The organism is Nonomuraea sp. NPDC049684, assembly GCF_044465345.1.
Taxonomy (GTDB): Bacteria; Actinomycetota; Actinomycetes; order Streptosporangiales; family Streptosporangiaceae; genus Nonomuraea.
In genome coordinates, this window is sequence record NZ_JBITLO010000021.1 from 112,075 (window position 1) to 166,767 (window position 54,693).

Genomic DNA, 54,693 nt, shown 5'->3' on the forward strand with positions numbered 1-54,693 from the left:
CCTGCCGACGCGCAGCCTGCTCGGCACCGACCTGCTGGCCGACCTGGTCTCGGACGGGGTGGCGGTGGAGTCGGCCGATCCGTGGACGGGCCGGCCGGTCGTGCTGCTGCGGGCGATGACGCCGGACGTGGCGATCATCCACGCGAACCGCGCCGACCTGGCCGGGAACGTGGTGATCGAGGGGGTGACCTCCCACGAGGTGGACATGGTCAGGGCCGCCCGCGCCACGATCGTCTCGGCCGAGGAGGTGCTGCCCGCCGGGGCGTTCGCCGACCGGCCCGAGCGGGTCACCATCCCGGAGGCGTACGTGACGGCGGTCGTCCACCAGCCTTTCGGCGCCTTCCCGACCTCCGTCTACCGCGCGTACGACTTCGCCGAGCCGGAGATCAAGGAGTACCAGGCGCTGGGCCGGGCCGGGGACGCCGAGCTGCGCGAGTGGATCGGGGCCAACCTGGGCGCGTCCTTCGACGACTACCTCAGGGCCCGCGACCCGGCGGGCACGCTCAGGGCCGGGCTGACCGAGCAGATGGGGAGGCTGGTGTGAGCGCGTCCGCGGAGTGGGCCGCCCTGCCGCGGGAGTTGCTGGTCGTCGAGGGCGCCCGGCAGATCCGCGACGGCGACCTGGTGATCGTCGGCACCGGCCTGCCGCTGCTGGCCGCCACGCTCGCCCAGCGCACCCACGCGCCGGAGGCCAAGCTCGTCATCGAGTCGGGGGTGATGTTCCCGAAGGTCGTGCCGACGCCGGTGTCCGTGGTCGATCCGCGGCTGATGCGCGGCGCCGCGCGGCACGGGTCGCTGTTCGAGGCGCTGGGCGGGCTGGTGCAGCGCGGCCTGGTCCGTACGGGGTTCCTCGGCGGAGCCCAGGTGGACGAGTACGCCAACATCAACTCCACCTGGGTCCCGAGGCCGGACGGCTCGCGGGTGCGGCTGCCCGGCAGCGGCGGCGCCAATGACATCGCCAGCCACTGCCGGCAGGTGGTGATCCTGACCGACCACGAGAAGCGGCGCTTTCCCGCCCGCTGTGACTACGTCACCAGCCCGGGGTTCCTGGGCGGGCCGGGGGAGCGGGCCAAGGCCGGGCTCGGGCCGTTGCGCGTCAAGGTCGTCACCGACCTGTGCGTGATGGAGGCCGAGGACTCGGCGCTGACCGTGACGGCGCTCATGCCGGGGGCGAGCGTCACGGACGTACTCCACAACACCGGCTTTACCCCGAAATTTCGGGATTCATTGGAAATTGTGGTGCCGCCGGACTCCGAGGACCTCCGCCTGCTGCGCGAGGAGATCGACCCGGCGTGCGTGTACTTCCCTGAAAGGAAAGCCCGTTGACCGACAAGAAGCCGTTCGCCTGGGAGACGGCGATCGCCTGGAAGAACAAGGACCGGATCGTCGTGCGCGGGTACGACGTGAACGAGCTGACCGGCAACATCTCCTTCGCCGACCACTTCCACCTGGTGCTGCGCGGCGAGCTGCCGACCCCCGAGGTGGGCCGGATGACCGAGGCGATCCTGGTGAACATGGCCGAGCACGCCATGTCGCCCTCCTCGGCCACCGTGCGCTTCGCCACCTCCGGCGGCGCCGAGCTGAACGCGGCCGTCGCGGCGGGCGTCGCCGGCATCGGCCGGCTGCACGGCACCGCCGACCGGCCCGCCGAGATGTTCCTCGCGGTCGGCGAGCGGGCCGAGCGCGACGGGCTGAGCGACGCGGAGGCCGCCGCCAAGGTCGTCGCCGAGATGCGCGAACGCCGCGAGCGCATGCCCGGGTTCCACCACGCCCAGCACATCCGCGACCCGCGTACCGCCCGCCTGCTGGAGCTCTCGGACGAGCTGGGCGTCACCGGCCGGTACGTCGGCATCGCCCGCGCGATGGAGGAGGCCACCGAGGGCGTCTTCGGCCGCCGCATCTGGCTCAACGGCCCCGGCTCGATGGGCTGTGTCGGCCTCGACATGGGGTACGAGCCGCTGCAGCTCAAGGCCATGTTCATCGTGTGCAGGTCGTTGTCGCTGTGCGCGCACTCGATCGAGGAGATGACCAGGGAGAAGGGCTGGCGGGCCTCGGCCAACTCCGACATGGTCCAGCCGCTGGACCTGTCGATGCAGGGGCCGGACCACTACGACGGCCCGGCCGACCGCACCCTGGCCTGAGGCTAACCGGCCCGGCCGCCGCCGCGCCTCCGCGCCGCCCCTTGACACCCGCGTCCTCACTGGAGGACCGTGGGTGCCTCAAGGTGTTCCGTATACGGAACGAGGCATGGAGGTGCGGTCATGCGGCCCAATTCCCGGTTCGCGCAGGTGCAGCCGTTCGACATCGACAAGGTGGCCGCGGCCGCCGGCGCGGACGCCGACGTCCTGCGCCTGGAGAACCTCGACACCGACGTCCCGCCCCCGCCGTCCGCCGTGGCCGCGACCAGGCGGTCACTGGAGGAGGGGACGGGCAACAGCTGGCTGCCGTTCACCGGGCTGCCGGTGTTGTGCCAGGCCGTCGCCGCCGAGCTGCGGGCGCGTACCGGGCTCGACTACGACCCCCTGCGGCAGGTGTGCATCACCTCCGGCGGGACGTCGGCGGTGATGCCCGTGCTGCTGGCCACGACCGAGCCGGGCGAGCCGGTGCTGCTCACCGACCCCACCTACGCCGGCCTGCTGCAGCGGGTGCGGCTGTCGGGCGCGCGCCCGCGCCTGGTGCCGCTGCTGGTGCAGGACGGGCGCTGGCGGCTCGACCGCGAGGCGCTCGCCCGGGTGCCCGCCGCGGCGGCGCTGCTGCTGATGAGCCCGTCGATGCCGTCGGGCGTGGTCTTCGACCGGGAGGACTGGGAGGCCGTCGCGCGGGTGTGCGAGCGTACCGGCGCGTACCTGATCTACGACGCCGCCATGGAGCGCATCGTCTTCGACGGCCACCCGCGGATCAACCCCTGCCAGGTGGACGGCCTGGCCGAGCGCACGATCATCATCGGGTCGATGTCCAAGGAGTACCGGATGATCGGCTGGCGGATCGGCTGGGTCGCCGGCCCGGCCGACATCATGTCCCGGATCATGGTCGCGACCATCTACAACACCACCGTGGCCAGCGGATACCACCAGTACGGCGCCGCCGCCGCGCTCACCGACCCGGCGGGCGCGGGGGTGGCGGAGGCGGCGGCCGAGTACCAGGCCCGCCACGACACCGTGCTCGCCCAGCTCGACGGGCTGCCGGTGGTCCGGGCGGGCGGCGGCTGGTCCGTCCTGGTGGACGCCGCGGCCATGGGGCTGACCGCCGAGGACCTGTCGGCCCGCCTGCTGGACCGCGGGCGCGTGGCGGCCACCCCCATGACGGCCTGGGGCGAGAGCGTGGCCCCCCGGTACGTCCGGCTCGTCTACAGCGCCGAGCCGGTCGGCCGCCTGTCGGAGCTGCGCGCCCGCTTCGAGGCGGCGCTGTCCTGACCCGGGGTCAGCGGAGGAGCCGGTCGCGCAGGAAGGACTCGAACGTGCGCAGGCCGGGGTGGCGGGCCCGGAGGGCGGCGACGTCGGCCTGGTAGCCGCTCTCCAGGAACCACTCGTACATGCGCTCCCCGCCGGGCGCGGTCTGCTCGAACCGGGTGGGCGTGCCGGTGACCCGCTGGTAGACCTCGGCGATCTCGGCGCCGGTGAGCTCCTCGCTCGCGATCTCCAGCGCCCGGCCCGCGTACTCCACCGGACGCTCGAACGCCTCCGCCGCGAAGTGGGCGATGTCGTCGGGCGCGACGAGCTGCATGCGCCGGAACGGCAGCGCGATGACCCGCTCGTCCCCGGCGGGCTCGGCGTAGTACAGCAGGTTCGTCATGAAGAACGTCGGGCGCAGCACCGTCGCCCGCAGGCCCAGCCCGGCGACGTGCCGCTCGATCGCCCACTTGCTCGCGAAGTGCTCGATGCCGGTGTCGCGTTCGGCGCCGCCGACCGAGCTGTAGACCAGGTGCGCCAGGCCCAGCCCGGCGGCCAGGTCGGCGACCGCGACGCCCTGGCGCACCTCGCGGGCCAGCTCCTCCGCCGTCACGGCCAGGGCCTGCACGCTGAACACGCCGTGCACGCCGGTCATGGCCGTCCGGAGCGAGGCGGGGTCGTCCAGGTCGCCCGTGGCCAGGGTGGCGCCGAGCGCGGCCAGGGCCCGGGCGGCGTCCGAGGCCGGGTCCCTGACCAGGGCGCGGACCGTCCAGCCGCGGGCCAGCAGGGTCCGGGCCACCGCGCCGCCCTGGTTCCCGGTGGCGCCGGTGACCAGGATCGTCCTGGCCCGCGCGGGCAGCAGCAGCGTCTTCCCGGTGACCGCGCGGGCCTCGACGGCGGCGTGCGCCTCGGCCGCCGCCTCCAGGGGCAGCACGTTGCCGACCGTGGGCCGCAGGCGGCCGGCGGCGGCCAGCTCCAGGGCCTCGCGGGCCAGCTCGCGCGGGTCGGCCGCGGGCCAGGCGACGGCGGTCACGCGGGGGGAGGGGGCGGTCATGGGGCCGCCGGCCATGCCGTACGCGCTGAGCCGGCCGCCGTCCTTCAGCAGGTCCTGCGCCCGGGCGCCGATCTCGCCGCCCACGCCGTCGAAGACGACGTCCAGGCCGCCGGTCGCGGCGCGCACCTCGTCGGCCCAGCCCGGGGCGGTGTAGTCGACCGTCAGCTCGGCGCCGAGGCCGGCGGCCAGCTCGCGCTTGGCGGCGCTGCCGGCCGCGCCGACCACGCGCGCCCCCGCGGCGCGGGCGAGCTGCACCAGCAGGCTGCCCACCCCGCCGCCGGCCGCCTCCACCAGCACCCACTCGCCGGGCCGCGGCGCGGCGGCGCGGATCAGCCCCACGGCGGTGCGCCCGTCGGCCAGCAACGCCACGGCCTCGCGCGGCGACAGCCCGGCGGGCACCGGGATCAGGTCCTCGGCGGCGGCCACCGCCAGCTCGGCGTAGCCGCCGTACCCGCCGAGCGTGGTGACCACCAGGGAGCCCGTCAGCGCCGCGTCCACGCCCTCGCCCACCGCCAGGACGGTGCCCGCCACCCCGTTGCCCAGGACCGCGGGGAGCTCGGCCGCGCGCGGCCCCCGTCCGGCGCGCACCTGCGTCTCCACGAACGTGACGCCCGCGACCGCCACCTCGACCAGCACCTGACCCGGCCCCGGGACGGGGTCGGGCACCTCCTCCACGACGAGCGATCCCGGCCCGCCGATCTCCCGCAGAACCACCGCACGCATGACAGACCTCCTTTATCGGAGCGCTTCACTCCGGAAAGAACCGTATATCGGAGCGCAACGCTCCGCAATATCCTGTACGGCATGGCAGGACGCGGCAGGCAGGCCGAGGCGGCGCGGAACGATCTGCGACTGCTCCAGGCGGCCCACGAGGTGTTCACGACCCAGGGGTTCGACGCGCCGGTCTCGGCCATCGCCAGGCAGGCGGGCGTCGGCATGGGCAGCCTCTACCGGCGCTACCGCACCAAGGAGGAGCTGCTCCAGCGGCTGTGCCTGATCTCCATGGAACGCGTGGTCGGCCATCTTGAATCGGCCCTGGCCGAGCCCGACCCGTGGACCGGGCTGGAGTCGTACGTGCGCGCCTGCGTCGCCGGCCGCTCCGGCGCGCTGGCCCCGGTGGCGGGCACGATCGAGGTCACCGACGAGATGTGGCGCACCTCCCGCCGGGCCACCGAGCTGGCCGGCGCCCTCGTCGCCAGGGCCCGCGAGGCCGGCGCGCTGCGGCCCGACGTGACCACGCTCGACGTCTCGCTGCTCATCGAGCAGTTCAGCAGGCCCGCGCCCGGCCCGCCGAGCGAGGAGCACCAGCGGGTCAAGGAACGCCTGCTGGCCATCGCGCTCGACGGCCTGCGCGCCCCCGGCGCGACCCCGCTGCCCGGCGAGCCGCCGAGCGCGGAGTGGTACGAAGGGCGCTGGCGGACCGCCCCGTAGGTCTACGGTGGGACGGTGGCCTTCAACGACCTGCTGAAAGACCTCCAAGACAGCGCCGGAGCACAGGCCGCGGGCATCAGGCGCGGCTACGGCGGCCCGCCCGCCCGGACGCTGAGCGTGCGCTCAGGCCCGGCCCGGTTGCGCTGCGCCTCGCTGCTCAAGCCGCTCTACGCCTGGGTGGCCGCCGACCACATCGACGACGCCGACCGCTGGCGCCGCCACGCCGAGCCCGCCGTCGTCGTCTCCTCCAACGCCGACACGCTCAGCCTCTGGCTGTCCATCGGCCCCCGCGTGCTGCTGGACGACCTCTACCGGCGCACCGGCGTACGGTGGGCCCAGCCGGGCGGCGACCCGTCGCGCTTCGGCTCGGTGGAGGTCTCGGCCGAGGAGGTCGCCGCCGCCTACACCGTGTTCGCGCAGGCCGCGGCGGCGGGCGACCCGGTGGCGGCCACCGTCCTGGCCTGGATGCGGCAGGTGGCGGGCGAGCAGACGTTCGGCGCCCGTGAGGCGCTCGGCTCGCCCGAGGCCGGGATCAAGTGCGGCTGGTACGGCGCCCCCGACGAGACCTGCCTGCGCACCCACGCCGTCGCCGTCCTGCCGCGCGGCGGCACCCGGGCCACCGTGGTCGTGGCGATGACCGCGCTGCCCTACACCGGCGAGCGCGACCGCGAGTCCTACCACGCCCGCATCGCCCAGGGCCTGCCGGTCGAGTCCGTGCACGAGGGCCTGGCCGGGCCGCTGCTGCGGGGGCTGATGTCCACCACGCTGGCCGAGCTGGGGCACCGGCCCCGCTAGAGTCGGGGATCATGCGGATCACAGTGCTGGGCGGGTGCGGGGCGTGGCCGGCGGCGGGCCAGGCGTGCAGCGGTTACCTGGTCGAGCACGACGGTTTCCGCCTGTTCGTCGATCCCGGCTACGCCACGCTGCCGCGGCTGCTCGAAACCACGCCGGCCGAGCGGGTCGACGCCGTCCTGGTCAGCCACGGCCACCCTGACCACTGCTCCGACCTCAACCCGCTGCTGCGCGCCCGCGCCCTGGGCGACGCCCCGCCGGCCGCGCTGCCCGTGCACGCGCCGCCCGGCGCGCTCGACGCCGTGCTCGCGCTCGACCGGCGCGGCATGCTGGCCGGCAGCTTCGAGCTGCACGACCTGGAGCCGGGCAAACCGCGCGAGATCGGTCCCTTCCGGCTCGACGCCTTCTCGCTGCCGCACCACGTGCCCAACGCCGGGCTGCGCCTGAGCGCGGGCGGCCGGGTGATCGCCTACACCGGCGACACCGGCCCGTCCGCCGACCTCGTCACGCTGGCCGCCGACGCCGACCTGCTGGTGGCCGAGGCGACCTATCCCGAGCAGGTGCCCGGCGAGGACGCCCCCTACCTGTCCAGCGCCCTCGACGCGGGCCGCACCGCCGCGGCGGCCGGGGCCGCCCGGCTGCTGCTCACCCACCTGTGGCCCGGCACCCGGCCCGAGCCGGCGCTGGCGGCGGCGGCCAGGTCCTACGCGGGCGACCTCGCGGTGGCCACGGCGGGCCGCACGATCGAGGTGTAGCAGCGGGTTCAGCGTCGCGCGGCGGCGGTTCGGCGGCGGTTCAGCGTCGCGCGGCGGCGCGCAGGGCGGCCACGACGGCGGCCAGCTCCGGCGGTTCGACGCCGGGCGGCAGCTCCTCGGCCCAGATGTGACCGCGGTAGACGCCCAGCTCTTCCTCGGTGAGGGCGGCGGGGGTCACCCGCGGGCGCGCCTCGTCGAAGGTGGCCAGGAAGAACGGCTCGGTCTTCACGTAGCGCACGCCCAGCCAGGAGAAGTCGCGCTCGACGTCCACCCGGTGCTCGCCGACGGCCGAGCCGGGCAGCCCGGTCTCCTCGGCCAGCTCGCGCCGGGCGGCCTCCAGCGGCGTCTCGCCCGGGTCGAGGCCGCCGCCCGGCGGTTCCCACACGTCGGCGCCGCTGACCGGGTCGTACCAGTGCATGAGCAGGACGCGCCCGTCGCGGTCGAGGCAGACGACGCGGGCGGCGGGACGCTGGCTACTGCCCATTTGGGCCCCCTTTTCCCTCTATGGCGTCCATCGGAAAGACGCTATTCACGCACCCGCCCGACGCTGGAGATCCTTCAGCCGGATCACCCCAGCACTCAGCGAGGAGTACGTCCATGCAACGATGGCGCATCCTGCCCGCTCTCGTGGCCGCGGCCGTGTCGGTCCCCGCGCCGGCGGCCCTGGCGCATCAGGCGGCCGATCCCGCGCCCGCGCCCGAGGGCAAGGTCCTCAACGGCGCGACCGCCCTGGCCGCGCCCGTGCCCGTGCCCGACGTCCCGAACGGCGTCAGCAGCGACAAGGTCCTGGTCATCGGCCTCGACGGCCTGCGCCACGACCGCATCGCCCCCGCCGACGCCCCCAACCTCGACGCCCTGATCAGCGGCGGCACGTTCGGCACGAGCCTGCTCTACACCAGCCCGATGGCCGCCACCTCCAGCGGCCCCGGCTGGTCCACGATCGCCACCGGCGTCTGGCCCGACCTGCACGGCGTCAAGGACAACACCTTCGCCGGCAAGCACTACGACCGCTACCCCGACTTCCTGACCAGGCTGGAGAACACCGCCGCCGGCTACTCCACCTACGCCGCCCTGGACTGGAAGCCGCTCGCCGACCAGGGCACGTTCGGCCCCCGGATCGACGCCCGGGTCGTCCTGGACGGCGACGCCGACGGCTACCCGGCCGAGGACGAGCGCCTCACCCAGGTCAGCGAGACCGTCCTGCGCACGAAGAACCCGGACGCCGCCTTCGTCTACCTGGGCGCGATCGACATCGCCGGGCACGACAGCGGCGCCGGCTCGGCCGCCTACCTGGCCGCCGTCCACGACGCCGACGCCCGGATCGGCCGGCTGCTGGCCGCGGTCAGGGCCAGGCCGACGTACGCGGGGGAGCGCTGGACGGTGATCGTGGCCACCGACCACGGGCATACCGACGCGGGCGGGCACGGCGGGTCCTCGATCGAGGAGCGCCGCACGTTCGTCCTGGCCAGCGGGCCGGGCATCGCCGCCGGGGCGCGGCCGGCCGACACGCGCCTGGTGGACGTGACGGCCGCGGTCTTCACCGGACTGGGGCTGGCCGTGCCGGGCGGGATCGACGGCCGGCGGGTCGATGTCAGGACCGGCGACCCGTTCGAGGGCGTCGCGCTGTCCGGCAGGACCGACGAGACCGGCATCCCGGCCGGCGTGCTCGGCTACTCGCACACGCCGCCCGCGGGCTGGTCGGTGGACGCGTCCAGGATGCCGTCGGGCGGCGTTCAGGAGTGGCGCGGCTGGGCGTTCACCACCGACGAGTTCTGGTCGCGGGCGGCCCGTGACCAGCAGCGGGAGCTGAACGTCCGGTCCAGGGGCACCTTCGCGGTGGCCGACTCCGACGAATGGGACGACAAGTCGCACGGCGCCGGGACGTTCGACTCGACGCTCGTCTCGCCCGCCTACACCGTGACCGGCCGGACGTCCGTCACCCTCGCCTACGCCACCCACTACCGCGTGGACGGCGCGCAGAAGGCGCAGGTGCTCGTGTCGTTCGACGGCGGCGCGGACACGCTGGTGAAGAACTACACGGCCGACGCGGTCGCCAGGAACGAGTCGCTGCAGGTGACCGTGCCGGCCGGGGCCAGGTCGATGAGGGTCAAGTTCCACTACTTCGACGCGACCAACAACTGGTACTGGGCGGTGGACGACCTGCGCGTCTCCTGACCGCGCAGGCGGGGGCCCCGCCTGCGGGCGGGGTTCCCGGTCAGGGGTTGCGGGCGGCGATGGAGGCGTTGAGCGCGGTGGCGAAGGCCGTCCAGCCGACGTAGGGCAGCAGGGCCAGCCCGGCGCGGCGGTCGGCGCGCAGGAAGCGGCGCAGCAGCACGACGTTGGCCGCGTCGAGCGCGACGATGTCGGCCAGCGCCAGGCGCGGTGAGCGGGCGCGGAAGAACAGCGGGGTCCAGGCGGCGTTGAGCGCCAGGTTGGCGCCCAGGGCGCGGGCCAGGCCGGCCCGGTCGTCGCCGCTGGTCAGGGCGCGCGCGCCGGCGTAGGCGATGAGGGCGTAGACCGGCGTCCAGACCAGGCCGAACGCCTGCGCGGGCGGCTGCCAGCGGGGCTTGCGCAGCCGGCGGTACCAGGCCGAGCCGGAGGAGGTGGCCAGGCCGCCGAGCGTGGCCGTGGCGGTGACCGCGGCCGTGGTGGCGAGGAGGTTACGGGCGAACGGGCGCATCTGCATGGCCCCGCCCCTACCCGGCAGGGCCGTCGCATGCCCTAAACGCCCTCCGGCTCCTCGACGACGAGAGCGAGCAGGCCGGGGAAGCGTTCGTCGAACTCCGCGCGGCGCAGCCGGTTGAGCCGGCGCGCGCCTTCGTCGCGCTGCTCCAGCAGGCCGACCTGGCGCAGCACCCCGAAGTGGTGGCTGAGCGTGGACTTGGCCACCCGCAGGTGGGCGAACGTGCCGCAGGCGCGCGCCCAGTCGGGCTCCCCGGCCAGCTCGCGGACGATGCGGCGGCGGACCGGGTCGCCGAGCGCGTCGAGGGCGGCCTGCAGCGACACCTCCACGGGCGAGGTGTGGGTCAGGCCGCGCGCCCTGTTCGATGGTGGTCGAACATTGGTGTAGTGTTCCATCTCGATCGAACATTCTAGTCGAGGGAGCGGCCATGGAGACCGGGCACTTCGGAGTGTGGCATCCGCTGTTCGGCAAGGCCCCCGCCGAGCAGGCGCGGCGCGCGGCGGCCCGGATCGAGGAGCTGGGCTACGGCTCCGTGTGGATCAACGAGGGCCGGCAGAGCAAGGAGCCGCTCACCACCGCGGCCGTCCTGCTGGCCGCCACCACCCGGGTCGCGGTCGCGACCGGCATCGCCAGCATCTGGGGCCGCGACGCCACGGGCATGACGGCGGGCGCCAAGACGCTGGCCGACGCCTTCCCGGGCCGCTTCGTGCTGGGCATCGGGGTCAGCCACGGCCCGCTGGTCGGCAGCCGCGGCCACGCCTACGACAAGCCGCTGAGCGCCATGCGCGCCTACCTCGACGGCATGGACGCCGCCGAGGAGGGCCTGCCCGAGGCGCGGGCGCCCCGGCTGCTGGCGGCGCTGCGGCCCCGGATGCTGGAGCTGTCCAGAGACCGGGCCGACGGCGCCCACACCTACTTCGTGCCGCCCGAGCACACCGAGCAGGCCCGCCGCGTCCTCGGGGCGAGCCGGCTGCTGGTGCCCGAGCAGGCCGTGGTGCTGGAGACCGACCCGGCAAGGGCCCGCGAGATCGCCCGCGCCCACCTGGCCTACTACCTGACGCTGCCCAACTATCTGGGCAACCTGCGCGCCCTGGGCTTCACCGACGACGACCTCGCGGGCGGCGGCAGCGACCGGCTGGCCGACGCCATCGTGGCCTGGGGCGACGAAGGGCAGGTCGCCGCGCGGCTGCGGGCCCACCTCGACGCCGGGGCCGACCACGTGGCCGTCCAGCCGCTGTCGGCCGGCGCGCCCGACCTCGACGACGCCCTGAGCCAGCTCCAGCGCCTGGCCCCGGCGCTCGGCCTGTGATCGGCGCGGGCGGGCCCGGCGGGTCGGTTTGACTTAGAGCGCACTCCACTTCGTAACGTCGGTCCCATGACAACGCCTCAGCACAGGATCGGTTCGGGTTTCGGCGCGAGAAGCACCGCGGACGAGGTGCTCAAGGGCATCGACCTCACCGGCAGGGTCGCGCTCGTCACCGGCGGCTACTCCGGCCTCGGCCTGCAGACCACGCGGGCGCTCAGCGGGGCCGGAGCCCAGGTCGTCGTCCCGGCCCGGCGTCGCGGCGCGGCCGAGGAGGCCCTGGCCGGCCTCGACAACGTCGAGGTGGGCGAGCTCGACCTGGGCGACCTCGACAGCGTGCGGCGCTTCGCCGAGGAGTTCCTGGCCTCCGGCCGCGACCTGCACCTCGTGATCGACAACGCCGGCATCATGGCCTGCCCCGAGACGCGGGTCGGCCCCGGCTGGGAGGCCCAGTTCGCCACCAACCACCTCGGCCACTACGCGCTGGTCAACCGCCTGTGGCCGGCCGTCGAGCGCGGCGGCGGCCGGGTCGTGGCCGTCTCCTCCGCCGGCCACCGGCGCTCCGGCATGCGCTGGGACGACGTGATGTTCGAACGCGGCTACGACAAGTGGCAGGCCTACGGCCAGGCCAAGACGGCCAACGTGCTGTTCGCCGTGCACCTCGACGCCCTGGCCAAGGACGCCGGGGTGCGGGCGTTCGCGGTGCACCCCGGCGGCATCCTGACCCCGCTCCAGCGCCACCTGAGCAAGCAGGAGATGGTCGAGGCGGGCTGGATCGACGAGCAGGGCAACCTGCTCAACCCCGGCTTCAAGACCCCTGAGCAGGGCGCGGCCACCCAGGTGTGGGCGGCCACCTCGCCGCAGCTCGACGGCATGGGCGGCGTCTACTGCGAGGACTGCGACATCGCCGAGCGGGCCGACGGCTCCGGCGGCGGGGTCCACCCTTATGCCATCGACCCGGAGCAGGCCGCCCGCCTGTGGCGGTTGTCGGCCGAGCTGACCGGCGTCGACGCCTTCGCCGGACGGACGGCCTGAGGCCGGGCAGCGCCCCCAGGGCCGGCCTGACCGGTCAGCGTTTCATGGCGCCGTCGGCGATGGCGTCCGCCGCCTCGCCGATGGCCATGCCCACGATCTCCAGGCGGCGCACCAGCTCGCGCTGTTTGAGCGCGTCCGAGGTGACCTCGGCGGAGAAGATCCTGGAGATCTCGTACTGGTACATGCGCCGGATCGCGCCGCCGGCCTTCTTGGCCTCCAGGGCGTCCTGGACCACCGCCGAGGGCCGGGCGGCCAGGCCGCGCACGGCGCTCTCCAGGGCGTCGATGCCCACGATGACCTGGTCGAGCAGCGGCGTGAAGCGGATCTGGTCGGGCACCCGGTACAGGTGCGACTCGCGCACGAAGTCCCGCAGCGAGTCCAGCACGTCGTCGATCGAGCGCGACAGGCGGAACAGGTCCTCGGGGTCGATGGGCGTGACCAGCGCGGTCTTGAGCTCCTCGACCAGGCGGGCGCGCTCCTCGTCGCCGAGGTGCTCGATCGCGCGCATCCGCTCGTGCGCGCCGGTCCTGCCGACCTCGCCGCCGATCATGGCCATCGCCAGCCACGCGCCCTGCTTGGTGGCCTTGAGCTGGCCGAGCAGGGCGCCGGTGAGCGCGCCGTCCATGCGGCCGGTCATGAGGTCCCGGATCCGGCGCCATCGCTTCACCACGTCCCCCTCAGCCCCTTCAGGACGAACGCCGCCGTCGCGGCCAGCAGCGCGCTCAGCGGGAGCGTCAGCAGCCAGGCCACGACGATCTTGACGGCGGCGTACCAGCGGACCCGGCCGCCGCCCTGCGCGACCCCGGCGCCGACCAGCCCGCCGGCCACGGCCTGGGTCATGCTCACGGGCATACCCAGCGCGGCGCAGGCGAGCACGGCGGTGCCCGCGGCCAGTTCGGCGGCGACGCCGTGCGCGGGCCGGGAGACGATGATCTCGCGGCTCAGCGTACGGCCCGCCCTGGGCAGCCCGTAGAGCGCGCCGAGCCCGAACAGCACCGCCACCAGCGCGGTGCAGGCCAGGGGCGCGCCCTGGAAGCCGAGCGCGATCATGAAGACGGCCAGCATCTTCTGCCCGTCGTTGGCCGCGTAGGCGAGCGTCTGGAGCAGGAACCCGGCCCAGTGCCAGCGGGCCAGGCCGGGCGCGTCGGTCACCCGGACGAGCAGCCGGATGAGCAGCCACGACAGCAGCGCTCCCACGAACGGCGCGGCCAGCCCGAAGGCCAGCACGAGCGCCACCGAGCCGCCCGACACCGGCAGCCCCCACCCCAGCCCGGCCCCGGTGAGCCCGCCCACCACGGCCAGCGTGAGGCTGGTCGGCCGGCCCTTCGCGCTGAGCGTGAACACCACCGCCAGCGCGCAGAGCACGGCCACCGTCGTCGCGGCCTGGCCGCCGGGGGCGTGGAAGCCCGCCAGCCGGTTCACGAACGTCAGCGCCACCTGGTGGGTGACCAGCGGGACCACCGTGACGAGCAGCACCAGCGAGAGGATGCCGACGGCCGGCCTGATCACCGGCAGCTTGAGCCCGGTCGCCAGCAGCGCCCCGCCGTCGTTGATCCCGGACACGACGGCGAACAGCCCCGCGACCCCGATCAGTACGACGGTCTCCAACGGCACGTGTCCCATCCCATTCGGCGCTGCTCGGCACGGACAAGCCCGATTCCCTTATGGCCCTCATAGGTGAATGGCGGCTGTCCCATGCGGCGCCACCCCGGATAGCGTCCGTAATGCCCGATAACTACCCAAGATCGAGTGGATTGATGGACGAAGAACTCATTCTGTTGAATCCCGGGCCCGCATGTACATCGAAGCGCGTCAAGGACGCCCTGCTTCGCGGCGACCTCTGCCACCGCGAGCCCGAGTTCACGGAGTTGCTGTTCAGGATCCGCGAGGCCCTGCCCCGGTGCCTGAACCTCGGCGGCACGCACGAGGCGCTGCTGGTCACCGGGTCGGGAACCGCGGCCATGGAGATGGCGGTCATCAGCTCCGTCCGCGCTGGACGCGGCGTGCTCGTCGTGAACAACGGCGTCTACGGCGACCGGATGATCAAGATCGCGAAGGCGCACGGCATCCCGTTCCACGAGGTCAGGAGCGACTGGACGGTCCCGGCCGACCCCGAGGCCGTCCGGGCGGCGCTGGCCGGGCGCGACGACGTGGACGCCGTGGTCTGCGTGCACCACGAGACCACGACCGGCCTGATCAACCCGATCAAGGAGATCGGCGAGGTCGTGGCCGAGCACGGCGCGCTGTTCGTGATCGACGCGATCAGCGGCACCGCGATCGAGGACCAGGACCTGGCGCAGGTCAGGGCGGACGTCGTCTGCGGCACCGCCAACAAGGGCCTGCACGGGCTGCCCGGCATGTCGTTCATCCTGTGCAGCGAGGCCGCCGTCGAGCGGATCCAGGAGGCGCCGGCGCGCAGCCTCTACCTCAACGCCGCCAGCTACCTGGCCGGTCAGCGCAAGGGCGACGTGCCGTTCACCCCGGCCGTTCAGGTCTGCTACTCCCTCGACGAGGCGATCAAGGAGTACCAGGAGGCGGGCGGCTTCGCGGCGCGGACCCGGCTGTACCGCGAGCGGGCGGCCCTCGTCCGCGGCCAGTTCGAGCGTCTGGGCCTGGAAATCCTCGTTGATGAACAATTCAGGTCAAACACCGTAACAATGCTTCATCTCCCCGAAAACGTAACTTATGCCGCGCTTCATGATGAGCTCAAAAAGCGCGGTTACGTTATCTACGCCGGTCAGGGGCAACTTTCCGCGGACTTCTTCAGGATCTGCACGATGGGCGAGATCCCCTGGCACCGGCTGGAACAGCTCGAGGACGCGCTCCGAGAGTCGATCGAGGCAGCTAGGGGTTAACGACGACATGCAGCTCAACCTGCACCGGCTCTGGATCTTCATGACGGTCGTGGAGTGCGGCGGCTTCTCGGCCGCGGCGCAGAAGCTCTACCTCAGCCAGCCGTCCGTGTCACACCAGGTCAGGCAGCTTGAGCAGGCGCTCCGCGCCACGCTGATCGACCGCAGCGGCGCCCGCATCAGGCTCACCCCCGAGGGCGAGGTGATGCTGGAGTACGCCAGGCGGGTGTTCCTGCTGGCCGACGAGGCCGTGGCCGCCATCCGGCAGGTCTCCGGGCTGCAGACCGGCAAGCTGGTCGCGGGAGGCACCACCACCGTCGGCACGTACCTCCTGCCGCCGTTGCTGGCCGCCTTCCGCGACCGTCATCCGGGCATCGAGCTCGGCATCCAGGTCGGCAACGGCCAGCGGGTCGAGCGCGGCCTGGTGGACGGCGAGATCGGCGTCGCGGTGCTGGCCGGCGAGCCCGGCGCGGCGCAGCTCGTCAGCGAGCCGATCCTGGAGGACCGGCTCGTCGTCATCACCCAGCCGGGCCACCGGCTGTCCAGCAAGGGCCGCGCCGAGCCCGCCGACCTCACGGGCGAGTTCTTCCTCATCCGCGAGCCCGGCTCCTCCACCCGCGAGCTCCAGGAACAGGCGCTGGAGACGTGGGGGCTCGAAGAGGCCGGCCGCAGCGAGATCTGGGGCCCGGAGACGATCAAACAGGCGGTCGCCGCGGGGCTCGGCGTCTCGCTGGTGTCCGAGCACTGCGTCGAGCAGGAGCTCGCCGACGGGCGGCTGGCGGCCCTGGAGGTGCTGCCCGCGCCCAAGCCCCGCCCCATCGTGCTGGCCCACCGCCGCGACCGGCTGCTGGGGCCCGCCGAGCAGGCGTTCATCGCCATGCTGCGCAACGTCCGCAGCTGGCCGGGGATCAATCGCTTGAGGAGCATCTCTTGACATCCCTGCCCTCCCGGGCACAGGTCGTGATCATCGGCGGCGGCATCGCGGGCTGCAGCGTGGCCTACCACCTGTCCGAGCTGGGCTGGACCGACGTCGTGCTGCTCGAACAGGGGCAGCTCTCCTGCGGCACCACCTGGCACGCCGCCGGGCTCGTCGGCCAGCTCCGCAGCACCGAGAGCATGACCAGGCTGATCAAGTACAGCACCGACCTGTACGCCCGCCTGGAGGCCGAGACCGGCTTCGGCACCGGCTGGCGGCAGTGCGGCAGCGTCAGCGTGGCCCGCACCCCCGAGCGCATGACCCAGTTGCGGCGCAGCGCCGCCGCCGCCCGGAACTACGGCATCCAGGCCGAGGTCGTCAGCGCGCGCGAGGCGGGCGAGCTGTGGCCGGTCATGCGCACCGACGACCTGGTGGGCGGCGTCTGGCTGCCCGGCGACGGCAAGGCCAATCCCTCGGACCTGACGCAGGCGCTGGCCAGGGGCGCGCAGCGGCACGGCGTCCAGGTGATCGAGCGGGTCCGCGTCACCGGCGTCAGCGTGCGCGACGGCGTCGTGCGCGGCGTGCAGACCTCCGAGGGCCACATCGAGACCGAGGTGCTGGTCAACTGCGCCGGGCAGTGGGCCAAGGAGGTCGGCAGGATGGCCGGCGCGACCGTCCCGCTGCACTCGGCCGAGCACTACTACGTGGTGACCGAACGCATCCTCGGCGTACGCCCCGACCTGCCCGTGCTGCGCGACCCCGACGGCTACGCCTACCTCAAGGAGGAGGTCGGCGGCCTGGTCGTGGGCGGTTTCGAGCCGGACGCCAAGCCCTGGGGCATGGACGGCATCCCCCACCCCTTCGAGTTCCAGCTCCTGGAGGAGGACTGGGACCAGTTCGCGATCATCATGGAGAACGCGATCCGGCGCGTCCCGGCGCTGGAGAGCGCCGGGGTCAGGATGTTCTACAACGGGCCGGAGAGCTTCACGCCCGACAACATGTTCCTGCTGGGCGAGACGCCCGAGGTGCGCGGCCTGTTCGTCGGCGCCGGGTTCAACTCGGCCGGCATCGCCTCGGCGGGCGGCGCGGGCCGGGCGCTGGCCGAGTGGATCGTGCACGGCGAGCCGACCGGCGACCTGTGGCCCGCCGACATCCGGCGCTTCGCCCGCTGGGCCGGCAACGACACCTGGCTGCGCGAGCGGGTCACCGAGACGCTGGGGCTGCACTACGCGATGCCCTGGCCGGACCGCGAGCTCCGGACCGCCCGGCCGCTGCGCCGCTCGCCGGTGCACCACCTGCTGGCGCAGGCCGGCGCGTGCTTCGGGTCGAAGATGGGCTGGGAGCGGGTCAACTACTTCGGGCCCGCCACGCCGTCCACGTTCGGGCGGCCGGAGTGGCAGCCGTACGTGGACGCCGAGGTGGCGGCCTGCCGGAACGCCGCGGCGCTGTTCGACCAGACGGCCTTCTCCAAGTTCGTCCTCAAGGGCCCCGAGGCCATGGAGGCGTTGCAGTGGCTGTGCACCGCCGACGTGGACGTCGAGCCCGGCCGGGTCGTCTACACCGGCCTGCTCAACGACCGGGGCGGCTACGAGTCGGACCTGACGGTGACGCGCGTGGCCCGCGACGAGTACCTGATCGTGACCGGCTCGGCCCAGACCACCAGGGACTTCGACCACATCTCCAAGGGCCTCGGCGACCGGCGGGCGGCCCTGGTGGACGTCACCGGCGCGTACGCGGTCTTCGGCGTGATGGGCCCCTCGTCCAGGACGATCCTGCAGTCGGTGTCCAAGTCCGACTTCTCCGCCTTCGACTTCGGCACGTCCCGCTGGGTCGACCTCGGCCACGCCACCGTGCGCGCCACCCGCGTCACGTACGTCGGCGAGCTGGGCTGGGAGTTGTACGTGCCCGCCGAGTTCGCCGTCACCGTGCACGAGACGCTCATGGGCGCCGGCGGCCTGACCCAGGCCGGTCACTACGCCATCGAGGCCATGCGCATCGAGAAGGGCTACCGCGCCTGGGGCCGCGAGCTGGGCCCCGAGATCACCCCCGCCGCCGCCGGACTGCGTTTCACCTGCAAGAAGAGCGGCGGCTACCGGGGAGCGCGGCACGCCCTGGAGACGCCGTCGCGCAGGGTAGTCTCGATCGTGCTGGACGACCCCGCCGCACACCTGTGGGGCGGCGAGTCCCTGCTGTCCGACGGCGTCCCGGTGGGCTACGTCACCTCGGCGGCCCACAGCCCCACGCTCGGCAGGTCCGTGGCGCTGGGCTTCGTTACCGAGGTCTCGCAGGAAGGCGGCGTCACGCTGGAGAAGGTGGAGGTCGACGTGGCCGGCGACCTGTACTCTGCCCAGATCAGCCTCAAGGCGCCCTACGATCCCACGTCCGCGAGAGTGAAGGCATGAGCAGCCACGCCGAGTACATCCTGACCCTGTCCTGCCCCGACCGCCCCGGCGTGGTGGCCGCCGTCTCCGGCCTGCTGGCGGCGCACGGGTGCAACATCATCGAGAGCCAGCAGTTCGGCGACCGGGTCGCCCAGCGGTTCTTCATGCGCGTGCAGTTCTCCGGCCCGCTCGGCGAGGACGAGCTGGGCGCCGCCTTCGCCGCCCTGGCCCCCGACTTCGCCATGGAGTTCAGGCTGCGCGACGTGGCCAGGAAGCCGCGCGTGCTGATCATGGTCAGCCGGTTCGACCACTGCCTCAACGACCTGCTTTACCGGGTCAGGTCCAAGACGCTCGGCATCGAGGTCGTCGCGGTCGCCTCCAACCACCCCGACCTGCGCCCGCTCACCCAGTCGTACGGCATCGACTACCACCACCTGCCGATCACGCCCGAGACCAAGCCGAGGCAGGAGGCCGAGGTGCTGGCCCTGGTCGAGCACTACCAGGTCGACCTGGTGGTGCTGGCCCGCTACATGCAGGTGCTGTCGGAGGACCTGTGCGAGAAGCTGGCCGGGCGGGCGATCAACATCCACCACTCGTTCCTGCCGTCGTTCAAGGGCGCCAAGCCCTACCACCAGGCCCACAACCGGGGCGTCAAGCTCATCGGCGCCACGGCCCACTACGTGACCTCCGACCTCGACGAGGGGCCGATCATCGAGCAGGAGGTCGCTCGCGTCAACCACAGCCACTCGCCCGACGACCTCGTGCGCATCGGGCGCGACGTGGAGTGCGTGGCGCTGGCCCGCGCGGTCCAGTGGCACGCCGAGCAGCGCGTCCTGCTCGACGGCCACAAGACCGTCGTCTTCCCCCGCTGACCCCTGCCTGCGGCTTTACGGGCGGTACGTCCCGAAGAACCAGGAGTTGCCTTCGGGGTCCTGGCAGGCGTACTCGCGCGAGCCGTACGGCTGGTCGGTGAGCTCCATGGTGATCACGGCGCCCGCGGCCCTGGCGTGATCGTGGTGGGCGTCGACGTCGTCGACCGCGATGTAGACGCCGGGGCCGCCCGGCCTCCCCCGGCCGATCATGATCAGGTCGTCCTCGACGAACAGCTCGGCGTGCACGACGACCCCGGACTCGTCCTTCGACGACTCGTGCACCCGGAACCCGAACGCCCCGGTCAGGAAGTCGAGCGCCGCCTGCGGGTTCTCGTAGCGGGCCAGTGCGTAGACAGTGCGTTTCATGGCTCCAGCATGTCCGGCGGCCCGCCCGCGGGTCTTGGACGAATCTGACCAGGCGTGGTGCCGCCGAGCGCCCGGAACTCCCGGTTGAGATGGGCCTGGTCGTAGAAGCCGCACTCGGCCGCGACCGCGGCGATCGGCCTGCCGGAGCGCACCAGCCGCGCCGCCCGGCCGAACCTGATCACCCGGGCCGCCGTCTTGGGGGCCAGCCCGACCTGGTCGTGGAAGCGGGCCACCAGATGCCGGTGGCTCCAGCCCAGCGACGCGGCCAGCGACGACACGGCCAGCCGCCCGCCCGACTCCAACAGCCGCGCCCACGCCCACGGCAGCTCAGGGCCCACCTGCGGCCCGGCCAGGATGCGCGCGGTCAGCAGCCGGTCGGTCAGGGCCAGCCGCGCCCGCCACGACGGCGTCGCGGCCAGCCGGTCGAGCAGCTCCCCGGCCCACGGCCCGAGCACGGACTCCACCGGGACCACCCGGCTGGTCAGGTGGCGCATCGGCAGCCCGTACAGCCGCCGCGCGCCGAACGGCGTGAGCACCACCTCCACGCCCTCGCACGGCCCCTCGACGCGGGTGAGCGCGAACCGGTCGGCGAGCCCGCCCGCGAACGCCCTGACCCGCTCCCCGTACGCCTCCATCGGCGCGCCGACGCCCAGGATGAGCACCGCCCCGGGAAGGGCGGCCTCGGCGCGCGTGACGGGCGCGGGATAGTGCTCGCTGTAGGCGCAGAGCCGCGTGACGTACGGCCGCAGCGCAGCGCTGGGGACGGCCTCGACGATGGCCGGCCCCGGGCTGCTCATGCCCCCGACACTACAGACCGGTGTGCCGGGCCAGGAAGGTCAGCGTGTCGGCCGACAGGTCGACCGTCCGGCTCACCGAGCGGGCGCCGTGGCCCACCTCGGCCTCGTTGCGCAGCAGCACCGGCCGACCGGCCGCCGAGGCGTGCTGCAACGCCGCGCACATCTTCCAGGCGTGCAGCGGGTGCACCCGCGTGTCGGACTGGAAGACGGTGAACAACGTCGCCGGGTAGGCCACCGACTCCTCGACCCGGTGGTAGGGCGAATACCCCCACAACCAGCCGAACTGCTCGGGGTCGTCGGCGCTGCCGTACTCGACGTTCCAGGTGGCGCCGAGGCCGAACTTCTCGTACCTGATCATGTCGAGCAGCGGCGCCGAGCAGACCACGGCCGCGTACAGGTCGGGACGCTGCGTCAGCGCGGCGCCCACCAGCAGGCCGCCGTTGGAGCCGCCGGAGATGCCGAGCTGCTCGCGGGTGGTGACGCCGGTCTCGATGAGGTGCTCGGCCGCGGCGTGGAAGTCGTCGAACACGTTCTGCTTGTTGGCCAGCATGCCCGCGCGGTGCCAGTCCTCGCCCTCCTCGCCGCCGCCGCGCAGGTTGGCGATGGCGTAGACGCCGCCCGCCTCGACCCAGGCCAGGATGGAGGCCGAGTAGCCGGGGGTCATGGACAGGCCGAAGCCGCCGTAGCCGTACAGGATCGTCGGACGCGGGCCGGGCTGCTCGTCGGCGGGGGAGATGATCAGCATCCGGACGTCGGTGCCGTCCTTCGACCGGTACACCACCTGCGACGTACGCACCGGCGGCACCTCGACCGCGCCCGGCGAGGCGGCCCACAGCGTGGTCTCGCCCGTGCGGGCGTCGTAGCGCTGGATCGTCGGCGGCGTGGTGTTGTCGGTGTAGCCGAACCACGCCTCGAAGCCGCCCTCGGGACGCTCGGAGATGCCGCCGATCGTGCCCAGCCCCGGCGTCGGCACCGAGCCGACGCGCTCGCCGGTCGCCAGGTCGTGGACGGTGATCTCGCTGATCGCGTGGCGGGTCCAGCCCACCAGCATGACCGGGCGCTCCAGGTCGTCGAGGATCGCGAAGTCGGACAGCACCGCCTCGGGGTCCTCGGGGATCAGGTCACGCCAGGTCTCGTAGCCGGGGTCGGCCGGGTCGGTCACGCACACCCGGCCGCGGGAGGCGTCCCTGTCGGTGTGGACGTAGAGCCGGCCGTCGCGGCCGAACACCAGGGCGGTCTGCGCGTCGACGCCCTCCTGCACCACCTTCAGGTCGGGGGAGTCGGCGGGCGAGGCGGTCAGGTCGGCCACCCACAGGTCGTTGCGCGGCGCGGTGCCCTCGTGCGCCGACACCTGGAGCCAGCGGCCGTCGCGCGAGACGGAGACGCCGTAGTAGTTGGTCATCTTCAGCCCCTGGCCGAAGATCATCACGTCGTCCTCGGTCGAGGTGCCGACGCGGTGGAGGTAGACGCGGCGGTGGAACTGCGCCTCGTTCTCCGGCACCTCGGTGCGCGGCAGCCTGCGCACGTAGTAGAACGCCTCGCCGCCGGGCAGCCAGGCGATGGGGGAGTAGCGGCAGCGGTCGATCGGGCCCTCGACGCGCATCCCGGTGGCGACGTCCATGATGTAGAGGACCGACTCCTCGTCGCCGCCCACCGAGATCTGGTAGGCCAGCAGCCGCCCTTCCTTGTCGGGCTGCACGGCGTCGAGCGTGGTGAGACCGGACGGGTCGATCTCCATCGGGTCGATCAGGGCCCGCTCGGTGCCGTCGGCCTCGACCACGTAGTAGACCGCGTGCTCCTGGTCGGGCGTGCGGCGGGAGAAGAACCGGCGCTCCCCGCGCCAGGCCGGAGCCCCCACCGAGCCGGACCGCAGCAGCTCGGCGATGCGGTCCTTGAACCGCTGCTCGCCACGGCTGGCGTTGAACAGCTCGGCCTGCGCGAGCAGCCACTCCTTGGTGTCCGGGCTGTCAGGGTCCTCCAACCACCGGTACGGGTCGGGGACGGGCGTTTCATGCAGGATGTCGACGACGTCTTCGCGGCGTGCCGTCGGATAAGGCTCTCGCGTCATGCCAGGAACCCTACTGCCAAGGTGGGGGCGTAAAGCGCTGGTGAAGCGGGCATAAAACGTAACGTGTGTCCCTCTGGTCATTCCGGCTTGAAGATTATGGGGTGGCGGGGACGCTACGGCTAACGCCAGACTTGGTGACAGGACGGTGCCGTGGTGACCATCCGCTGGACCGTCCGGCGGAGGTCCATGTGACGGAAGCACCAGTGCCCCAGGAGGGGCCGACAGGCGGGACATGCCACGGCATGTCCCCTTTGATACGCGCGCGGCAGGGAGAGGCCCGATGACGCGCCAGGTCCTGCTGCTCAACGCCACCTACGAGCCGCTCACCACGCTCTCGCTCCACCGGGCCATCGTGCTCGTGCTGCGGGAGAAGGCCGACGTCGTGCACCGCGACGGGCGGGGCGCCCAGCTCCGCTCGGCGAGCTGCACCCTCGACGTGCCCTCGGTGATCAGGCTCCGCAGATACGTCCGCATCCCCTACCGGTCCAGAATCCCGCTGACCAGGGCCGCCCTCATGCGGCGCGACGACTACCGCTGCGCCTACTGCGGGCAGCGGGCCGAGACCATCGACCACGTCATCCCGAGATCGCGCGGCGGCACCCACACGTGGGAGAACTGCGTCGCCTCGTGCACGACCTGCAACCACCGCAAGGCCGACAAATACCTGGAGGAGCTGGGATGGACGCTGCGCGTGCTCCCGGCGGTGCCGAGGGGCGCCCACTGGCGGCTCATCGGCGCCTCGCTCGTCGGCGATCCTCAATGGGCGCCCTACCTGGAGGCGGCGGCCTAGCAATCCCTTTTGAAGCCGGAGGCCACCGCCTGTCACCATGACGGGTATGTGGACCTTCACCTCCGATCCGGAGGAATTCGCCGCGGTCGCCGAGCCGTTCCTGCTCGGCGACCCGGTCGGCAACACGGTTCCGCTGACCGTCCTCGCCAACCTGCGCGCCGGCCATCCCGCCGCCGACGCCTTCTTCGCCTGGTGGACCGCCGGGGGCCAGGTGCGCGCCGCCGCCTTCCGCACGCCGCCCGCCCCCCTGAGCCTCACGCGCATGCCCCCCGAGGCCGTCGCCCCGCTGGTCGAGGCGCTCGGCGGCGACCTGCCCATGGTCGTGGGGCCGGTCGAGGTGACGGCCGAGGTCGTCCGGCTGCTCGGCGAGCCCGACCGGACGGTGTCCGAGCGGCTCTACCGGCTCGGCGCGCTCGCCGTCCCGTCCGTGCCCGGCCGCGGCCGGCTCGCCGGCCCTCACGACTTCCCGCTGATGGTGAGCTGGTACCAGGCGTTCGGGGCCGAGGTCGGGCTCGGCGAGGCGCACGACGTCGCCGAGCGCGTCGCCCAGCGGGTGGCCGGGCGTGAGCTGTTCGTGTGGGAGGCCGAGGGCGTGCCGGTCTCGGTGGCAGGGCTCGGCCGGGCGGCCGGTGGCGTGTGCCGCGTCGGACCGGTCTACACGCCGCCGTCGTGCCGCAGGAGGGGCTACGGGGCCGCGGTCACCGCGTACGCCAGCGAGGTGGCGCTGGCCGAGCGGTGCGAGCAGGTCGTCCTCTTCACCGACCTGGACAACCCGACCAGTAACGCGATCTACCGGTCGATCGGCTACCAGCCCGTCTCCGACCATGCGCACCTGACCTACGCCGGCTCCCGCTCACCGGCCACAGCGGGTTAGGCTTACCGCATGCCGCGTTACGACTTCCGCTGCCGCGCCTGCGGCTCCACGTTCGAGGTCTCCCGTCCCATGTCGGCCTCAGACGAGCCGGCGCCCTGCCCGGAGGGCCACGGCGACACGGTCAAGCTGCTGTCCACCGTCTCCATGACCGGTGGCGCCGCCGCTCCCCGCCCGGCCGGCGGTGGCGGTGGCGGATGCTGCGGCGGAGGCTGCTGCTCCTCGTGACCGGCGGGCCCGGGTGAACGCCTCCACGGCGAGCCGGGCCGCCCCTTCCACGGTCGCCACGCCCGTCGCCATGTCCGGGCTGCGTTCCGACAAGACGGCGATGAGCAGTTCGTGCCCGTTCAGCACGATCCGGCCCACGCTGTTGACCGTCCACCGCCCGTCGTGCGCGGCCACCGGCAGCCAGCCGTTCTTGAGCGCCACCTCGCCGCCGGCGGCGCTGACGCCCCACGCCTGCGACCGGTCCACCGACGACATGAGCCCCAGCGCCCAGCGGCGGCTGGCGGCCGGCACCGGCCCGGCCGGGTCGGTGAGCCGCTCCAGCACCCGCACCTGGTCCGACGGGTGGCTGAGCGTCATGCCCCACGACAGGCCCGCGCCCGGCCTGGTGTCGCGCACCTCCAGCGCGCCCAGTACCCGGGTGAGCCCCTGCTGGCCGCCGACCGTCATGTACAGCTCGTGCGCGCTCTCGTTGTGGCTCTGGCGGATCATCCGGGAGGCGAGCCTGCGTTCGTACGCGCCGAGCCGCCGGTGCTCGCTCTGCCTGAGCAGCAGCAGGGCGAGCAGGATGTCCACCTTGGCCACGCTGGCCAGCACGAACGGCCTGCCCTCGGCGTAGGAGTACCGCACGCCCGTCGCGCGGTCGTACACCGACAGCGCCACCCGCCCCGGACGGCCCCGCAGCTGACGTTCCAGCGCCCGGTCGAGCGCCCGCCGCGTGGCCGGCGGCAGCAGGCGTTCCACGGCCACCGCCTGGCGGTGCGCCACGATCGGGAGCGGGGCCGGACGCCGGCCCGCCGCGCAGGCGGACACGACGGGCAGCAGGGCGGGCAGCAGGGCGGCGATGAGCGAGATCCCCCGGACGCGCATGTGCGCGAGCCTGTCACGCCCCGCACCAACGCCCGGGGGCCCGAGGGTCAAGCTTGCGGCAGGTTACGCCGCGGCGGTCCGCTTGCGGCTCATGCCGCGGCGGTCTGCTTGCGGCTCACGCCGCGGTGGTCCGCCGGCGGCGGCGCTGGAAGGGCAGGAAGCGGTCGGCCAGGTGCGGCCGCGACGGGGTCAGGGTGGGCTCGACCGCGATGATGCGGTCGAACCGGAAGGCCCTGATGGCCCGCCGCATCCGGCACACGCCCACCAGGTACCAGTATTCGCGGTGGACCAGGCAGGTCACCGGCTCGACGTCGCGGGAGGTGACGGTCCCCGAGGCGTCGCGGTAGTGGAGGCGGATCATGAGGCGGCTGGTGATGGCGTCGGCGATGAGCCTGGCCCGGGAGGCGGTCTCCACGGGCAGCGGCTCGGTCAGGGTCGCGAGCGTGGTCGCGATGACGTCGTCGTCGAGCTCCAGGTGCTCGAGCGCGTGTTGCAGGCCGCGCCGCGCGGCGACGGCCTGCGGGCCCGCTCCGAGGTGAGCGAGGGAGAGGGCGATGGCGGCGATCTCGGCGGTCGTCAGCGGGCGAGTCTCGTCCTTCACGACTGTCGTCATACCCCAAGAATAGGGACGACCACCGACAATTTTCGAAAATCTGTGCGGTGGACCGGGGGTCCACCGCACCCTAACTATCGGGACAGCTGCGACAGATCACGCGAGGCGCCGGTCGAGGCCGACGTGGTCATCGCCGCGTACGCCTGCAGCGCCACGCTCACCGGACGGTTGCGGTCGCGCGGCCGGTAACCGCCCAGGTCGGCCAGCAGCCGCTCGCGCCGCGCGGCCAGCTCGGCCTCGGGCACCCGCAGCTCCATCGACCGGCCGGGGATGTCGATGTCGATGATGTCGCCGTCCTCGACCAGCGCGATGGCGCCGCCCTCGGCCGCCTCCGGCGAGGCGTGCCCGATCGACAGCCCGGACGTGCCGCCGGAGAAGCGGCCGTCGGTGACCAGCGCGCACGCCTTGCCCAGGCCCTTGCCCTTGAGGAAGGAGGTCGGGTAGAGCATCTCCTGCATGCCGGGGCCGCCCTTGGGGCCCTCGTAGCGGATGACCACCACGTCGCCCTCCTTGACACGCCCGCCGAGGATGCCCTCGACGGCCTGCTCCTGCGACTCGAACACCACCGCGGGCCCGCTGAACCTCCAGATCGACTCGTCGACGCCCGCGGTCTTCACCACCGCGCCGTCGAGCGAGATGTTGCCGTAGAGCACGGCCAGGCCGCCGTCGGCGCTGTAGGCGTGCTCCAGGTCGCGGATGCACCCCTGCGCCCGGTCGAGGTCGAGGTCGTCCCAGCGGTTGTCCTGCGAGTACGCCTTCACCGTGCGCACGTTGCCCGGCGCCGCGTGCCACAGCTCGACGGCCTCGGGCAGCACGGTCGGCGACTTGACGTCCCAGGCGGCCAGCGTGTCGGCCAGCGTGCCCCCGTTGACCGTGGGCACGTCGCGGTGCAGCAGCCCGGCCCGGTCGAGCTCGCCCAGGATGGCCGGGATGCCGCCGGCGCGGTGGACGTCCTCGACGTGGTACTTGCTGGTGGCCGGGGCGACCTTGCACAGGCACGGCACCCGCAGCGAGATCTCGTTGATCTCCTTGAGGCCGAAGTCGACCTCGGCCTCGCGGGCCGCGGCCAGGATGTGCAGGATCGTGTTGGTCGAGCCGCCCATCGCCACGTCGAGGGCCATGGCGTTCTCGAACGCCGCGCGGCCGGCGACCGAGCGCGGCAGCACCGACTCGTCGCCGTCCTCGTAGTAGCGGCGGGTGATCTCGACGAGCTGGCGGCCGGCGTCCTCGAAGAGCTGCTTGCGCCGCTTGTGGGTGGCCAGGATCGTGCCGTTGCCGGGCAGGGCCAGGCCCATGGCCTCGGTCAGGCAGTTCATGGAGTTGGCGGTGAACATGCCCGAGCAGGAGCCGCAGGTCGGGCAGGCGTTCTCCTCCATCTCCAGCAGCTCGGCGTCGGTCACCGAGGCGTCGGCGGCGGCGATCATCGGGTCGACGAGGTCGAGCTTGCGGCTGGGCGTCTTGCCGGCCTCCATGGGCCCGCCGGAGACGAAGATCGTGGGGATGTTCAGCCGGAACGCGGCCAGCAGCATGCCCGGCGTGATCTTGTCGCAGTTGGAGACGCAGATCAGCGCGTCGGCGCAGTGGGCGTTGACCATGTACTCGACAGCGTCGGCGATCAGCTCGCGGGACGGCAGCGAGTAGAGCATGCCGCCGTGGCCCATCGCGATGCCGTCGTCGACGGCGATCGTGTTGAACTCGCGCGGGATGGCCCCCGCCTCGCGGATCGCGGCCGAGACGACGTCGCCGACCTCGCGCAGGTGCACGTGGCCCGGGACGAACTGGGTGAAGCTGTTGGCCACCGCGATGATGGGTTTGCCGAAGTCGCTCCCGGCTACGCCGGTCGCCCGGAGCAGGGCCCGGGCGCCGACCATGTTCCTGCCGTGGGTGACCGTACGTGACCTGAGGGCCGGCATTGGGATTCTCCCATCATGAGGCGAGTCTTCACATGTTACGGCCACCCGCCCGGCACCTGAGACGCGTGTCCACTACCCGGACGGCTCAGTCCGGCAACCGTACGGCCGCGAGCTGGGTCGCCTGGGCCACCAGCCGTCCCTTGGAGTCCCATACGTGGGCCACCTCGTCCATGCGGTCGCCGCCGACGTCCGTGGCCGACAGGCGGACCCTGATCGGGCCGGGGGCGGGCAGCCGGCGGATGAAGGCCGAGAGCTGGATCGTCGGCACCCAGCCGGACAGCCCCAGGTCGAACGAGACCGGCGGCACCGGGTCGAGCGCCACCAGCAGGCTCAGCGGGTCCCAGTCGGAGCCGTCGGCCAGGCGCTGCCAGCTCGCGATCTCGCCCTTCCTGGTCGGCGCCCCGAACGCGAACGCCAGATGCGCCGGGTCGACGCGCTCCTCGACCACGGCCATCAGCGGCACGGCGAAGTCCGCGCCGGGCGGGTCGGTGGGCGCGAGGAAGCAGTCCTCCTCGGCCGGCAGCTCGACCGGGGGGAGCGAGGTCCACCAGGGGGCGCCGTCGTCCAGGACGCCGAGCGTGACGTGCGACTCGACGCGTACCCTGCCCTCCTGGGCCAGCGAGACCCGGACCTGGGCCAGGCTCCGGCCGATCCGCAGCGGTTCCACGCGCACGTCCGCCGGGCCGGGCGCGGGCGGCTCGACGAAGGCGCCGCTCACGGCGGTCACGTGCGGGTGCCGCTCGCCGGCGCCGCTCTGGCAGGCGGCGCGGGCCAGCACCGCCAGCAGGTAGCCGCCGTGCAGCTTGGTGCCCACGCTCCACTGGGCGTCCAGCGTGGCGCCGAACTCGTCCGTGCCGCGGGCGACCAGCGCGGTCGCCTCCCCGAAAGTCCCCATTTTTCGCGATATCCCTTCAGCAGAAGGTCAGATTGACACCGTCAACCTGAGGGCGTCAATCTGAGATCCATGACCGCTGCGAGACGTGTGCGCGCCCGGCGCGGAGAAGGCGGCCTGCTGCGGGAGGAGATCCTGCGCGCGGCCGAGCACCTGCTGACCGAGTCCGGCAGCGAGGACGCCCTCACCCTGCGCGCCGTCGCCCAGCGCGCCGGGGTGTCCACGCCCTCGGTCTACCTGCACTTCGCCGACAGGGAGGCGCTGCTGGAGGCCGTCTGCCTGCGCGTGTGGGACGAGTTCGGCCGGATGTTCAGCGAGAACCTGACCGGCGACCCGTTCCTCGCGCTCGGCCGCTGCGGACGGGCCTACGCCCGCTTCGCCCTCGACCATCCCGTGCAGTACCGGGTGCTGATGATGCGGCCCTCGGCCGTGCAGGGCGTGCCGCCGGCCGCCGCCGCGTGCTTCCGCCACATGGCGGACGCCGTCGCCGCCTGCGTGGCGGCCGGCGTGCTCGAAGGCGACCCCGAGGAGCTGGCGCTCGGCCTCTGGTCGGCCGTGCACGGCTGCGTCTCGCTGCTCATCGCCCAGCCGTCCTTCCCGTGGCCGCAGGACCGGGAGGCGCTGATCGACCACATCGTCCGCATCGCCGGGGTGGGCACGGCCCTGGTGTCCCGCCTGCCGGACGCGCTGCCGCCCAGCGGCGTGCTGGCCGCCGAGCTGGACGACTTCGGCGCCCGGCTGTCGGCAGACGTGAAAAAGCCCCGCGGAGCCTGACTCCGCGGGGTCGGCCGGTCGTCCTAGCCCTCGCCGTACCGGGCGGGCAGGACCTGGGCGGCGATGTCGTAGAGCCGGTCGATCTCGGCCGGGGTCAGCGCCCGCTCGCGCTTGGTGATCCACTTGCGCGCCCGGTCGCCCTGGTAGACGTCCACGCCGCGGATCGTCATGATCTTCCACGGCACGGGCGGCCCGTAGATGGCCAGGGAGGGCACGACGACGACCTCGCGGCCGAACGCCTTGCTGATCAGCTCGCTGGCCTGGGACGCCTCCCACTTGGCCTCGGTCAGCCGCGGCTTCATGTCGAAGGGGCCGTGGAAGAGCTTCTTGCCCGACTGGACGCGGACGGGAAGCCGTTTGTCCCACTTCTCGGAGTCCACGGCGTAGACGCCGGTCGGCCCCACCACGAGGTGGTCGATCTGGGCCTCGCTGCCGGGGATCGCCCTGGCGTGCAGGGTGCGGTAGCCGCTGCGCTCCAGCCTGCGGAGCTGCCCCTCGGTACGCCGCTCGGCCACGGACGCGCGCCGCCACGCCGGCACCGTGGAATGGGACCGTGCGCGGTAGACCGCCTCCAGGATGGCCGCGACCACCCCGGCGGTCACGCCCAGACGCCAGTCGCGCAGCAGGAAACCCACCACGATCGCCACGCCGATCGCCACGAGCGCGCGGTTGCGCAGGCGGCGGAAGCGCGGCTCCTGGAGCAGGTCACGCACGGACGCGCGTTCCACGGGCGCGTAGGTGGTGGTGGGCGCCGATGGTGTCGCGGCGGCGGTGCGCTCGCCCTCTGGCCGGTCGCTCACCCAGATGGGTGACGCGTTGTGACCGTCTTCTCGCTGGTTGTCGGAGTCCACGTAACTCACCGTAGCTCGGAGATCGGAACGATTCCTAGTGTTGACCTGTCCATAGTTTTATGGCCCAGCTCATCGTGTTCCACTCATGTTTTCGGGGTATGTCTTACGTTCTTCTCTAGAGATGCCTAGTGTGCCGATCGTGCGAGAAATACACGAGCTTTCCGCGCTCGAACAGGCCCGGGCCGTCCGCGACCGTGACGTCTCGCCGGTCGAGCTCGCCCAGCACTACCTCGACCGGATCGAGCGGATCGACCCCTCGGTCGGCGCGTACGTCACCGTGACCGCCGAACAGGCGCTCGACCAGGCGCGCCGCCTGGAGAAGGAGCTGCCCGACGGGCCGCTGGCCGGGGTGCCGATCCCCGTGAAGGACCTCAATCTGGTCAAGGACGTGCCGATCACCTTCGGCTCGGCCGCCTATCAGGGGTTCGTCGCGCCGGTGGACGACACGGTCGTGACGCGGCTGCGCGAGGCCGGCACGGTCATGCTGGGCAAGACCGCCACCCCCGAGTTCGGGCTGCCCTGCTACACCGAGACCGACGTCTCGCCGCCCGCCCGCTCGCCCTGGGACCTCGGCACGTCGGCCGGCGGGTCCAGCGGGGGAGCGGCCGCCGCCGTGGCCGCCGGGCTGGCGCCGGCCGCCCAGGGCAGCGACGGCGCGGGCTCGATCCGCATCCCGGCCTCGGCGTGCGGCCTGTACGGCATCAAGCCCACCCGTGGCCGGATCAGCTTCGCCCCGATCATCCCCGACCTGGCCGGCATGTCCACGAACGGCCCGATCGCCCGTACCGTGGCCGACGCCGCGGCCCTGCTCGACGTCATGGCGCACAACGAGCCCGGCGACCTCTACCTCGCGCCCCGGCACGAGGGCACCTACCTCGCCTGCGCCGGCCGCGACCCCGGACGGCTGCGCATCGCCCGCTACGCCGACCCCGTCGTGCCGGGGGCCGAGGTCGATCCCGAGGTGCTGGCCGCGTACGAGAGCGCCGCCGCACTCCTCGCCGGCCTCGGGCACGAGGTCGTGGAGATCCCCAGGCCGTTCGGCGCGGACCTCGTGCCGCAGTTCGTCACCCTCTGGTACACCTTCGCCTGCATGCACCCGGTCGCCGACGAGCAGCGGCACCTGCTCAGGCCGCTCACCCGGTGGCTGCGCGAGCGCGGCCTGGCCACCACCGCCCCCGCGTTCCTCCAGGCCCAGGCCGCCCTGCAACTCGCCACCCGGGGCGCGCTCACGATCACGAACGCCTACGACGCCGTGCTCACCCCGACCCTCACCCAGCCGCCCAGGCCGGTCGGCTGGTTCGAGGACGTGGACGACGTCGAGGAGACGTTCGAACGCATGAAGCGCTTCGCCGCCTTCCCGGCGATCTACAACGTCAGCGGCCAGCCCGCGGTGAACCTGCCGCTGCACTGGAGCGCCGAGGGCCTGCCGATCGGCGTCATGCTGGCCGGGCGGATCGGCGGCGAGGGCACCCTGATCTCGCTGTCGGCCCAGGTCGAGGCGGCTGTGGGCGGGTTCTGGGGCGAGCGGCGGCCGTCCGTCTGGTAGGAGGGTCACCGTACGGGTCTGGCCGGGCACCCGCCGGAGGATTACGTTCGTCGTGTGAACAGCGCGGCGGAAAGTCTGCTCTTTCTCATCGGGGTGTCCTTGGGGCTGTTCGTACTGATCAGCCTGCTGGTCCTGGTGCCGGGGCGGGGCTCGTCCAGGGTGGTGGAGCCCGGCCCGGTGTGGCTGGGCGGGCCGGGCGGGAGCGAGCACGGCGTGAGCACGTCGGCACGGGTGCTGGCCGACGATGCCGCCCCCTGGGCGCGACCGCCCGCCCCCGACTGGGCCGCCTCAGCCATGGCCGCCACCGCCGACCCGGCCGACCGCCTCGGCGGCGCCTCAGCCGGCTGGTGAGGCCACGATGCACCCCCCGAACCAGCCCTCTGACCAGCCCTCTGTACAGGCACCGACACAGGCACCGACACGGGCGCCGAGGCGGGCGCTGACGACGGCTCAGGTCGACGACCTCAGGAGGGCCGTCCAGAGGGCCGAGCGGCGCAGCGGATTGCGCTTCGGCGTGTTCCTGGGCGAGCCGGTCGGCGCGCGACGGCACTTCGCCGAGCGCCTGCACACCGCACTGGGCGCGGAGTCGGCCGACGCCGTGGTGGTGTTCGTCGATCCGGCGGGACACGGCCTGGAGATCGTGACCGGCCCGAACGCGAGGCGGCGGCTGAGCGACGGCGTCTGCCGGCTCACCGCCCTGTCGATGGCCACCGCCTTCAGCGCGGGCGACCTGATCGGCGGCCTCCTGTACGGCATCACCGCCCTGGGCGACCAAGCCACCCACCACCACTGATGGCACCACCGGGTCGGCCTCGCAGGCGCGATCGCGCAGAGTGGAGCACGGTCACGCTGGGCGCCCTCCAAGCTCACATGGCGGCCCCCGTCATCGGGTAAGGCCGGACCGAACACCCGGTCGGCCCGAGCGGGCAGCCACGCACGTTCCCCTCGGGCCCAAGGGGGACGTGCGTCGGCTCAGGCGCGTTGCAGCAGGGTGACGACGTGGTCGCTGACGCCCGCGAGCAGGCTGGACGGTTCGATCGGCGCTCCGGCCACGGCCGAGAACAGCGCGGGCAGCCCCGGCAGCGGGAAACCGTCGTCCTTGGCGGCGGTGGCGCCCACCGCGTTCTTGTCCAGAGCCGTCCGGCTGCGCTCCCAGGCGTCGAGCACCTCCTCCGGCGACGGCACCCCGAACCCGTGCCCGACGGGTGCGGCGTGCCGCAGCCGGACGAGCGGCGTCTCGGCGAAGGTCAGCGCGGTACGGGCGCGTACCTGCAGGTCGGCGCGGGGCTCGGGGTCGATCCAGTCCATGGCCGTGCAGGGGTTGCGGCAGGTCGCGACGCAGACCGCGAGCGCGCCCGCCAGCTGGCTGTGCTGCCGGTCGAAGTAGGCCCGCCAGCCCTCGCCGGGCTCGACCGACACCCGCAGCGTACGGTTGGTGGCCGACTGCTCGGACTTGGTGTGGTCGCACTCACGGTCGCCGATCACGCCGAACCTGCTCCCGGGCGCGCTCAGGCCGGCGGGCCAGCGGGCCGGGTCGCCGGCGTGGCCGAGCTGCGGCTCGAACGCCAGCAACGGCAGGTACTCGCTGGCGATGTGCACGGCCGCGATCATGGGGCTCAGCTCCCGCCGGTGCCAGCGGACGGCGATCACTTCGAGCAGCAGGCCGTAGGCGGGCTTGAGCGACTCCAGGGCCCCGCGCGGCTGCTCCCGCGGCGTCTGCGGCATGTGGCAGGCGCGGGCGAGCCGGCGCAGGTCGGCCGGTACGGACCTGGCCTCGGCGGCGAAGTCCTCGGCGTCGAGCGAGAGCAGCCGCTGCCCGAACTCGCACACGTCGGAGATCTCGGCCGTGGGGGCGAGCGCTCCCAGGTCGGCGAAGGCGTACCGGCGGGCGAGGGCGATCAGCAGCTCACGAGTCGAATCCACGCGAAGACTTTCTCACGATCTTGCAGCAGTCACGGACATGGGGCACACAGGCACCAGACGTCCTGAACCGGCCACGGCCTCGGGACGCGCACGCCCCGGACGTCCTGGATTGGTCACGGACGCGGGGCGCGCACGCACAGGACGCTCCGGAGTGATCCCGGCGCGCCCACGCGCCGGGCGGACCGGGGTGGTCACGGGCATGGGGCGCGTACGCATTGGACGTCTTCGGGCGGGCTGGTGACCGTGGGCTCGTCCGTGGGCTCCTCAGGGGGCTGGGTGGGCTCCTGGGTCGGCTCGGGCTCGGAGGTGGTCACGGTCGGCGTGGGCTTCGGCGAGACGGTGGGCGTGGCGCTCGGGGTGGTGGGGGCCACGGTCGGGCCGGGGGTCGCGCTGGTGGTGCCGCTCGGCTTGGCGCTCGGCACGGCCTTGGTCGGCGGCGCGGGCTCCCTGGTGGTGTGCTCGGGGCTGCTCGGGCTGTGGACCTGCGTGGTCTCGTCGGCAGGCGGCAGCACCTGGCCCGTGCTGGCGGGCTCGGCCGGACGCAGCCACACCGACCCCGCCACCGCGGCCGAGACCACCACGGCGGCCGCCATCGTGGCCAGGGCCGTCAGCGTGCGACGGCGGCGGGAGCTGCCGCCGGCGGGGGCCGAGGGCATGGTGAGCGGCGAGCCGGCGTCGGCCACAGGCATGACGCCCGTCGGCTGGAGGCCCGGGTGGGAACCCGTGGGCGGACCCGGATGGGAGCCCGTGGGAAGGCCCGCGCCGGAGCCCATGGGGAGACCCGTGTGGGGGTCCGTGGGAAGACCTGTGTAGGAGCCCGTGGGGAGGCCCGCGTGGGAGCCCGTCGTGGGCGGCGTCGCCGGGGAACCGGTGAGCGGCGGGCCGGGCAGGGCCGCGCCGGTGACCGACGCGCGGGCCGCCCGCGCCATGTCGGACGCCGACGACCACCGCTGCGCCGGGTCCTTCTGCAGCGCCCGCGTCACCACCTGGCGCACGGCCGGCGGCAGCTCGGCGGGCGGCTCGGGCACGGGCGCGTTGAGATGCTTGAAGATGATCTGCACAGGGGTGTCCCCCTGGTACGGCAGCCGCCCGGTCAGGCACTCGTAGGCCACCACGCCCAGCGCGTAGACGTCGACGGCGGGGGTGACCTCGTTGCCCGCGGCCATCTCCGGCGCGCAGTAGGCGGCCGAGCCGAGCATCGTGCCGGTGGCCGTGAGGTGACCGGCCGAGCCGGAGTGGGCGACCCCGAAGTCGGTCAGCGCGACCTGCCCGTCGGGCCGCACCATGAGGTTGGCCGGCTTGACGTCGCGGTGGACGATCCCCTGGGCGTGGGCCGCGGCCAGCGCGTCGCCCACCTCGGCGACCAGGCGCATGGCCTCCTGCGCGCCGAGCGGGCCGCGCCGCAGGACCCGGTCGAGCGACTCGCCCCGGACGTACTCCATCACCAGGTAGCTGACCCGGCGCCCGTCGGCCTCGTGGACGCCGTAGTCGTAGACGCCGACCACGCCGCGGTGCCTGAGCGTGGCCATGGCCCTGGCCTCGTTCTGGAAGCGCTGGGTGAAGGTGGGGTTCTCCGACAGGGCGGGCATCATCACCTTGACCGCGACGGCCCGGCCCAGCACCAGGTCGTCGGCACGCCAGACCTCGCCCATGCCGCCGCCGCCGAGGCGGTCGGCCAGCACGTAGCGGTCGTTGAGCGTGGTACCGGCGCCTAGCACGTACTTGAGGCTAACACCCGGTCTCCGTGCTCAGGCCGTATTCGGCGCAGCGCGAAGCCAGGTCCCCGCCGGGCGTGGCGGGGACCCGGACGGATCAGGCTGACGCCGCGTCGGTCTCGCGGTTGCGCAGGGCGCGGCTGACGCCGTCGGCGCCCTCCAGGATCAGCCTGCGCAGGGCCTGCGGCGGCTGCTCGGCGGCCAGGAAGTCCTGGGCCGCCTTGACCGTGGCGGGCTCGATGAGCAGCGCGGGGAAGCAGTTCATGGCGAACGTCGAGGCCTTCTCGAACGTCCACTCGCGGTAGACGCGCCCGACCTCGGCGAAGTACTTCTCCCGGTACGGCTCCAGCAGCTCGGCGTGGTGCGCGTCCTGGAAGCCGGCGATGGTGTTGCGGGCGATGTGGTTGGCCAGGTCGCCGCCCACGATCCGGTCCCACGCCGCCGCCTTGGCCTCGGCCGTCGGGATCGCGGCCCGGCACAGCGCGGCCGACCGCTCACCCGTCGCCGTAGGGTCGCGCTCCAGCTCGGCGGCGATGTCGGGCTCGCCCAGCCGGCCGCCGGAGACCAGCGCCGCCACCAGCGTCCAGCGCAGGTCGGCGTCGACGGTCAGCCCCTCGGGCACGCCGGTGCCGTCGAGGATGGCCTGCAGCAGGTCGAGGTCGGCGCCGGCGACCGCGACCGGGGCGAACGCCTGGAGGAAGGCGAGCTGGTGGTCGGAGCCGGGCGCGGCCGAGCCGAGCAGCGAGCGCAGCTCGGCGGCCAGCAGCGCCTCGCCCTCGGCCCGCCAGGCCGGGGCGGCGTACTGCTGGACGGCCTGGCGCGCCTGGCGCAGCACCGCCTGCAGGACCGTGATGTCGGAGACCGTGCCCGCGCCGGAGATGACCAGCCGGACGTAGTCGCGGGTGGACATCTCGCCGTCGCGGGTCATGTCCCAGGCCGCCGACCAGCACAGGGCGCGCGGCAGCGACTCGGTGAAGGCCGCGATGCCGCCCTCGACGAGCGTGCGCAGGGAACGCTCGTCCAGCCTGATCTTGGCGTAGGTCAGGTCGTCGTCGTTGAGCAGCACCAGGTCGGGCTGCTCGGCGCCGACCAGCTCGGCCACGCTGGTACGGGCGCCCACCACGTCGAGCTCGACCCGCCTGGTCCGGGTGAGCACGCCGTCGGCCAGCGAGTACAGGCCGATGGCGATGCGGTGCGAGCGCAGCGTCGGGTAGTCGGCCGGGGCCTCCTGCAGCACCTCGAAGGAGGTGAAGCGGCCGTCGGACACCTCGAAGGAGGGACGCAGCGTGTTGACCCAAGCGGTCTCCAGCCACTCCTTCGACCACGACGACAGGTCGCGGCCCGAGGTGCGCTCAAGGGCGGCGAGCAGGTCCTTCAGCTCGGTGTTGCCCCAGGCGTGCTCGGCGAAGTAGTCGCGCACCCCGGCCAGGAAGTTGTCCAGGCCGACGTAGGCGACGAGCTGCTTGAGCACCGAGGCGCCCTTGGCGTACGTGATGCCGTCGAAGTTGACCTCGACCGCCTGCATGTCGGGGATGTCGGCGGCGATCGGGTGGGTGGAGGGGAGCTGGTCCTGGCGGTAGGCCCAGGACTTCTCCACGTTCGCGAACGTGGTCCACGCGCCGTTGCCCCAGCGGGTGGCCTCGGCCTGGGCCAGCACGGACACGTACGTGGCGAAGGACTCGTTCAGCCACAGGTCGTCCCACCAGCGCATGGTGACCAGGTCGCCGAACCACATGTGGGCCATCTCGTGCAGAATCGTCTCGGCGCGCCGCTCGACGACCGCGTCGGTCACGCGGGAGCGGAAGACGTAGTCCTCCAGGAACGTCACGCAACCGGCGTTCTCCATCGCGCCGGCGTTGAACTCCGGCACGAAGAGCTGGTCGTACTTGGTGAAGGGGTAGCGGACGCCGAACACCCGGTGGAAGAAGTCGAAGCCCTGCCTGGTGACCTCGAAGAGGTTGTCGGCGTCGAGGTGCTCGCCGAGCGAGGCGCGGCAGTAGAGCCCGAGGGGGATGCCGTCGTGCTCGGAGGTGACCTTGTAGTACGGCCCGGCCACCAGCGCGGTGATGTACGTCGAGATCACCGGCGTCGGCTCGAACTCCCAGCGCCTGGCCGCCTGGACGCCGCCGTGGCGGCCGGACTGCCCATCGAGGTCCTCGACCTTGGCCGCGGCGCCGTTGGAGACGACCTCCCAGTCGGCGGGGGCCAGCACGGTGAGCTGGAAGACGGCCTTGAGGTCGGGCTGGTCGAAACAGGCGTACATGCGGTGGGCGTCGGCCGTCTCGAACTGGCTGTGCAGGTAGACCTTCTGGTCGACCGGGTCCACGAAGCGGTGGAGGCCCTCGCCCGTGCGCATGTAGCTGCAGTCGGCGTCGACCAGCAGCTCGTTGGACTCCGCCAGCGAGGGGAGCGGGAAGCGGCCCTTGTCGGCGTCGTAGGAGGAGACGTCGAGGTCGGTGCCGTTGAGGGTGACCTTGCGCACGTTGGCGCCGTGCAGGTCGATGAAGGTGGAGGCGCCCGGGCTGGTGCTGGTGAAGCGCACCGTCGTGACGCTCTCGAAGCGCTCGTCCCCCTCCGTCAGGTCGAGTGCGACCTCGTACGACTCGACCTTCAACAGCCGGGCGCGCTCGCGAGCCTCGTCCCGGGTCAGGTTGCCTGCCAAGTTGCGCTCCTTTTCACCACTTCGTTGTAGTTTGTCGGTATCCTGCCACGCCGGGAATAGGACCTCGACACCCTCAGGTTATGGCCCCACGTGACTGAGAAGATTCCCGTGGACCTGTGGTTCGATCCTTTCTGCCCTTTTGCCTGGGCGACGTCACGATGGCTTCTCGAAGTGGAGAAGGTACGCGCCATCGAGCCGCGCTGGCACGTCATGAGCCTCAACGTCCTCAACGAGGGCAAGGACGTGCCCGACTCCTACCGTGAGGCCATCGCCAGGGCCATCGAACCCGTCCGCGTGGTGGCCGCCGCGCGGGCCGCGCACGGCGACGAGGTCGTCGGCCCGCTCTACACCGAGCTCGGCACGCGCCTGCACAACGAGCGCGGGATGAAGGACCTCAGCCGCCTCGGCGAGCTGATCGAGGACTCCCTGGAGGCGATCGGCCTCAGCCGCGACCTCGCCGCCGCCGCCCACTCCACCGAGTGGGACGACGCCGTGCGCGCCTCCCACCAGGAGGGCATCACGCTGGTCGGCCAGGACGTCGGCACCCCGGTCATCCGCGTCGGCGCCAACGCCTTCTTCGGCCCCGTCATCACGTCCATCCCGAAGGGCGAGGCCGCGGGCAGGCTGTGGGACGGCGTGCTTCTCGTCACCGAGTTCGAGGACTTCTTCGAGCTCAAGCGGACTCGTACCAGACAGCCCACCTTCGACTAGATATGTCGCCACCGCCGGGGTAAGACTCATACCCTGGCGGTAGGTTCCCGGACGCGCGGAGGATGAGGAATCCCCCTCCGTGCGATCCGTGCTCTCGCCAGTCCCACGACGTGCACGCGAGGATGGCCCCATGCGCCAGCTGTATATCGGCGGTTCCTGGAACGCCTCTACGTCAGACGAGTCCATCGAGGTCGCCAACCCGGCCACGGAGGAGATCATCGACCGGGTGCCCGCGGGCACCCCCGACGACGTCGAGGCGGCGGTGTCGGCGGCGCGTGAGGCGTTCCCCGCCTGGTCCGACACCTCGGCGGCCCAGCGCGGCAAGCTCCTCGGCGACGCGGCCGAGCTGCTCAAGCAGCGCGCCGAGAGTGTCGCGGCGACGATCGCCACCGACATGGGCGCACCCCTCGGCTTCGCGCTCAAGGTGCAGACGCTGATGCCCGCGGCCGTGCTGTCCTCCTACGCGCAGCTGGCCGAGAGCTACCCGCGCGAGTCCCGCATCGGCAACTCGCTGCTGGTCAAGGAGCCGATCGGGGTCGTCGCGGCGATCACGCCCTGGAACTACCCGCTGCACCAGATCATCTGCAAGGTCGGCCCCGCGCTGGCCGCCGGCTGCACGGTGGTGCTCAAGCCCAGCGAGGTGGCGCCGCTGGCGGCGTACGCGCTGGCCGAGATCCTCGACGAGGTGGGCCTGCCGCCCGGGGTGTTCAACCTGGTCAGCGGGCGCGGCCCGGTCGTCGGCGAGGCGATGGCCGCCCATCCCGAGGTGGACATGGTCTCCTTCACCGGCTCCACCGCGGCCGGCCGCCGGGTCGCCGCGCTCGCCGCCGAGACCGTCAAGCGGGTGGCGCTGGAGCTCGGCGGCAAGTCGGCCAACATCATCCTGCCCGACGCCGACCTGGCCACGGCCGTCAAGGTCGGCGTGGCCAACTGCTTCATCAACGCCGGCCAGACCTGCTCGGCCTGGTCCCGCATGATCGTCCACCGCGACCAGTACGACGACGCCGTCCGCCTGGCCGTCGAGGCGACCCGCAAGTACACCGTCGGCGACCCCTTCGACGAGGGCACCAGGGTCGGGCCCCTGGTGTCGGCGGCCCAGCGCGACCGGGTGGTCCGCTACATCAACCGGGGCCAGGAGGAGGGCGCCAGGCTCGTCGCCGGCGGCACCGAGCGTCCCCGCGAGCGTGGCTTCTACGTCGAGCCCACGGTCTTCGCCGCGGTCGAGCCGGGCATGACGATCGAGCAGGAGGAGATCTTCGGGCCCGTGCTGGCGCTGATCCCGTACACGAGCGAGGGCCAGGCCGTGGAGATCGCCAACGACACCAGGTACGGCCTGGCCGGCGCGGTCTGGTCGGGCAGCCAGGAGCGCGCGGTCGCCGTCGCCCGCAGGCTGCGCACCGGCCAGGTCGTCGTCAACGGCGGCCAGTTCAACCCGCTGGCCCCCTTCGGCGGCTACAAGCAGTCGGGCGTGGGCCGCGAGCTGGGCGAGTTCGGCCTGGAGGAGTACCTGGAGATCAAGTCGCTGCAGCTGTAGGGCCCTCGGGCCGCCGCGGCCTAGGCGCGCAGCATGATCCGGCGGGCCTCGTCCTTCGGCAGGCGGTCGACGTACAGCTTGCCGTCGAGGTGCTCGGTCTCGTGCTGGAAGCAGCGCGCCAGCGAGCCGCGCGCCTTGATGCGCACGGGCCGCTGCAGCCGGTCGACGCCCTCGACGGTGACGCCCGCGGCCCGCGCGACGGGGGCGTAGATCGGCGTGCGGGTGCGGCGGTCGGGCACCGACAGGCAGCCCTCCTCGTCGGAGACCTCCTCGGCGTCGTCGACGGTGAGCACCGGGTTGGCGACATGGCCCTTGCGCCCGGCGATGTCGTAGACGAACAGCCGCCGCGACACGCCGATCTGCGGACCGGCCAGGCCCACGCCGTTGACCGCGTACATCGCCTGGAACATCTCCTCGATCAGGCGGCGCAGCTCGCGGTCGAAGTCGGTGACGGGCTCAGCGGGCGTGCGCAGCACCGGATCGCCGATGACGCGGATCTCACGCATGCGTCTCCACTTTCGTAAGGACTGGGGAACGGTAGGGGTCCTTACTCTAGCCAGCGAGTGGGATCGGCGGGGCTGTGGAAGACTGGGCGGGTGCGTGTCTACATCGGTGCCGACCATGCCGGCTATGAGCTCAAGAACCACCTCGTGTCCTGGCTCAAGGACCACGGCCACGAGGTGACCGACTGCGGTCCCTTCGTCTACGACGCCGAGGACGACTATCCGGCGTTCGTCCTGCGCGCCGCCGAGGGCGTCGCCGGCGACCCCGGCAGCCTGGGGGTGGTGATCGGCGGCTCGGGCAACGGCGAGCAGATCGCGGCCAACAAGGTGCGCGGCATCCGCGCGGCCCTGGCCTGGAGCGAGGAGACCGCCTCGCTGGCCCGCGAGCACAACAACGCGAACGTCGTCAGCATCGGCGCGCGCATGCACACGACCGAGGAGGCGACCAGGTTCGTCGAGGTCTTCCTGACCACCTCCTTCTCCGGCAGCGAGCGCCACAGCAGGCGCATCGCGCAGCTGACCACCTACGAGACGATCGGCCAGCTGCCCTCGCTGCCCTAGGTCTTGCGCCTGGCCTCGCGCCGGGGCATCTCGTCGCGCAGGGGCCGCCGGTCGGCGGCCTCCTGCTGCTCCTTCGACGGCCTGGACACGTCGCGGGCCCGCATGGCGATGGTCACGGTGATCTGCAGACTTTGCAGGGCCATGCTCAGAGCCTACGTCCTGTGTCTCAGAACACCAGCCCGGCCAGCGGCTTGGGGCTCCACGCCATGGCCGCGGCCAGCGCCCGCACCGCGCCCGGCGTGTGCTCGCGCAGCAGGCCGGCGTCGAGCTGCGCGCCGAGCAGGCCGTCGCCCATGTACGCCGAGCCGAGCGCGGACACCGGCACCGTCAGGTGCGGCTCGTCGTCCACCGGTTTGCACTCCGCGCCGGCGGTGTCGGCGGTGAGCCGCCGGCGGCCGGCGTTCCACGGGCACACGTCGTCCTCGATCTCGATCACCAGGTCCACGGGGGCCGCGTAGGCGCGGGCGGTCAGGGCCCTGTCGACGTCGACCAGGCGTACCCACAGCTCGTCCGACCAGGTCGCGCGGAGCTGGCGGGAGTCGGCGAACAGCGCGATCAGGGCGTCGTCCACCGGCCGGGCGTACGCCTCCAGCTTGGTGATCAGGTCGCGGTCCAGCATGTTGCGCCACAGCAGGGCGTAGGCCGCCGGATCGGTCGCCTCCAGCTCGAACACCCGCAGCTCGCCGCTGGGCACGCCGTTGGGGTCCCACGCCGACTTGGTGCGGAACAGCGCGTAGCCGCGCACCTCCTGGTCGTCCACGGCGAGCACCGCGCGCAGCGAGCCCCAGCCGCCCCTGTCGTGCTCCTCGTCGGCCAGGAAGGCGTCCCAGACGTGCCGGTTGCGCTCGTACCGGCCGGGACGCCGGGTCACGACGGCGGCGAACACCTTCTCGAAATCGGCCCTGGCCTCGGTGGGGGAGACCACCCTGAGCCGGAGCGCCGGGTCGGTGGGGGCGTTCCGCACGAAGTCCGAGCGGTGCTTGTCGATCTTGTACGACAGTTCGCTGGCCGCCCGGCCGTACCCGAACCTGCCGTAGATCAGCGACTCCGAGGCGTAGAGGGCGGCCACCGACTCGCCGCGGTCGCGGATGTCGGAGAGCTGGCGGCGCATCAGCGCGGACAGCACGCCGCGGCGGCGGTGCGAGGGAAGCACGCTGACCGCGGTCACCCCGGCCACGGGGATCTGGCGTCCGCCGGGGACGGTCATCGTGAGGCTGAAGACGGACGTGACGCCCGCCATGGTGGCGCCGTCGAAGGCGACCAGGGTGCGGTCGAACTCCGTGGCCGCCTTGTACCGCTCGTCCTGGGTGGGGTGCGGCGTCCAGCCGAACCCCTCTGCGAGCACGCCGGCGAAGCCCGGCCACTCGGATTCGTCAATGGGACGGATCGGGTAGGTCATCCGTCCACGGTAGGAGCGGGCAAAGGGGGACGGCCACCCAATATCCGTGCTTAATGATCAAGGCGTTGGTCAAGTGGGCTGCCCAAACAGGGGTCAGACCGATACAGTCACACGCATCATGAGTTCCCGTCCGGCGCCGCTGATTCCGCCACGGGTCCGTGCGGTCCTGGTGCGGGTGCCGTTCCTGGTGTCCGCCGTCCGGTTCGTCCGGAGAGGGCCGCTGGCCCGTGACCGCAACCTGCTCATCACGCTCACCGTGCTCTCGCTCGTCATCGGGCTGCTGGCGGCGAAGGTGTCCACCGAGTGGTTCTCGCCGTCCCTGCTCATCCTGGTCACCCTGATCGGCGGGCTGCAGCTGCGGCTGCGCAGCCTGGTCAAGCTGCTGGTGGCGGTGGGCGTCGCGCTGACCTACGTCGCGGCCACGCTCGGGGTGGCGCGGGTGGGGCTGGGGCTCACGGTGACGATCGTGTTCACCACCGTGCTCGCCGTGCTCATGGCCCGTACCAGGGGCAAGCTCGGCGTGCAGGGGCTGCGCGGCGACGCGATGCTGCTGGAGCTGCGCGACCGGCTCAGGAGTCAGGGCGAGCTGCCCCCGCTGCCCAAGGACTGGGGCGGCAAGGTGGTGCTCAAGCAGGCCGGGGGCTCGTCGTTCGGCGGCGACTTCCTGGTCTCCATGCGTGACGGCGACTCCGTGGAGATCGCCCTGGTCGACGTCTCCGGCAAGGGCGTCGACGCCGGCACCCGCGCGCTGCTGCTGTCGGGCACGTTCGGCGGGCTGCTCGGCTCGGTCGACGACTTCCTGCCCGCCTGCAACGCCTACCTGCACCGCCAGCGCGGCGACGAGGGCTTCGTGACGGCCGTGCACGTACGCCTCGACCTCGCCACCGGCGACTACACGATCACCTCGGCCGGCCACCCGCCGGTGGTGAAGCTCGACTCCGGCACCGGCAACTGGCAGGTCGCCTCGGCCAAGGGCGTGGTGCTCGGGGTGGTGCCCGACCTGCACTGCGAGCCCGACAGCGGCACCCTGCGCAAGGGCGACGCGCTGCTGCTCTACACCGACGGCCTGATCGAGCAGCCGGGGCGCGACATCGACGCCGGGCTCGACCGGCTGCTCGGCGAGGCCGAACGGCTGCTGCCCTCCGGTTTCCGCGACGGCGCGAAGGCGCTGGTCAACGCGATGTCCTCGGGCCACAACGACGACTGCGCGCTGGTGTTGATCTGGCGTCCGTAGTGACGTTTCACATGGGTCAGGTCGTGATGACGGTCACTGGCAACGGGTTCGGCGGGCTGAGATCATTCGACTGTTCGGGTCCCGGCGGAGCGGCGCGGCTCCACCGGGCCCGTCATCTCGTCCGGTCCGTCACAACCAGCCGCTGTCGCTGGCGATGCGCACGGCGTCCAGCCGGTTGCGGGCGCCCGTCTTGCACATGATCCGCGACAGGTGGTTGCGCACGGTGCCCACCGACAGGAACAACTGGTCGGCGATCTCGGTCGATCTCGCCCCCCCCGCCGCGATGCGCAGCACGTCGAGCTCCCGCCGGGTGAGCGGGTTGGCGGCCGACTGCAGGGCCGCCACCGCGAGCTCGGCCTCCACCGCCCGGCCGCCCGCGGCGACCTGGCGCACCCCCTCGGCCAGCCGCTCGGGCGCCACCCGCAGGCTCATGAACCCCAGCACGCTCCCGTTGAACGCCCTGCGCACCTGGCCGGGGCTCGGCCGCGCGGAGAGGATCAGCACCGAGCAGCGGGGGATCTGCTCGGTCAGATACGTGGCCACCGGCAGGCCCGGCAGGTCGAGGTCGACGATCGCGACGTCGGGCGCGCTCGACCGCGCGGCCGGCAGCACACCGTCGGGGCAGCCCGTCTCGGCGACCACCCGCAGGTCGGGCTCGGCTTCGAGCGTGGCCTGCAGACCGCGTCGCACCAAGGGCAGGTGTTCGGCGATGAGTATGCGGATCAAGACGTCCCCCTCCATCGTCTCCCAGGGTGATCGGCTGATCGCTTACTGTCAATGCGGTCCGTTGATTCACCAAAGTGCGGGCAAGCCCGAGGGATGTGATGAGTTCGACTAGTCTGGGAACGTCGAGACCGTCTGTCTGCCTGGAGCGCGTGTAGATGAACTGGCTCTTTGTCGCCGGGATCCTTCTCTTCCTGGTGGGGTTGATGGTCTCCGTCGGCCTGCACGAGGTGGGCCATCTCGTGCCGGCCAAGATCTTCGGCGTCCGGGTGACCCAGTACATGGTGGGCTTCGGCTCGACGGCCTGGTCCATCCGCAGGGGCGAGACCGAGTACGGCATCAAGTGGCTGCCGCTCGGCGGCTACATCCGCATGATCGGCATGCTGCCGCCGCGTCCCGGCGACGCTCCCGGCAGGCTGCGGAGCGCGGGGACCGGGCCGTGGCAGGGCCTGATCGAGACCGCCCGCGACGCCGCCATGGAGGAGGTGCGGCCCGGCGACGAGGACCGCGTCTTCTACCGCAAGAAGTGGTGGCAGAAGATCATCATCATGTCGGGCGGCCCGGCGATGAACTTCGTGCTCGCCTTCATCTTCTTCAGCATCCTGCTGGTCGGCATCGGCCTGCCGAAGACGGCCCCGATCGTGTCGGCCGACACCAACACGTGCGTGATCCCCACCACCGAGGTGCGCAAGACGTGCGCGCCCACCGACGAGCGCACCCCGGCCGCCAAGGCGGGCGTCAAGGTGGGCGACCGCATGGTCTCCCTCGACGGCCAGAAGATCGAGAGCTGGCAGGACGCCACCCGCCTGATCCGCGGCCACGGCGCCGGCCCCGTCAAGCTCGGCATCGTCCGCGACGGGAAGCCGATGACGCTCGACGTCACCCTCATCGCCCAGGACATGCCGAGCCTGACCGACGAGAGCAAGGTCGACAAGGGCGTCGGGTTCCTCGGCGTCAAGCCCTCCCAGGTCTTCGAGCAGCAGAGCATCGGGCAGGTGCCGGGCTACATGAGCGACCTGACCGGCCGCGTCGTGGGCTCGATGGTCAACCTGCCGGCGAAGATGGTCGGCGTCTGGAACGCCGCCTTCTCCGGCGAGAAGCGCGACCCCGAGGGCCCGGTCGGCGTGGTGGGCGCGGGCCGGCTCGGCGGCGAGATCCTGGCCTCCGACATGTCCAACAAGAGCAAGCTGTTCACCTTCGTCAGCCTGCTGGCCGGGTTCAACCTGGCGATCGGCCTGTTCAACCTGATCCCGCTGCTGCCCCTCGACGGCGGCCACATCGCCGGCGGCCTGTGGGAGGGCGTCAAGCGCGGCTACGCCAAGATCATGCGCCGCCCCGAGCCCCGCTACGTCGACATCGCCAAGGTGCTGCCGCTCACGTACGCGATGGCGTTCGTGCTGATCATCATGGCCGGTCTGCTGGTCTACGCCGACCTGGTCAACCCCCTCACGCTCGGCTGACCCGGCCGGCGCGCCACGGGCGGGGCCTACCGGCTCTGGCGCACCCCGCGACGCCAGACCTCGGCGATGTCGGCGACGGCGGTGACGTCCCGGGTGGCGTCGCCCTCGACCAGCAGCAGGTCCGCGCGCAGGCCGGGCGCGATCCGGCCCCGGTCGGCCAGCCCGAAGTGCCGGGCGGGCACGCTGGTCGCGGCGGCCAGCGCCTCCTCGGCGGTGAGCCCGGCCTGCGTGAGCAGCCGCAGCTCGCGGTGCAGGCCGGCGCCGTGGGCGGGCACGAACGGGGTGGCGTCGGTCCCGGCGAGCAGGGGCGCGCCCGCGCGGCGCAGGGCCCGCAGCGCGCCCACGGCGTTGGCGGAGCTGCCGGGCCGGGCGCAGTCGGCGGTCTCGACGTGCCGGGCCGTGATCGCCTCGAAGTAGGCCAGCGTGGTCACCACGAAGACGCCCTGCTCGCGCACCCGCCCGGCCAGGCGCGCCAAGGCCGGGTCGTCCGGCGCCAGGTCGGTCCACACGTGGGCCAGGCCGTCGACGCCGGCGTCGAGCGCGATCCCCACCTCGGCGGCGGTGATCGCGTGCGCGATGACCAGCAGGCCCGCCTCGTGCGCCGCCGCGGACAGGGCGGCGGCGACCTCCGCCGTCATGACCGGGAGGTCGGCCCCGTGCACGGCGCCGTCGTCGATGACGATCTTGAGGTAGTCGGCCCCCTCGGCCAGCCGGGCCCGGACGAACGCCGGCGCCTGCGCGGGATCGGAGACGAAGTCGATCGCCGTCACGTCCAGCCCGTCCAGGACGGTGCCCGCCAGGGCCGCCAGCAACTGGGTCGGGTGCCCGCCGGGAGCGGTGGCCAGCGTGCCGGCGCTGCGCAGGTCGGCCACGTCGTCGTGCTCGGCGGCCAGCCGCCGCTGCCCGGCCAGGATCTGGGGCAGGCAGAACATGTCGAGCTCGGTGGTGACCCCGTACCGCAGGGCCTGGGCCAGGCTGCCGTCGAACACGTGGGTGTGCGCGTCGATCAGGCCGGGCAGCAGCGTCCTGCCCGTGCCGTCCACCTCGGCGTCGGCCGGGCGGCCCCCGGCGGCGCCGACAGCGGCGATCAGACCGTCCTCGATCACCACGTCGGCCGTCGCGATGGTGTGCTCGCCGTCGAACACCCTGACGTCGCGGATCAATGTACGCATCGAAGCTCTCCTTTGTGAGTCGTGACGCCACCACAGAGGGGCGACCGGCCGGGAACTGTGACACGAGTGGCATAGATCACGCTTGATGGCCGCATGTCACAATCGCTGCGCGTCGGGACTCTTCGGTTGCGACAGACGAGGAGGCACGCCATGACACCGACCCCGCGGCACCCCGCCGACGCCGCCACCGAGCAGTTCCTGGGCTACCGGGAGCTGCTGTTCTCCGTGGTCTACAACATGCTCGGCAGCGTCGCCGACACCGAGGACGTGCTGCAGGAGGTGTGGCTGGCCTGGTCCGCCCGGCACCGCAGGCCGGAGGCCGGGCCGGTGGAGAACGTCCGGGCCTATCTGGTGCGGATCGCGGTGAACCAGGCGCTCGCCCGGCGCGCGGACCTGAGCCGCCGGCAGGAGACCTACGTCGGCCCCTGGCTGCCGGAACCGCTGGTCACGGCCCCCGACAACGCCGGGGACGCGGCCGGGGGCGGGGAGTCGCTGTCGATGGCGGTGCTGGTCGTGCTGGAGACCCTGTCACCGCTGGAACGAGCGGTCTTCGTGCTGCACGAGGTGTTCGGTTTCAGCCATCCGGAGACGGCCGGCATCCTCGGGCGCTCGCCGGCGGCGGTCCGGCAGCTCGCGGCCCGCGCGCGCCGCCACGTCCATGCCCGCCGTCCGCGTCACCGGACCGAGCCCGGCGTCCACGCCGAGGTGACCGAGCGGTTCGCCGCGGCGGCACTCGGCGGCGACCTGCGGGCCCTGCTGGAGGTGCTGGCGCCGGAGGTGACCCTGTGGACCGACGGCGGCGGCAAGGGGCCGGCCACCAGCCTGCACCCGGTCCACGGCCGGGACCGGGTGGCCGCGCTGTTCATGTCCGTCGCCGCGACGCTGACCCCGGGCGCGGTGGACCTGCGCTACCGGCGGGTGGCCGGCGACCCGTGCGCGCTCGTCTTCTCCGGCGCCGGGCCGCTGGCCGTGGTCGTCGTCGATCTGACGCCCGAGGGCGACCGGATCGCCGCCGTCTACTCCGTCACCAACCCCGACAAACTCACCGGCGTCCGCTGAGCCCGCGGCTAGTTCATCGAGATGTGCACGTGGTCGTAGTGGTTCTCGGTGATGCTGCCGCGGTCGGACATCGCGCGCCAGCCCGAGCCCTGGTTGATGCGCTGCTTCCAGATCACGTACTTGACGCCCAGCTTGGCCTTGTTCTGCAGCGCCCAGGCGGCCAGCCGGTCGCCGAGCGCGTTGTTGTCGGCGCTCGGCATGGTGCCGCCCGTGCTCATCATGAAGTCGCAGGCCCGGCCGAGCGGGTGCTCGCCGCTGGAGCCGGACCGGAAGCAGCCCACGTCGTACGGCAGCGAGAAGTTCTTCTGCACCTGCGCGCGCATCAGCCGGGTGCGCGGCGTGATGTTGTCCGAGCCGGACGGCAGCTCGGGCGCCCAGCTCCCGTCGGACTTCTTGCCCGGCCCGAACGGCACGAGGTCCTGGAGCTTCTTCTTGATGTCGTCGATGACGTCCTCGGCGTCGTCGCGCTGCTCGGCCACCTCCGCCGTGCCCGCCTTCAGCTCCGTCGCGAGCGCGGCGGCGGCCGCGGCGGCCTTCTTCTGGTCGTCGCGGGCCTTGGCCACGCTGTCGACGACCGCCTGCTGCTCGGCGGTGAGCTGTTCGAGCACGGCCGCGCCGTTGCCGTCCGGGGTCAGCATGAAGCCTGGCAGGGAGGCGTCGCGGCTCTGGTAGCGCATCCGGGCGATCTCGGCGACCCGCTGCTCGGCCGTGGCCACCGCCTGCTCGGCGGCGGCGAGCCGCTGCTGGGCCGCGGTGGCGGCCTCCTGGGCCTTGGCCAGCTCGACCCGCTTGAGGTTGTACGTCTCGATCAGCTTGTCGACCTTGCGGTTGAGCTGCTTGAGCTGGGCCCGCAGCTCCGCCTCCGACGGCTTGGGCGCGGCCGCCGCGGTTCTTGGCACGAAGGCTGAGGCGGCGGCCGGATGGACGAGCAGGGCGGTGGCGGTGATGAGACCGACGGCGAGACTCGCGGGGGACGAAGCCGCCACGTGGTAGTTCCTCTCCCTCTGCCGGCCGGGTTAGCTGACGGGTTCGGGCACGGGAGTAGTCCCTACCACTTGCGCGGATTCACCCCGGATGCGATGGGTCCCCGGCTCCCGGGCAACACGCCCGGGATTAGGCGTACAACGACCGTTATGGCCGATGTCTAACGGGATATTAGTGGTAGATCACGAGTCATGCGACTTTAATGAGAAACCAATTAGTGATCAATTCGTGATCGCAACATGCGTGCCGCCTCCTCCGGCAGCACGTCGTTGACGAAGGCCCCCATGGCCGACTCCGAACCCGCCAGGTACTTCAGCTTCCCGGGCGCCCGCCTGATGCTGAACAGCTCAAGGTGCAGGTAGGCCAGCTCCCGGCCGTACCGCACCGGCGCCTGGTGCCAGGCCGAGATGTACGGCATCGCCACCCCGAACAGCGCGTCGAGCGCCCGCAGCACCGAGGTGTACAGCGGCGCGAACGCGGCCCGCTCCTCCTCCGACAGCGCGGCCAGGTCGGGCACCTGCCGGTGCGGATACACGTGCACCTCGAACGGCCAGCGCGCGGCGGCCGGCACGAAGGCCGTCCAGAGCTCGTTGGCGGCCACCACCCGCGTCCCGGCGGCCTGCTCGGCGGCCAGCACGTCGGCGAACAGGTTGCCGCCGGTGTGCCGCGAGGCGGCCCCGAGCTGGAGCTTGGTGCGCGGGGTCACGTAGGGGTAGGCGTAGATCTGGCCGTGCGGGTGGGGGAGCGTGATGCCGATCTCTTCGCCCCGGTTCTCGAAGCAGAACACCTGCTCGACGCCCTCGATGCCGGACAGCTCGGCCGTGCGGTCGGCCCACGCCTCCATGACCAGCCTGACCTGGGCGTTGGAGAGCCTGGAGAAGGAAGAGGAGTGGTCGGAGGTGAAGCACACCACCTCACACCGCCCGACACCCGGCCGCACCTCACTCAGGCCGCCGACATCCCCGTACGTCCCAAAATTTCCGGAGAAAGAGGGGAAGCGGTTCTCGAACACCACCACGTCGTAGTCGTGGGCCGGGATCTCCGACGCCCGCGTGGCGGACGACGGGCACAACGGGCACTCGTCGGCCGGCGGCAGGAACGTCCGCGTCTGCCGGTGGCCGGCGATCGCGATCCACTCCTCGGTCAGCGGGTCGTAGCGCAGCTCGGAGGCCACCGGCCGCGGATCGAGCGGCCGCCGGTCGATCGCGCTCCGGTCGGCGTCGTCGCGCCGGTCGAAGTAGATCAGCTCTCGGCCGTCTGCCAGGTGGGTGATGGTGCGCTTCAAGGCGTGCCCTCCGCGATGATCAGTTCTCCGGCCCGTTCGGCCAGCTCGGTGCGTGCTTCCTCGGGCAGCCCCGCGTCGCTGATGACCACGTCGGCCTCGGTCAGCTCGGCGATCGTGCTGATGCCGACCGTGTTCCATTTGGTGTGGTCGGCGGGGACCACCAGCCGGTGCGCCGCGGCCACCAGCTCCCTGTCGGTCTCCGACTCCAGCAGGTTGGGCGTGGTGAACCCGGCGCGCAGGCTCATGCCGTGCACCCCGAGGAAGAGCGTGTCCACGTGCAGGCGGCGGATGGCCGCCACGGCCACGGGGCCGACGAGCGCGTCGGAGGGCGTGCGCACGCCGCCGGTCAGCACGACCGTGCGGTCGGCGCGCGGGTTGCGGTGGAAGACCTCGGCGACGGGGATCGAATTGGTGATCACGGTCAGCTCGGCCACCGCGACCAGGTGGTGGGCCAGCGCCCACGTGGTGGTGCCGGCGGAGAGCGCCACGGCGGTGCCCGGCCGTACGAGGGTGGCCGCGTGCCGCGCGATGGCCTCCTTCTCCTGCTGCTGGCGGGCGGACTTGGCGGTGAAGCCGGGCTCCTCGGTCGAGCCGGGGCCGAGGGCCGTCGCGCCCCCGTGGACCTTCTCCAGCAGCCCGCGCTCGGCCAGCACCTCAAGGTCGCGGCGTATCGTCATGTCGGAGACGCCGAGCTCGCGCACGAGGTCGGCCACCCGGACGCCGCCGCTGCTGCGTACGCGTTCGAGGATCGTCTGCTGACGCTGCTGTGCGAGCACGCCCACCCCTTCCAACAGATTCCACCAAATTATGACACGACTTTGTTGAGGAATGTTAGGTCACGGCGTATCGCTTGTGCGACCCGCGGGCAGGGGAGACCTTGAAGGTCACGATCCCGACCGCTGGAGGTGAGCCCATGGCGAAACGTGCACGCAAGGGCAGGGCGCGCAAGAAGAAGAAGGCGAACCACAGGAAGCGCCCGAACGCGAACTGAACACGGGTGGCCGCGGTTCGCGCGGCCACCCGTGTCATCTCAGCCGGGCAGCTCGGTGAGCGCCTGGTCCAGGCGCTCCTGCGGCAGCGCGTAGTCCTCCAGCTCGCCGGCCAGGTGGCGGTCGTAGGCGGCCAGGTCGAAGTGGCCGTGCCCGCACAGCGCGGTGAGGATCACCTTCTCCTCGCCGCTCTCCTTGCAGCGCAGCGCCTCGGCGATGGTCTCGGCCAGCGCGTGCGTGGGCTCGGGGGCCGGGACGATGCCCTCGGTCCGCGCGAAGCGCACACCCGCCTCGAAACACTCGCTCTGGGTACGCGTCACCGCCTCGAACAGCCCCAGCTCGTACATGTGGGACAGCAGCGGCGCCATGCCGTGATAGCGCAGCCCGCCGGCGTGGATCGGGTCGGGGACGAAGGAGTGCCCGAGGGTGTGCATCTTGAGCCCAACGGCGTCAGCCCGGCGGTGTCGCCGAAGTCGTAGGCGTACACGCCGCGGGTGAACGACGGGCAGGCGGCCGGCTCGACGGCCCTGAACCGGGTGCCGATCCGTCCGGCCAGCTTCTCCCGCAGGAAGGGGAAGGCCAGGCCGGCGAAGTTGGAGCCGCCGCCGGTGCAGCCGATGACCAGGTCCGGCAGCTCGGGCAGCTGCGCCAGGGCCTCCTCGCCGATCACCGTCTGGTGCAGGAGGACGTGGTTGAGCACCGAGCCGAGCGCGTACCGGGCCTGCGGGTCCGCGGCGGCCACCTCGACCGCCTCGCTGATCGCCAGCCCCAGGCTGCCGGGGGAGGCGGGGTCGTCGGCCAGCGCCTTGCTGCCCGCGCCGGTGAGGGGCGAGGGGCTGGGGTGGACGGTGGCGCCGTACACGCCCATGAGCGAGCGCCGGTACGGCTTCTGGTCGTAGGACGCCCGAACCATCCAGATCCGGCATTCGATGTCGAACTGGGCGCAGGCGAACGCCAGAGCAGACCCCCACTGTCCCGCGCCGGTCTCCGTGGTCAGCAGCCGCACGCCTTCCTTGGCGTTGTAGTACGCCTGCGGCACGGCGGTGTTCGCCTTGTGCGAACCGGCCGGTGAGACGCCCTCGTACTTGTAGTAGATGCGGGCCGGCGTGTCGAGGGCCTTCTCCAGCCGGTGCGCTCTGATCAGCGGCGTGGGCCGCCACAGCCGGTAGACGTCGATGACCTCCTTGGGGATGGGCACGTAGCGGTCGCCGCTGACCTCCTGCCCGATGAGCTCCATGGGGAACAGCGGCGCGAGGTCGTCCGGCCCGACGGGACGGCGGGTGCCGGGGTGCAGGGGCGGCGGAGGCGGCACGGGAAGATCGGGAACGATGTTGTACCAGTTGCCAGGGATCACCGTTTCAGTTTGAGCCGCCCCCGTGAGCCGTCAAGGGTATGGACGCGGACACGTTCCTTCTTTACCTTGGTTGAAACAGTTCACATGGAGGTTAGATGAAAATCGATGCGGTCGTGTTCGACATCGGCGGGGTGCTGGAGCTGACGCCGTCCCTGGGCGTGACGACCAGGTGGGAGGAGAGGCTCGGACTGCCCGCCGGTCACCTCGACGCGCGGCTGGAGCCGACCTGGCTGGCCGGGGCGGTCGGCGAGATCACGGAGGAGCAGGCCGAAGCCGAGGTGGCCGAGGTGCTCGGGGCGCACGCCGGGGCGTTCATGGCCGACGTCTGGACGGAGTACCTCGGCACGCCCAACACCGAGCTCATGGCGTACCTGGGCGCCTTGCGTCCGCATTACCGCACGGGCCTGGTGAGCAACAGCTTCGTCGGCGCCAGGGAACGCGAGCAGGCCGCGTACGGCTACGCCGGTCTTGTGGACCACATCGTCTATTCGCACGAGGCGGGCGTGGGCAAGCCGGATCCGCGCATCTACCTCATGGCCTGCGACGCCCTCGGCGCCGACCCCGCCGCCACGGTGTTCCTCGACGACCACGAGCCGTACGTCGAGGGCGCCCGCGCTGCCGGCCTGCACGCCGTGCGTTACACGTCCAATGCCCAGGCCGTCGCCGAGCTGGACGCGCTGCTCGGGCTCAGCCGTCCGTGAGCACCGCCGGCCTGTCCGGATGGTCGGCCCTGACCACCACGTCGGCGGCCCGCTGCGGGCGCGCCTCGCGTTCGTCCCGCTCGTAGGCCGGCAGCCGCCACCGCTCGTCCTGCGGCGTGCGCCGCGCCAGCGCCGCCGCCGACAGCCACACGTGCACGCTCACCTCGAACGGCAGCCCCCGCCCCAGCAGCAGCGTGCCGTCCACGAGGGCCACCCCGCCCGGCGCCAGCTCCCGGTAGGGCAGCCGGTACGCGCGATCGATCCCGCTGTCCCACAACGCCGGCAGCACCCGCCCCGAGCCGCCCGGCTCCAAGGGTTCGAGCACCTCGCGCAGCAGCCCCTTGACGTCGAGCCAGTCCTCGTAGAAGACGTCGGGATCGGTCCGGCCGTGCTCCAGCCGGAGCGAGGCGGGCCGCAGGAAGTCGCCCGCGGACACCCGCAGCACGGGCCGGCCGCGCAACCGCAGCGGCGCGACCAGCTCGTCGGCCAGCGCGCCGGGCCCCGCCGCGGGCGCCCCGTCGACGGCCACCCGCACCCAGGCGTCCTTGGGCCGCGCGGCGACGAGCTCGGCCAGCTCCTCGACGAGCGCCTCCCGGGAGATCGGACGTGCACGCATCCCCGCCAGCCTACGCCCCCGAAGATCACTAAAGGCCGGCCCCCCGGCCTGGGTTAAGCCCATCGCGCG

56 protein-coding genes and 1 riboswitch (1 of these 57 only partly in view) are annotated in these 54,693 nt (G+C 72.6%); of the genes, 29 read left to right on the forward strand and 27 right to left on the reverse strand.

The window, feature by feature from the left end:
* The 4 genes from ACIBST_RS43575 to ACIBST_RS43590 all read left to right on the forward strand — a co-directional run.
* Window positions 1-544: the 3' portion of a CoA transferase subunit A gene (locus tag ACIBST_RS43575; protein ID WP_397179366.1), read on the forward strand. Its footprint begins 353 nt before the window's first position; only the last 544 of its 897 coding nucleotides appear in the window; its start codon lies beyond the left edge, outside the window; the stop codon is at window positions 542-544.
* Window positions 541-1,326, forward strand: coding sequence for a CoA-transferase subunit beta (locus tag ACIBST_RS43580; protein ID WP_397179367.1), 786 nt, complete (start codon window positions 541-543; stop codon window positions 1,324-1,326). Before ACIBST_RS43575 ends, ACIBST_RS43580 begins: the two co-directional genes overlap by 4 nt.
* A complete protein-coding gene (locus tag ACIBST_RS43585) occupies window positions 1,323-2,141 on the forward strand; it encodes a citrate/2-methylcitrate synthase (protein ID WP_397179368.1) in 819 nt (272 codons plus the stop codon). Before ACIBST_RS43580 ends, ACIBST_RS43585 begins: the two co-directional genes overlap by 4 nt.
* Window positions 2,142-2,261: 120 nt before the next feature.
* Window positions 2,262-3,413, forward strand: coding sequence for a pyridoxal phosphate-dependent aminotransferase (locus ACIBST_RS43590; protein WP_397179369.1), 1,152 nt, complete (start codon window positions 2,262-2,264; stop codon window positions 3,411-3,413).
* 7 nt (window positions 3,414-3,420) lie between these two features.
* Here the strand turns inward: ACIBST_RS43590 and ACIBST_RS43595 are convergent, their stop codons facing one another.
* A complete protein-coding gene (locus ACIBST_RS43595) occupies window positions 3,421-5,166 on the reverse strand; it encodes an NmrA family NAD(P)-binding protein (protein WP_397179370.1) in 1,746 nt (581 codons plus the stop codon).
* A gap of 81 nt (window positions 5,167-5,247) precedes the next feature.
* Here ACIBST_RS43595 and ACIBST_RS43600 point away from each other — a divergent pair, with 81 nt between their 5' ends.
* From ACIBST_RS43600 to ACIBST_RS43610, 3 genes are read left to right on the forward strand one after another with little or no spacing between them, the layout of a single operon-like run.
* Complete coding sequence (locus ACIBST_RS43600; RefSeq protein WP_397179371.1) at window positions 5,248-5,874, forward strand: TetR/AcrR family transcriptional regulator; 627 nt, start codon at window positions 5,248-5,250, stop codon at window positions 5,872-5,874.
* A 15-nt stretch (window positions 5,875-5,889) separates the two neighbouring features.
* Window positions 5,890-6,669, forward strand: a complete 780-nt coding sequence (locus ACIBST_RS43605) for a hypothetical protein (protein WP_397179372.1) — start codon at window positions 5,890-5,892, stop codon at window positions 6,667-6,669.
* 11 nt (window positions 6,670-6,680) lie between these two features.
* Window positions 6,681-7,421, forward strand: coding sequence for an MBL fold metallo-hydrolase (locus ACIBST_RS43610; protein WP_397179373.1), 741 nt, complete (start codon window positions 6,681-6,683; stop codon window positions 7,419-7,421).
* A gap of 40 nt (window positions 7,422-7,461) precedes the next feature.
* Here the strand turns inward: ACIBST_RS43610 and ACIBST_RS43615 are convergent, their stop codons facing one another.
* Window positions 7,462-7,905, reverse strand: coding sequence for an NUDIX domain-containing protein (locus tag ACIBST_RS43615; protein WP_397179374.1), 444 nt, complete (start codon window positions 7,903-7,905; stop codon window positions 7,462-7,464).
* Window positions 7,906-8,018: 113 nt separating this feature from the next.
* On the opposite strand from ACIBST_RS43615, the gene ACIBST_RS43620 reads away from it, so the two are divergent.
* Window positions 8,019-9,596 (forward strand): alkaline phosphatase family protein, encoded by a 1,578-nt coding sequence (locus ACIBST_RS43620; protein ID WP_397179375.1) that lies wholly within the window; start codon window positions 8,019-8,021, stop codon window positions 9,594-9,596.
* 40 nt (window positions 9,597-9,636) lie between these two features.
* On the opposite strand, the gene ACIBST_RS43625 is transcribed toward ACIBST_RS43620, so the two are convergent.
* Both ACIBST_RS43625 and ACIBST_RS43630 read right to left on the reverse strand, forming a co-directional pair.
* Entirely contained in the window at window positions 9,637-10,107 is a 471-nt protein-coding gene (locus ACIBST_RS43625; RefSeq protein WP_397179376.1) for a TspO/MBR family protein, read from the reverse strand.
* Window positions 10,108-10,142: 35 nt separating this feature from the next.
* Window positions 10,143-10,499 (reverse strand): ArsR/SmtB family transcription factor, encoded by a 357-nt coding sequence (locus ACIBST_RS43630; protein WP_397179377.1) that lies wholly within the window; start codon window positions 10,497-10,499, stop codon window positions 10,143-10,145.
* 32 nt (window positions 10,500-10,531) lie between these two features.
* Between ACIBST_RS43630 and ACIBST_RS43635 the strand changes: the two genes are divergently transcribed.
* Both ACIBST_RS43635 and ACIBST_RS43640 read left to right on the forward strand, forming a co-directional pair.
* Entirely contained in the window at window positions 10,532-11,413 is an 882-nt protein-coding gene (locus ACIBST_RS43635; protein WP_397179378.1) for a TIGR03620 family F420-dependent LLM class oxidoreductase, read from the forward strand.
* Between the two features lie 66 nt (window positions 11,414-11,479).
* Window positions 11,480-12,442: an SDR family NAD(P)-dependent oxidoreductase gene (locus ACIBST_RS43640; protein ID WP_397179379.1), complete on the forward strand. Its 963-nt coding sequence runs from the start codon at window positions 11,480-11,482 to the stop codon at window positions 12,440-12,442.
* 34 nt (window positions 12,443-12,476) lie between these two features.
* Here the strand turns inward: ACIBST_RS43640 and ACIBST_RS43645 are convergent, their stop codons facing one another.
* Window positions 12,477-13,109, reverse strand: coding sequence for a DUF47 domain-containing protein (locus ACIBST_RS43645; protein ID WP_397179380.1), 633 nt, complete (start codon window positions 13,107-13,109; stop codon window positions 12,477-12,479).
* Entirely contained in the window at window positions 13,106-14,056 is a 951-nt protein-coding gene (locus tag ACIBST_RS43650; RefSeq protein ID WP_397179381.1) for an inorganic phosphate transporter, read from the reverse strand. Before ACIBST_RS43650 ends, ACIBST_RS43645 begins: the two co-directional genes overlap by 4 nt.
* A 50-nt stretch (window positions 14,057-14,106) precedes the next feature.
* Between ACIBST_RS43650 and ACIBST_RS43655 the strand changes: the two genes are divergently transcribed.
* Genes ACIBST_RS43655 through purU form a run of 4 tightly spaced genes read left to right on the forward strand, consistent with a single transcriptional unit; the run spans window position 14,107 to window position 19,463 of the window.
* Window positions 14,107-15,297 (forward strand): pyridoxal-phosphate-dependent aminotransferase family protein, encoded by a 1,191-nt coding sequence (locus tag ACIBST_RS43655; protein ID WP_397179382.1) that lies wholly within the window; start codon window positions 14,107-14,109, stop codon window positions 15,295-15,297.
* A 7-nt stretch (window positions 15,298-15,304) separates the two neighbouring features.
* Window positions 15,305-16,228, forward strand: coding sequence for a LysR family transcriptional regulator (locus ACIBST_RS43660; RefSeq protein ID WP_352360491.1), 924 nt, complete (start codon window positions 15,305-15,307; stop codon window positions 16,226-16,228).
* Entirely contained in the window at window positions 16,225-18,612 is a 2,388-nt protein-coding gene (locus ACIBST_RS43665; protein WP_397179383.1) for an FAD-dependent oxidoreductase, read from the forward strand. Before ACIBST_RS43660 ends, ACIBST_RS43665 begins: the two co-directional genes overlap by 4 nt.
* On the forward strand, window positions 18,609-19,463 hold the full coding sequence (gene purU, locus ACIBST_RS43670; protein WP_352322831.1) for a formyltetrahydrofolate deformylase: 855 nt from the start codon (window positions 18,609-18,611) through the stop codon (window positions 19,461-19,463). The genes ACIBST_RS43665 and purU overlap by 4 nt, the downstream gene beginning before the upstream one ends.
* A gap of 15 nt (window positions 19,464-19,478) precedes the next feature.
* On the opposite strand, the gene ACIBST_RS43675 is transcribed toward purU, so the two are convergent.
* Genes ACIBST_RS43675 through ACIBST_RS43685 form a run of 3 tightly spaced genes read right to left on the reverse strand, consistent with a single transcriptional unit; the run spans window position 19,479 to window position 22,694 of the window.
* Window positions 19,479-19,829, reverse strand: coding sequence for a VOC family protein (locus ACIBST_RS43675; protein WP_397179384.1), 351 nt, complete (start codon window positions 19,827-19,829; stop codon window positions 19,479-19,481).
* Window positions 19,826-20,626 carry a helix-turn-helix domain-containing protein gene (locus ACIBST_RS43680; protein ID WP_397179385.1) on the reverse strand — a complete coding sequence of 267 codons (801 nt, stop codon included), beginning with the start codon at window positions 20,624-20,626 and terminating at the stop codon, window positions 19,826-19,828. The genes ACIBST_RS43675 and ACIBST_RS43680 overlap by 4 nt, the downstream gene beginning before the upstream one ends.
* 10 nt (window positions 20,627-20,636) lie before the next feature.
* Window positions 20,637-22,694, reverse strand: a complete 2,058-nt coding sequence (locus tag ACIBST_RS43685) for a prolyl oligopeptidase family protein (protein WP_397179386.1) — start codon at window positions 22,692-22,694, stop codon at window positions 20,637-20,639.
* Between the two features lie 280 nt (window positions 22,695-22,974).
* Here ACIBST_RS43685 and ACIBST_RS43690 point away from each other — a divergent pair, with 280 nt between their 5' ends.
* From ACIBST_RS43690 to ACIBST_RS43700, 3 genes are read left to right on the forward strand one after another with little or no spacing between them, the layout of a single operon-like run.
* Window positions 22,975-23,484, forward strand: a complete 510-nt coding sequence (locus tag ACIBST_RS43690) for an HNH endonuclease (protein ID WP_352322827.1) — start codon at window positions 22,975-22,977, stop codon at window positions 23,482-23,484.
* 46 nt (window positions 23,485-23,530) lie between these two features.
* The gene (locus tag ACIBST_RS43695) at window positions 23,531-24,358 is read left to right on the forward strand and encodes a GNAT family N-acetyltransferase (RefSeq protein ID WP_397179387.1); all 828 of its coding nucleotides are present in this window, start codon (window positions 23,531-23,533) and stop codon (window positions 24,356-24,358) included.
* 9 nt (window positions 24,359-24,367) lie between these two features.
* The gene (locus ACIBST_RS43700; RefSeq protein ID WP_397179388.1) at window positions 24,368-24,583 is read left to right on the forward strand and encodes a zinc ribbon domain-containing protein; all 216 of its coding nucleotides are present in this window, start codon (window positions 24,368-24,370) and stop codon (window positions 24,581-24,583) included.
* 982 nt (window positions 24,584-25,565) lie between these two features.
* Here the strand turns inward: ACIBST_RS43700 and ACIBST_RS43705 are convergent.
* The 3 genes from ACIBST_RS43705 to ACIBST_RS43715 all read right to left on the reverse strand — a co-directional run bounded on the left by ACIBST_RS43705 (window position 25,566) and on the right by ACIBST_RS43715 (window position 28,871).
* Window positions 25,566-26,063, reverse strand: coding sequence for a WYL domain-containing protein (locus ACIBST_RS43705; protein ID WP_352322824.1), 498 nt, complete (start codon window positions 26,061-26,063; stop codon window positions 25,566-25,568).
* 74 nt (window positions 26,064-26,137) lie between these two features.
* Complete coding sequence (ilvD, locus tag ACIBST_RS43710; RefSeq protein WP_397179389.1) at window positions 26,138-27,976, reverse strand: dihydroxy-acid dehydratase; 1,839 nt, start codon at window positions 27,974-27,976, stop codon at window positions 26,138-26,140.
* 85 nt (window positions 27,977-28,061) lie between these two features.
* The gene (locus tag ACIBST_RS43715) at window positions 28,062-28,871 is read right to left on the reverse strand and encodes a thioesterase family protein (protein ID WP_397179390.1); all 810 of its coding nucleotides are present in this window, start codon (window positions 28,869-28,871) and stop codon (window positions 28,062-28,064) included.
* 69 nt (window positions 28,872-28,940) lie between these two features.
* Between ACIBST_RS43715 and ACIBST_RS43720 the strand changes: the two genes are divergently transcribed.
* Window positions 28,941-29,642, forward strand: a complete 702-nt coding sequence (locus tag ACIBST_RS43720) for a TetR/AcrR family transcriptional regulator (protein ID WP_397179391.1) — start codon at window positions 28,941-28,943, stop codon at window positions 29,640-29,642.
* A gap of 23 nt (window positions 29,643-29,665) precedes the next feature.
* Here ACIBST_RS43720 and ACIBST_RS43725 read toward each other — a convergent pair whose 3' ends face one another.
* Window positions 29,666-30,493, reverse strand: coding sequence for a nuclease-related domain-containing protein (locus ACIBST_RS43725; RefSeq protein ID WP_397179392.1), 828 nt, complete (start codon window positions 30,491-30,493; stop codon window positions 29,666-29,668).
* A 139-nt stretch (window positions 30,494-30,632) separates the two neighbouring features.
* On the opposite strand from ACIBST_RS43725, the gene ACIBST_RS43730 reads away from it, so the two are divergent.
* The 3 genes from ACIBST_RS43730 to ACIBST_RS43740 all read left to right on the forward strand — a co-directional run bounded on the left by ACIBST_RS43730 (window position 30,633) and on the right by ACIBST_RS43740 (window position 32,832).
* On the forward strand, window positions 30,633-32,039 hold the full coding sequence (locus ACIBST_RS43730) for an amidase (protein ID WP_397179393.1): 1,407 nt from the start codon (window positions 30,633-30,635) through the stop codon (window positions 32,037-32,039).
* 99 nt (window positions 32,040-32,138) lie between these two features.
* Entirely contained in the window at window positions 32,139-32,390 is a 252-nt protein-coding gene (locus tag ACIBST_RS43735) for a hypothetical protein (RefSeq protein ID WP_397179394.1), read from the forward strand.
* A gap of 7 nt (window positions 32,391-32,397) precedes the next feature.
* Window positions 32,398-32,832 carry a DUF5130 family protein gene (locus ACIBST_RS43740; protein WP_397179395.1) on the forward strand — a complete coding sequence of 145 codons (435 nt, stop codon included), beginning with the start codon at window positions 32,398-32,400 and terminating at the stop codon, window positions 32,830-32,832.
* A gap of 179 nt (window positions 32,833-33,011) precedes the next feature.
* Here the strand turns inward: ACIBST_RS43740 and ACIBST_RS43745 are convergent, their stop codons facing one another.
* The 3 genes from ACIBST_RS43745 to pepN form a co-directional block, all read right to left on the reverse strand.
* On the reverse strand, window positions 33,012-33,962 hold the full coding sequence (locus ACIBST_RS43745; RefSeq protein ID WP_352360458.1) for a hypothetical protein: 951 nt from the start codon (window positions 33,960-33,962) through the stop codon (window positions 33,012-33,014).
* A 191-nt stretch (window positions 33,963-34,153) separates the two neighbouring features.
* Window positions 34,154-35,680 (reverse strand): protein kinase, encoded by a 1,527-nt coding sequence (locus ACIBST_RS43750; RefSeq protein ID WP_397179396.1) that lies wholly within the window; start codon window positions 35,678-35,680, stop codon window positions 34,154-34,156.
* Window positions 35,681-35,774: 94 nt separating this feature from the next.
* Entirely contained in the window at window positions 35,775-38,339 is a 2,565-nt protein-coding gene (pepN, locus tag ACIBST_RS43755) for an aminopeptidase N (RefSeq protein ID WP_397179397.1), read from the reverse strand.
* Window positions 38,340-38,429: 90 nt separating this feature from the next.
* On the opposite strand from pepN, the gene ACIBST_RS43760 reads away from it, so the two are divergent.
* Together ACIBST_RS43760 and ACIBST_RS43765 are read left to right on the forward strand one after the other, a co-directional pair.
* Window positions 38,430-39,050 carry a disulfide bond formation protein DsbA gene (locus ACIBST_RS43760; RefSeq protein ID WP_397179398.1) on the forward strand — a complete coding sequence of 207 codons (621 nt, stop codon included), beginning with the start codon at window positions 38,430-38,432 and terminating at the stop codon, window positions 39,048-39,050.
* A gap of 130 nt (window positions 39,051-39,180) precedes the next feature.
* Window positions 39,181-40,584, forward strand: coding sequence for an aldehyde dehydrogenase family protein (locus ACIBST_RS43765; RefSeq protein ID WP_397179399.1), 1,404 nt, complete (start codon window positions 39,181-39,183; stop codon window positions 40,582-40,584).
* A gap of 20 nt (window positions 40,585-40,604) precedes the next feature.
* Here the strand turns inward: ACIBST_RS43765 and def are convergent, their stop codons facing one another.
* On the reverse strand, window positions 40,605-41,090 hold the full coding sequence (def, locus tag ACIBST_RS43770; RefSeq protein WP_387653161.1) for a peptide deformylase: 486 nt from the start codon (window positions 41,088-41,090) through the stop codon (window positions 40,605-40,607).
* Window positions 41,091-41,180: 90 nt separating this feature from the next.
* On the opposite strand from def, the gene ACIBST_RS43775 reads away from it, so the two are divergent.
* Window positions 41,181-41,648, forward strand: coding sequence for a ribose-5-phosphate isomerase (locus tag ACIBST_RS43775; protein WP_352360446.1), 468 nt, complete (start codon window positions 41,181-41,183; stop codon window positions 41,646-41,648).
* Here ACIBST_RS43775 and ACIBST_RS43780 read toward each other — a convergent pair.
* Together ACIBST_RS43780 and ACIBST_RS43785 are read right to left on the reverse strand one after the other, a co-directional pair.
* Window positions 41,645-41,791, reverse strand: coding sequence for a hypothetical protein (locus ACIBST_RS43780; protein WP_397179400.1), 147 nt, complete (start codon window positions 41,789-41,791; stop codon window positions 41,645-41,647). The genes ACIBST_RS43775 and ACIBST_RS43780 overlap by 4 nt on opposite strands.
* Before the next feature lie 23 nt (window positions 41,792-41,814).
* Complete coding sequence (locus ACIBST_RS43785) at window positions 41,815-43,047, reverse strand: GNAT family N-acetyltransferase (RefSeq protein ID WP_397179401.1); 1,233 nt, start codon at window positions 43,045-43,047, stop codon at window positions 41,815-41,817.
* A 118-nt stretch (window positions 43,048-43,165) separates the two neighbouring features.
* Between ACIBST_RS43785 and ACIBST_RS43790 the strand changes: the two genes are divergently transcribed.
* Window positions 43,166-44,281, forward strand: coding sequence for a PP2C family protein-serine/threonine phosphatase (locus ACIBST_RS43790; RefSeq protein ID WP_397179402.1), 1,116 nt, complete (start codon window positions 43,166-43,168; stop codon window positions 44,279-44,281).
* Between the two features lie 129 nt (window positions 44,282-44,410).
* Here ACIBST_RS43790 and ACIBST_RS43795 read toward each other — a convergent pair whose 3' ends face one another.
* Window positions 44,411-45,007, reverse strand: a complete 597-nt coding sequence (locus ACIBST_RS43795; RefSeq protein ID WP_397179403.1) for a response regulator transcription factor — start codon at window positions 45,005-45,007, stop codon at window positions 44,411-44,413.
* A 155-nt stretch (window positions 45,008-45,162) separates the two neighbouring features.
* Between ACIBST_RS43795 and ACIBST_RS43800 the strand changes: the two genes are divergently transcribed.
* Window positions 45,163-46,464, forward strand: a complete 1,302-nt coding sequence (locus ACIBST_RS43800) for a M50 family metallopeptidase (protein ID WP_397179404.1) — start codon at window positions 45,163-45,165, stop codon at window positions 46,462-46,464.
* Between the two features lie 26 nt (window positions 46,465-46,490).
* Here ACIBST_RS43800 and ACIBST_RS43805 read toward each other — a convergent pair whose 3' ends face one another.
* Window positions 46,491-47,636: an amidohydrolase family protein gene (locus tag ACIBST_RS43805; protein WP_397179405.1), complete on the reverse strand. Its 1,146-nt coding sequence runs from the start codon at window positions 47,634-47,636 to the stop codon at window positions 46,491-46,493.
* 150 nt (window positions 47,637-47,786) lie between these two features.
* On the opposite strand from ACIBST_RS43805, the gene sigJ reads away from it, so the two are divergent.
* Window positions 47,787-48,695 (forward strand): RNA polymerase sigma factor SigJ, encoded by a 909-nt coding sequence (sigJ, locus tag ACIBST_RS43810; protein ID WP_397179406.1) that lies wholly within the window; start codon window positions 47,787-47,789, stop codon window positions 48,693-48,695.
* 8 nt (window positions 48,696-48,703) lie between these two features.
* Here the strand turns inward: sigJ and ACIBST_RS43815 are convergent, their stop codons facing one another.
* The 3 genes from ACIBST_RS43815 to ACIBST_RS43825 all read right to left on the reverse strand — a co-directional run bounded on the left by ACIBST_RS43815 (window position 48,704) and on the right by ACIBST_RS43825 (window position 51,740).
* Window positions 48,704-49,681, reverse strand: a complete 978-nt coding sequence (locus tag ACIBST_RS43815; protein ID WP_397179407.1) for a coiled-coil domain-containing protein — start codon at window positions 49,679-49,681, stop codon at window positions 48,704-48,706.
* 5 nt (window positions 49,682-49,686) lie between these two features.
* Window positions 49,687-49,825, reverse strand: a riboswitch (cyclic di-AMP (ydaO/yuaA leader).
* A 68-nt stretch (window positions 49,826-49,893) separates the two neighbouring features.
* A complete protein-coding gene (gene galT / locus ACIBST_RS43820) occupies window positions 49,894-50,964 on the reverse strand; it encodes a galactose-1-phosphate uridylyltransferase (protein ID WP_364336200.1) in 1,071 nt (356 codons plus the stop codon).
* Entirely contained in the window at window positions 50,961-51,740 is a 780-nt protein-coding gene (locus tag ACIBST_RS43825; protein WP_352360430.1) for a DeoR/GlpR family DNA-binding transcription regulator, read from the reverse strand. The genes galT and ACIBST_RS43825 overlap by 4 nt, the downstream gene beginning before the upstream one ends.
* Window positions 51,741-51,877: 137 nt before the next feature.
* Between ACIBST_RS43825 and ACIBST_RS43830 the strand changes: the two genes are divergently transcribed.
* Entirely contained in the window at window positions 51,878-51,955 is a 78-nt protein-coding gene (locus tag ACIBST_RS43830; RefSeq protein WP_125636474.1) for a 50S ribosomal protein bL37, read from the forward strand.
* A gap of 39 nt (window positions 51,956-51,994) precedes the next feature.
* Here ACIBST_RS43830 and ACIBST_RS43835 read toward each other — a convergent pair whose 3' ends face one another.
* Together ACIBST_RS43835 and ACIBST_RS43840 are read right to left on the reverse strand one after the other, a co-directional pair.
* Window positions 51,995-52,321: a hypothetical protein gene (locus ACIBST_RS43835; protein ID WP_397179408.1), complete on the reverse strand. Its 327-nt coding sequence runs from the start codon at window positions 52,319-52,321 to the stop codon at window positions 51,995-51,997.
* Complete coding sequence (locus tag ACIBST_RS43840) at window positions 52,270-53,307, reverse strand: TrpB-like pyridoxal phosphate-dependent enzyme (protein ID WP_397179409.1); 1,038 nt, start codon at window positions 53,305-53,307, stop codon at window positions 52,270-52,272. The genes ACIBST_RS43835 and ACIBST_RS43840 overlap by 52 nt, the downstream gene beginning before the upstream one ends.
* 95 nt (window positions 53,308-53,402) lie before the next feature.
* On the opposite strand from ACIBST_RS43840, the gene ACIBST_RS43845 reads away from it, so the two are divergent.
* Window positions 53,403-54,008, forward strand: a complete 606-nt coding sequence (locus tag ACIBST_RS43845; RefSeq protein ID WP_397179410.1) for an HAD family hydrolase — start codon at window positions 53,403-53,405, stop codon at window positions 54,006-54,008.
* Here ACIBST_RS43845 and ACIBST_RS43850 read toward each other — a convergent pair.
* Complete coding sequence (locus ACIBST_RS43850) at window positions 53,995-54,624, reverse strand: uridine kinase (protein WP_397179411.1); 630 nt, start codon at window positions 54,622-54,624, stop codon at window positions 53,995-53,997. The two genes, ACIBST_RS43845 and ACIBST_RS43850, sit on opposite strands and share 14 nt — an antisense overlap.
* Window positions 54,625-54,693: the final 69 nt, after the last annotated feature.

Excerpts from the sequence above, each read along its gene's own strand:
- ACIBST_RS43590 (WP_397179369.1), top strand. The coding sequence starts at position 2,262 with ATGCGGCCCAATTCCCGGTTCGCGCAGGTGCAGCCGTTCGACATCGAC.
- ACIBST_RS43595 (WP_397179370.1), bottom strand. The coding sequence starts at position 5,166 with ATGCGTGCGGTGGTTCTGCGGGAGATCGGCGGGCCGGGATCGCTCGTC.
- ACIBST_RS43600 (WP_397179371.1), top strand. The coding sequence starts at position 5,248 with ATGGCAGGACGCGGCAGGCAGGCCGAGGCGGCGCGGAACGATCTGCGA.
- ACIBST_RS43610 (WP_397179373.1), top strand. The coding sequence starts at position 6,681 with ATGCGGATCACAGTGCTGGGCGGGTGCGGGGCGTGGCCGGCGGCGGGC.
- ACIBST_RS43615 (WP_397179374.1), bottom strand. The coding sequence starts at position 7,905 with ATGGGCAGTAGCCAGCGTCCCGCCGCCCGCGTCGTCTGCCTCGACCGC.
- ACIBST_RS43620 (WP_397179375.1), top strand. The coding sequence starts at position 8,019 with ATGCAACGATGGCGCATCCTGCCCGCTCTCGTGGCCGCGGCCGTGTCG.
- ACIBST_RS43625 (WP_397179376.1), bottom strand. The coding sequence starts at position 10,107 with ATGCAGATGCGCCCGTTCGCCCGTAACCTCCTCGCCACCACGGCCGCG.
- ACIBST_RS43630 (WP_397179377.1), bottom strand. The coding sequence starts at position 10,499 with ATGGAACACTACACCAATGTTCGACCACCATCGAACAGGGCGCGCGGC.
- ACIBST_RS43635 (WP_397179378.1), top strand. The coding sequence starts at position 10,532 with ATGGAGACCGGGCACTTCGGAGTGTGGCATCCGCTGTTCGGCAAGGCC.
- ACIBST_RS43640 (WP_397179379.1), top strand. The coding sequence starts at position 11,480 with ATGACAACGCCTCAGCACAGGATCGGTTCGGGTTTCGGCGCGAGAAGC.
- ACIBST_RS43655 (WP_397179382.1), top strand. The coding sequence starts at position 14,107 with ATGGCCCTCATAGGTGAATGGCGGCTGTCCCATGCGGCGCCACCCCGG.
- ACIBST_RS43660 (WP_352360491.1), top strand. The coding sequence starts at position 15,305 with ATGCAGCTCAACCTGCACCGGCTCTGGATCTTCATGACGGTCGTGGAG.
- purU (WP_352322831.1), top strand. The coding sequence starts at position 18,609 with ATGAGCAGCCACGCCGAGTACATCCTGACCCTGTCCTGCCCCGACCGC.
- ACIBST_RS43675 (WP_397179384.1), bottom strand. The coding sequence starts at position 19,829 with ATGAAACGCACTGTCTACGCACTGGCCCGCTACGAGAACCCGCAGGCG.
- ACIBST_RS43680 (WP_397179385.1), bottom strand. The coding sequence starts at position 20,626 with ATGAGCAGCCCGGGGCCGGCCATCGTCGAGGCCGTCCCCAGCGCTGCG.
- ACIBST_RS43685 (WP_397179386.1), bottom strand. The coding sequence starts at position 22,694 with ATGACGCGAGAGCCTTATCCGACGGCACGCCGCGAAGACGTCGTCGAC.
- ACIBST_RS43690 (WP_352322827.1), top strand. The coding sequence starts at position 22,975 with ATGACGCGCCAGGTCCTGCTGCTCAACGCCACCTACGAGCCGCTCACC.
- ACIBST_RS43695 (WP_397179387.1), top strand. The coding sequence starts at position 23,531 with ATGTGGACCTTCACCTCCGATCCGGAGGAATTCGCCGCGGTCGCCGAG.
- ACIBST_RS43700 (WP_397179388.1), top strand. The coding sequence starts at position 24,368 with ATGCCGCGTTACGACTTCCGCTGCCGCGCCTGCGGCTCCACGTTCGAG.
- ACIBST_RS43705 (WP_352322824.1), bottom strand. The coding sequence starts at position 26,063 with ATGACGACAGTCGTGAAGGACGAGACTCGCCCGCTGACGACCGCCGAG.
- ilvD (WP_397179389.1), bottom strand. The coding sequence starts at position 27,976 with ATGCCGGCCCTCAGGTCACGTACGGTCACCCACGGCAGGAACATGGTC.
- ACIBST_RS43715 (WP_397179390.1), bottom strand. The coding sequence starts at position 28,871 with ATGGGGACTTTCGGGGAGGCGACCGCGCTGGTCGCCCGCGGCACGGAC.
- ACIBST_RS43720 (WP_397179391.1), top strand. The coding sequence starts at position 28,941 with ATGACCGCTGCGAGACGTGTGCGCGCCCGGCGCGGAGAAGGCGGCCTG.
- ACIBST_RS43740 (WP_397179395.1), top strand. The coding sequence starts at position 32,398 with ATGCACCCCCCGAACCAGCCCTCTGACCAGCCCTCTGTACAGGCACCG.
- ACIBST_RS43765 (WP_397179399.1), top strand. The coding sequence starts at position 39,181 with ATGCGCCAGCTGTATATCGGCGGTTCCTGGAACGCCTCTACGTCAGAC.
- def (WP_387653161.1), bottom strand. The coding sequence starts at position 41,090 with ATGCGTGAGATCCGCGTCATCGGCGATCCGGTGCTGCGCACGCCCGCT.
- ACIBST_RS43780 (WP_397179400.1), bottom strand. The coding sequence starts at position 41,791 with ATGGCCCTGCAAAGTCTGCAGATCACCGTGACCATCGCCATGCGGGCC.
- ACIBST_RS43785 (WP_397179401.1), bottom strand. The coding sequence starts at position 43,047 with ATGACCTACCCGATCCGTCCCATTGACGAATCCGAGTGGCCGGGCTTC.
- ACIBST_RS43790 (WP_397179402.1), top strand. The coding sequence starts at position 43,166 with ATGAGTTCCCGTCCGGCGCCGCTGATTCCGCCACGGGTCCGTGCGGTC.
- ACIBST_RS43800 (WP_397179404.1), top strand. The coding sequence starts at position 45,163 with ATGAACTGGCTCTTTGTCGCCGGGATCCTTCTCTTCCTGGTGGGGTTG.
- ACIBST_RS43805 (WP_397179405.1), bottom strand. The coding sequence starts at position 47,636 with ATGCGTACATTGATCCGCGACGTCAGGGTGTTCGACGGCGAGCACACC.
- sigJ (WP_397179406.1), top strand. The coding sequence starts at position 47,787 with ATGACACCGACCCCGCGGCACCCCGCCGACGCCGCCACCGAGCAGTTC.
- ACIBST_RS43830 (WP_125636474.1), top strand. The coding sequence starts at position 51,878 with ATGGCGAAACGTGCACGCAAGGGCAGGGCGCGCAAGAAGAAGAAGGCG.
- ACIBST_RS43835 (WP_397179408.1), bottom strand. The coding sequence starts at position 52,321 with ATGGCGCCGCTGCTGTCCCACATGTACGAGCTGGGGCTGTTCGAGGCG.
- ACIBST_RS43845 (WP_397179410.1), top strand. The coding sequence starts at position 53,403 with ATGAAAATCGATGCGGTCGTGTTCGACATCGGCGGGGTGCTGGAGCTG.
- ACIBST_RS43850 (WP_397179411.1), bottom strand. The coding sequence starts at position 54,624 with ATGCGTGCACGTCCGATCTCCCGGGAGGCGCTCGTCGAGGAGCTGGCC.